Origin of the sequence: Algibacter sp. 2305UL17-15 (assembly GCF_040720935.1) — a bacterium.
GTDB lineage: Bacteria > Bacteroidota > Bacteroidia > Flavobacteriales > Flavobacteriaceae > Jejuia.
The window spans coordinates 1-57671 of record NZ_JBFDAE010000014.1; the positions used below are offsets into that span (position 1 = coordinate 1).

46 protein-coding genes (1 of these 46 running past the window's edge) are annotated in these 57671 nt (G+C 34.2%); 24 read left to right on the forward strand and 22 right to left on the reverse strand.

What is annotated here, in order from left to right; translation table 11 throughout:
* Positions 1-740: 740 nt before the first annotated feature.
* The gene (dnaK, locus tag ABXQ82_RS14365; RefSeq protein WP_367061113.1) at positions 741-2648 is read left to right on the forward strand and encodes a molecular chaperone DnaK; all 1908 of its coding nucleotides are present in this window, start codon (positions 741-743) and stop codon (positions 2646-2648) included.
* Between the two features lie 282 nt (positions 2649-2930).
* On the opposite strand, the gene ABXQ82_RS14370 is transcribed toward dnaK, so the two are convergent.
* From ABXQ82_RS14370 to ABXQ82_RS14385, 4 genes are all read right to left on the reverse strand, one after another.
* Positions 2931-3392, reverse strand: coding sequence for a hypothetical protein (locus tag ABXQ82_RS14370; RefSeq protein ID WP_367061116.1), 462 nt, complete (start codon positions 3390-3392; stop codon positions 2931-2933).
* A gap of 323 nt (positions 3393-3715) precedes the next feature.
* On the reverse strand, positions 3716-4300 hold the full coding sequence (locus ABXQ82_RS14375; RefSeq protein WP_367061119.1) for a porin family protein: 585 nt from the start codon (positions 4298-4300) through the stop codon (positions 3716-3718).
* Between the two features lie 30 nt (positions 4301-4330).
* Positions 4331-5107 carry a membrane metalloprotease gene (locus ABXQ82_RS14380; RefSeq protein WP_367061122.1) on the reverse strand — a complete coding sequence of 259 codons (777 nt, stop codon included), beginning with the start codon at positions 5105-5107 and terminating at the stop codon, positions 4331-4333.
* Positions 5108-5196: 89 nt separating this feature from the next.
* Positions 5197-6249 (reverse strand): hypothetical protein, encoded by a 1053-nt coding sequence (locus ABXQ82_RS14385; RefSeq protein ID WP_367061125.1) that lies wholly within the window; start codon positions 6247-6249, stop codon positions 5197-5199.
* Positions 6250-6620: 371 nt separating this feature from the next.
* On the opposite strand from ABXQ82_RS14385, the gene ABXQ82_RS14390 reads away from it, so the two are divergent.
* From ABXQ82_RS14390 to ABXQ82_RS14425, 8 genes are all read left to right on the forward strand, one after another.
* Positions 6621-7142 (forward strand): sigma-70 family RNA polymerase sigma factor, encoded by a 522-nt coding sequence (locus ABXQ82_RS14390; protein ID WP_367061128.1) that lies wholly within the window; start codon positions 6621-6623, stop codon positions 7140-7142.
* 67 nt (positions 7143-7209) lie between these two features.
* Positions 7210-8124: a FecR family protein gene (locus tag ABXQ82_RS14395; protein ID WP_367061131.1), complete on the forward strand. Its 915-nt coding sequence runs from the start codon at positions 7210-7212 to the stop codon at positions 8122-8124.
* A complete protein-coding gene (locus ABXQ82_RS14400) occupies positions 8111-10657 on the forward strand; it encodes a carboxypeptidase-like regulatory domain-containing protein (RefSeq protein ID WP_367061134.1) in 2547 nt (848 codons plus the stop codon). The genes ABXQ82_RS14395 and ABXQ82_RS14400 overlap by 14 nt, the downstream gene beginning before the upstream one ends.
* A gap of 104 nt (positions 10658-10761) precedes the next feature.
* Positions 10762-11778: a DUF6588 family protein gene (locus ABXQ82_RS14405; protein ID WP_367061137.1), complete on the forward strand. Its 1017-nt coding sequence runs from the start codon at positions 10762-10764 to the stop codon at positions 11776-11778.
* 208 nt (positions 11779-11986) lie between these two features.
* Positions 11987-12913, forward strand: a complete 927-nt coding sequence (locus tag ABXQ82_RS14410; protein ID WP_367061140.1) for a malate dehydrogenase — start codon at positions 11987-11989, stop codon at positions 12911-12913.
* Between the two features lie 298 nt (positions 12914-13211).
* Complete coding sequence (locus ABXQ82_RS14415; protein ID WP_367061143.1) at positions 13212-13826, forward strand: hypothetical protein; 615 nt, start codon at positions 13212-13214, stop codon at positions 13824-13826.
* A gap of 138 nt (positions 13827-13964) precedes the next feature.
* A complete protein-coding gene (gene secDF / locus ABXQ82_RS14420) occupies positions 13965-16952 on the forward strand; it encodes a protein translocase subunit SecDF (protein ID WP_367061146.1) in 2988 nt (995 codons plus the stop codon).
* A 353-nt stretch (positions 16953-17305) separates the two neighbouring features.
* A complete protein-coding gene (locus ABXQ82_RS14425) occupies positions 17306-18421 on the forward strand; it encodes an ATP-binding protein (RefSeq protein ID WP_367061149.1) in 1116 nt (371 codons plus the stop codon).
* Between the two features lie 536 nt (positions 18422-18957).
* Here the strand turns inward: ABXQ82_RS14425 and ABXQ82_RS14430 are convergent.
* The 5 genes from ABXQ82_RS14430 to ABXQ82_RS14450 all read right to left on the reverse strand — a co-directional run bounded on the left by ABXQ82_RS14430 (position 18958) and on the right by ABXQ82_RS14450 (position 23129).
* A complete protein-coding gene (locus ABXQ82_RS14430) occupies positions 18958-19449 on the reverse strand; it encodes a DUF192 domain-containing protein (protein ID WP_367061152.1) in 492 nt (163 codons plus the stop codon).
* Between the two features lie 2 nt (positions 19450-19451).
* Complete coding sequence (gene lgt, locus ABXQ82_RS14435; RefSeq protein ID WP_367061155.1) at positions 19452-20375, reverse strand: prolipoprotein diacylglyceryl transferase; 924 nt, start codon at positions 20373-20375, stop codon at positions 19452-19454.
* A gap of 64 nt (positions 20376-20439) precedes the next feature.
* Complete coding sequence (locus ABXQ82_RS14440) at positions 20440-21567, reverse strand: peptidylprolyl isomerase (RefSeq protein WP_367061158.1); 1128 nt, start codon at positions 21565-21567, stop codon at positions 20440-20442.
* 1 nt (position 21568) lies between these two features.
* Positions 21569-22117: a gliding motility-associated peptidyl-prolyl isomerase GldI gene (gldI, locus tag ABXQ82_RS14445; protein ID WP_367061161.1), complete on the reverse strand. Its 549-nt coding sequence runs from the start codon at positions 22115-22117 to the stop codon at positions 21569-21571.
* Entirely contained in the window at positions 22110-23129 is a 1020-nt protein-coding gene (locus ABXQ82_RS14450) for a bifunctional oligoribonuclease/PAP phosphatase NrnA (RefSeq protein WP_367061164.1), read from the reverse strand. Before ABXQ82_RS14450 ends, gldI begins: the two co-directional genes overlap by 8 nt.
* An 87-nt stretch (positions 23130-23216) precedes the next feature.
* Between ABXQ82_RS14450 and ABXQ82_RS14455 the strand changes: the two genes are divergently transcribed.
* A complete protein-coding gene (locus ABXQ82_RS14455; RefSeq protein WP_367061167.1) occupies positions 23217-23636 on the forward strand; it encodes a nucleoside-diphosphate kinase in 420 nt (139 codons plus the stop codon).
* A 217-nt stretch (positions 23637-23853) separates the two neighbouring features.
* On the opposite strand, the gene ABXQ82_RS14460 is transcribed toward ABXQ82_RS14455, so the two are convergent.
* The 7 genes from ABXQ82_RS14460 to ABXQ82_RS14490 form a co-directional block, all read right to left on the reverse strand.
* Complete coding sequence (locus ABXQ82_RS14460) at positions 23854-24045, reverse strand: cold-shock protein (RefSeq protein WP_367061170.1); 192 nt, start codon at positions 24043-24045, stop codon at positions 23854-23856.
* 495 nt (positions 24046-24540) lie between these two features.
* Entirely contained in the window at positions 24541-24732 is a 192-nt protein-coding gene (locus ABXQ82_RS14465; RefSeq protein WP_042242688.1) for a cold shock domain-containing protein, read from the reverse strand.
* A gap of 74 nt (positions 24733-24806) precedes the next feature.
* Positions 24807-25103 (reverse strand): DUF721 domain-containing protein, encoded by a 297-nt coding sequence (locus tag ABXQ82_RS14470; protein WP_367061174.1) that lies wholly within the window; start codon positions 25101-25103, stop codon positions 24807-24809.
* A 232-nt stretch (positions 25104-25335) separates the two neighbouring features.
* Complete coding sequence (locus ABXQ82_RS14475) at positions 25336-25635, reverse strand: type II toxin-antitoxin system RelE/ParE family toxin (RefSeq protein WP_367061177.1); 300 nt, start codon at positions 25633-25635, stop codon at positions 25336-25338.
* A complete protein-coding gene (locus ABXQ82_RS14480; protein WP_367061180.1) occupies positions 25628-25879 on the reverse strand; it encodes a type II toxin-antitoxin system ParD family antitoxin in 252 nt (83 codons plus the stop codon). Before ABXQ82_RS14480 ends, ABXQ82_RS14475 begins: the two co-directional genes overlap by 8 nt.
* A 204-nt stretch (positions 25880-26083) precedes the next feature.
* Positions 26084-26683, reverse strand: a complete 600-nt coding sequence (locus ABXQ82_RS14485; RefSeq protein ID WP_367061183.1) for a hypothetical protein — start codon at positions 26681-26683, stop codon at positions 26084-26086.
* A gap of 566 nt (positions 26684-27249) precedes the next feature.
* Positions 27250-28329, reverse strand: coding sequence for a DNA replication/repair protein RecF (locus tag ABXQ82_RS14490; RefSeq protein WP_367061186.1), 1080 nt, complete (start codon positions 28327-28329; stop codon positions 27250-27252).
* A gap of 112 nt (positions 28330-28441) precedes the next feature.
* Between ABXQ82_RS14490 and ABXQ82_RS14495 the strand changes: the two genes are divergently transcribed.
* The 12 genes from ABXQ82_RS14495 to ABXQ82_RS14550 all read left to right on the forward strand — a co-directional run bounded on the left by ABXQ82_RS14495 (position 28442) and on the right by ABXQ82_RS14550 (position 38865).
* Entirely contained in the window at positions 28442-29212 is a 771-nt protein-coding gene (locus ABXQ82_RS14495) for a tetratricopeptide repeat protein (RefSeq protein WP_367061372.1), read from the forward strand.
* Positions 29213-29224: 12 nt separating this feature from the next.
* Positions 29225-29710: a 6,7-dimethyl-8-ribityllumazine synthase gene (ribH, locus tag ABXQ82_RS14500; RefSeq protein WP_367061189.1), complete on the forward strand. Its 486-nt coding sequence runs from the start codon at positions 29225-29227 to the stop codon at positions 29708-29710.
* A gap of 217 nt (positions 29711-29927) precedes the next feature.
* On the forward strand, positions 29928-30155 hold the full coding sequence (locus ABXQ82_RS14505) for a hypothetical protein (RefSeq protein ID WP_367061192.1): 228 nt from the start codon (positions 29928-29930) through the stop codon (positions 30153-30155).
* A gap of 17 nt (positions 30156-30172) precedes the next feature.
* Positions 30173-30472, forward strand: coding sequence for a hypothetical protein (locus tag ABXQ82_RS14510; RefSeq protein WP_367061195.1), 300 nt, complete (start codon positions 30173-30175; stop codon positions 30470-30472).
* 7 nt (positions 30473-30479) lie between these two features.
* The gene (gene mutL / locus ABXQ82_RS14515) at positions 30480-32327 is read left to right on the forward strand and encodes a DNA mismatch repair endonuclease MutL (protein WP_367061198.1); all 1848 of its coding nucleotides are present in this window, start codon (positions 30480-30482) and stop codon (positions 32325-32327) included.
* A gap of 3 nt (positions 32328-32330) precedes the next feature.
* Positions 32331-33107: a rhomboid family intramembrane serine protease gene (locus ABXQ82_RS14520; protein WP_367061201.1), complete on the forward strand. Its 777-nt coding sequence runs from the start codon at positions 32331-32333 to the stop codon at positions 33105-33107.
* The gene (locus tag ABXQ82_RS14525) at positions 33107-33952 is read left to right on the forward strand and encodes a rhomboid family intramembrane serine protease (RefSeq protein ID WP_367061204.1); all 846 of its coding nucleotides are present in this window, start codon (positions 33107-33109) and stop codon (positions 33950-33952) included. The genes ABXQ82_RS14520 and ABXQ82_RS14525 overlap by 1 nt, the downstream gene beginning before the upstream one ends.
* A 1-nt stretch (position 33953) precedes the next feature.
* Positions 33954-34973 carry an endonuclease/exonuclease/phosphatase family protein gene (locus tag ABXQ82_RS14530; protein WP_367061207.1) on the forward strand — a complete coding sequence of 340 codons (1020 nt, stop codon included), beginning with the start codon at positions 33954-33956 and terminating at the stop codon, positions 34971-34973.
* Between the two features lie 326 nt (positions 34974-35299).
* Positions 35300-36712 (forward strand): M20/M25/M40 family metallo-hydrolase, encoded by a 1413-nt coding sequence (locus tag ABXQ82_RS14535; RefSeq protein ID WP_367061210.1) that lies wholly within the window; start codon positions 35300-35302, stop codon positions 36710-36712.
* Between the two features lie 13 nt (positions 36713-36725).
* Complete coding sequence (locus tag ABXQ82_RS14540; RefSeq protein ID WP_367061213.1) at positions 36726-37049, forward strand: hypothetical protein; 324 nt, start codon at positions 36726-36728, stop codon at positions 37047-37049.
* 46 nt (positions 37050-37095) lie between these two features.
* Positions 37096-37650 carry a hypothetical protein gene (locus ABXQ82_RS14545; protein ID WP_367061215.1) on the forward strand — a complete coding sequence of 185 codons (555 nt, stop codon included), beginning with the start codon at positions 37096-37098 and terminating at the stop codon, positions 37648-37650.
* A gap of 129 nt (positions 37651-37779) precedes the next feature.
* Positions 37780-38865: a T9SS type A sorting domain-containing protein gene (locus ABXQ82_RS14550; protein WP_367061218.1), complete on the forward strand. Its 1086-nt coding sequence runs from the start codon at positions 37780-37782 to the stop codon at positions 38863-38865.
* A 66-nt stretch (positions 38866-38931) separates the two neighbouring features.
* Here the strand turns inward: ABXQ82_RS14550 and lysA are convergent, their stop codons facing one another.
* Positions 38932-40167, reverse strand: coding sequence for a diaminopimelate decarboxylase (gene lysA / locus ABXQ82_RS14555; protein WP_367061375.1), 1236 nt, complete (start codon positions 40165-40167; stop codon positions 38932-38934).
* 202 nt (positions 40168-40369) lie between these two features.
* On the opposite strand from lysA, the gene sucC reads away from it, so the two are divergent.
* Positions 40370-41563, forward strand: a complete 1194-nt coding sequence (gene sucC, locus ABXQ82_RS14560; RefSeq protein ID WP_367061221.1) for an ADP-forming succinate--CoA ligase subunit beta — start codon at positions 40370-40372, stop codon at positions 41561-41563.
* 36 nt (positions 41564-41599) lie between these two features.
* On the opposite strand, the gene ABXQ82_RS14565 is transcribed toward sucC, so the two are convergent.
* Entirely contained in the window at positions 41600-41878 is a 279-nt protein-coding gene (locus tag ABXQ82_RS14565; RefSeq protein WP_367061224.1) for a DUF1456 family protein, read from the reverse strand.
* 370 nt (positions 41879-42248) lie between these two features.
* Between ABXQ82_RS14565 and ABXQ82_RS14570 the strand changes: the two genes are divergently transcribed.
* Positions 42249-42662 (forward strand): TerB family tellurite resistance protein, encoded by a 414-nt coding sequence (locus ABXQ82_RS14570; RefSeq protein ID WP_367061227.1) that lies wholly within the window; start codon positions 42249-42251, stop codon positions 42660-42662.
* Between the two features lie 71 nt (positions 42663-42733).
* On the opposite strand, the gene uvrB is transcribed toward ABXQ82_RS14570, so the two are convergent.
* From uvrB to ABXQ82_RS14590, 4 genes are all read right to left on the reverse strand, one after another.
* The gene (gene uvrB / locus ABXQ82_RS14575; protein ID WP_367061230.1) at positions 42734-44737 is read right to left on the reverse strand and encodes an excinuclease ABC subunit UvrB; all 2004 of its coding nucleotides are present in this window, start codon (positions 44735-44737) and stop codon (positions 42734-42736) included.
* Between the two features lie 24 nt (positions 44738-44761).
* Positions 44762-50509: a T9SS type B sorting domain-containing protein gene (locus ABXQ82_RS14580; protein WP_367061233.1), complete on the reverse strand. Its 5748-nt coding sequence runs from the start codon at positions 50507-50509 to the stop codon at positions 44762-44764.
* Between the two features lie 161 nt (positions 50510-50670).
* Positions 50671-55548, reverse strand: a complete 4878-nt coding sequence (locus tag ABXQ82_RS14585; protein WP_367061236.1) for a choice-of-anchor L domain-containing protein — start codon at positions 55546-55548, stop codon at positions 50671-50673.
* Positions 55549-55667: 119 nt separating this feature from the next.
* Positions 55668-57671, reverse strand: the 3' portion of a protein-coding gene (locus ABXQ82_RS14590; protein ID WP_367061239.1) for a T9SS type B sorting domain-containing protein. The gene runs 456 nt beyond the window's last position; the window shows 2004 of its 2460 coding nt (coding positions 457-2460); its start codon lies beyond the right edge, outside the window; its stop codon occupies positions 55668-55670.

The following is a 57671-nucleotide window of genomic DNA, read 5'->3' on the forward strand; positions in this document are numbered from 1 at the left end:
TTCCAATAAGACCAAACAGGTCTTTTGAACGAAATACAGGAAAATATCGCACTCGAATTAAGCCTAAAATAACTAAAAATCAAAAAGATAGCATTTGAAAAGGTCTTAACTTAATGACATTGAACGAGCACTAGCAATCTAAAACTATATTAAAAAAAAAGTAAATATTTATTATATAGAATTTTAAGATGAAAAACCTCCGCAAGTAAAAAATAAATTTTCAGCTATAACAGAACTTAGCGAACAAGTGCGTTAGGGATAGTAGCGGCGTGGATACTGTACTTTGATTCTCATTAGTAGTATGCTTTTCTTTTGAGAATTTACTTAATGTTTTGGTTTTTTCTTGTCTTACTTATAAAGGTACGCCATAAACTCAGGAAAAAAACGAAATTTTGCGGACTTGCCCGCGTTAGAGATTGAACGGCGTGATTGATCTCCCCGACTTTTTAGAAGGTAGCGAGTAGTGAAGCCCGACCCTTATGGTTGCGCCCAAAAGAAAAATTTTGATGGAAGACGGATAACAGAAGTCCAAAGTTTGATTACGCATGAGTGACACTGTTTACTGCGACTTTTATGAGGTTTGAGTAAGACTGAATACTGTTTACTGCCTACTGTTGACTTCCTACTGCTAACTGCAAACTAAAATATGACACTATGTCATAATTTTTTGGTTGGCATAATGATTGACTTATACACACCGAGTTTAAAAATGAACATTCAACACAATAAAAAAATATATTATGAGTAAAATTATTGGAATCGATTTAGGAACAACCAACTCTTGCGTTTCTGTGATGGAAGGTAATGAGCCAGTAGTTATTCCTAACGCGGAAGGAAAAAGAACAACACCATCGGTAATTGCTTTTGTAGAAGGCGGTGAGATTAAGGTTGGTGATCCGGCGAAAAGACAAGCGGTAACAAACCCAACTAAAACGGTTTATTCTATTAAACGTTTTATGGGGAATAAATATTCTGAGTCTAAAAAAGAAGCAGAACGTGTACCTTATAAAGTGGTAAAAGGTGATAATGATACGCCTAGAGTTGATATTGATGGCAGATTATATACGCCGCAAGAATTATCGGCTATGATTCTTCAAAAAATGAAGAAAACTGCTGAGGATTATTTAGGTGCTACGGTAACACGTGCTGTAATTACGGTACCTGCTTACTTTAATGATTCTCAACGTCAGGCTACTAAAGAAGCTGGTGAAATTGCCGGTTTAAAAGTAGAGCGTATTATTAACGAGCCTACCGCTGCAGCCTTAGCTTACGGTATGGACAAAAAAGGTAAGGACCAGAAAATAGTGGTTTTTGACTTTGGTGGAGGAACGCATGATGTATCTATCCTTGAATTAGGAGATGGTGTATTTGAAGTACTTTCTACAGATGGTGATACGCATTTAGGTGGTGATGATGTTGATGAGAAAATCATTAACTGGTTGGCTGATGAGTTTCAAAAAGATGAAAATATGGACTTACGTAAAGACCCAATGTCTTTACAACGTTTAAAGGAAGCTGCTGAAAAAGCAAAGATTGAATTATCGTCTTCTGCGCAAACAGAAATTAACTTACCTTATATTACGGCTACTGCAAGTGGACCAAAACACTTGGTGCGCACATTAACACGTTCTAAATTTGAGCAATTAATTGACGATTTAGTAAAACGTACTATCGAACCATGTTCAACGGCGCTAAAAGCTGCTGGTTTAAGTAAAAGCGATATTGACGAAGTGATTTTAGTAGGTGGTTCTACACGTATTCCTGCGGTACAGGCAGCAGTTGAGAAATTCTTTGGAAAAACACCAAGTAAAGGTGTAAACCCAGATGAAGTTGTATCTCTAGGTGCTGGTATCCAAGGTGGTGTTTTAACCGGAGATGTTAAAGATGTATTACTGCTTGATGTAACGCCATTATCTCTTGGTATTGAAACTATGGGTAACGTATTTACAAAATTGATTGATGCGAATACTACGATTCCTACCAAAAAATCGCAAATATTCTCAACTGCGGCAGATAATCAGCCTTCTGTAGAAATTCACGTATTACAAGGTGAACGCGCTATGGCGGCAGATAACAAAACCATTGGACGTTTTCATTTAAGTGATATTCCACCTGCAAGACGTGGAACACCACAAATTGAAGTAACGTTTGATATTGATGCCAACGGTATTATTAAAGTATCGGCTGAAGATAAAGCCACTGGTAAGAAACAAGATATCAGAATTGAAGCGTCTTCTGGTTTAAGTGAAGAAGAAATCCAAAAGATGAAAGCGGATGCTGAAGCAAATGCAGAAGCAGATAAAATTGCAGCTGAACAAGCTCAAAAACTGAATGAAGCTGATTCTATGATTTTCCAAACGGAAAAGCAATTGGAAGAGTTTGGTGATAAATTATCGGAAGATAAAAAGCAACCCATCGTTGATGCTTTAGAAGAATTGAAAAAAGCTTACGAAACTAAAGATTTAGAGGTAATTACTCCAGCTTTAGATAAAATAAACGAAGCTTGGAAGGTAGCTTCTGAAGAAATGTACAAAGCGCAAGCCGAAGCACAAGGTGGAGGAGAAGCACAACCAGGACCAGATGCCAGTCAAAACGGACAAGGAGAAGGTAGTGATGTTGAAGATGTAGATTTTGAAGAAGTGAAGTAGAAACGCGATTCATCGCGTTTCCCAAAAAGCGCGATTCATCGCGTTTCTAAAAAACGCGGTTCATCCCGTTTCCCAAAAAAACGTGATCCCAAAGTGGAGACGCGATCTCAAAGTGGAGACGCGATTAATCGCGTCTGTATCTATAAATAAAACGCAACCAGAAATGGTTGCGTTTTTATTTTTTGGAATTTAGTTTTCGCTTTTTAGAATTTTAATACCTCGCGGGCTTGCCCCAAGGTATTTTATTCCTATATTGGGATTTATGACTAATTCAAATAGGATTTACAATCCTAAACCTACACGAACTCGTGGAGTACTCACCCTTGCATTGGTATTAACAGTACTTCTTCTGTTTGGGTATCTGTTATAATAATAGCCATCGTATCTGTAATAGTAAAAAGATGCGTGGTTGTAATAGTGGTGTCCGTGATGGCAATGCGAATCACAATGCTCATAATGTTCAGCATACGCATCTCTTTTACCTTTCATGTAAGCACGGTGTGCTTTTCTGTCTTTTCGTTTTAATTCTTTTTCATAAGCTTTTTGTTCTTTCCAAAATGCTTCTTCTTCGGTTTCATTTTCGGCTTTAAATTGTTGCTCGAATTTAGCATCTTCTGCTGCTCTTTTTTCGTAATACGATTTTTTATCCATGGTATTTTCGCTTCCGGTTTCAGTTTCTTGAGCATAGATTGGACAAGAAAAACCAATGGCTAATACAAATACTAATGTTTTAAATAATTTCATAACGTTTAATTTTAAAGTTATTAATTTGCTCTAAGTGAGCATTCATTAATAAGACACTTAAACTTTATTTTACCCTATGGAAATGTTGTCTTTATTGAATGATTTTTGATAACGATGAGAAATAAGTTGTATGAAAAAGTAATTTTAATGTCATTTTGAGCGCAGTCGAAAAACTTGTAATTCTAAATTTCGATGCATTTCACTTTCTTTAAAAGGTACTTTCAATAAAAATATATTTTATTTCAGTAATGCTCAATGTGACAAAAAGTTAATGATATACTTTTTTATACAGTCTCTTTAATTAATAGTATGATTTGGGTTTTTTAGAAATCAAATCCTAAAGAAAATTGCCATACTCTGTTTTGAGGAGATCCTTCATCATAGATGTCTCCCAAACCAAGATGGTATCTTACACCAAGGCTTACCCCGGAATCGGTTTTAAATCCGCCACCAAAATTCACGCCCCAATCAAAGTTTTGAGGCTCAAATTCATTTGAAGTATTGAACAGATTGAAATTACTATCAAACTCTTCTTTATGACTAATTGCAAAACCTGCTTGTGGACCAGCTTCAAAAAAGAAGTTTTCCGAAGGATATATTTTCAGTAAAAGCGGTAAGTTAATATAGTCGAGCTTTTGGGTAAACGTACCGCTATTATTTTTTAGCTCATAACCTTGTTGGGAATACAGTAATTCAACTTGAAAAGCAACAGCGTTTGATACAAATGATTCACCATAAAATCCAGCATGAAATCCATGTCTTTGTCCTGTTTCTGAATCGCCATCAAAACTTATGGCGGCTAAGTTGTAACCTAGTTTTATGCCAGTTTTAGATGTGTTTGGATCTTGTGCATTTAAGTTGAACATTGCGCACAGTATTGTTACTAAAATTAAGAATTTAGTTTTCATTGTATTAAAATTTAAAATTAATGGGGTGTTTTATTTGCCGCCGTTAGCTTGCAAGTCAGCAATACATTGTGCGTCTAATTGTGGTGCAGAATTCATGTTGGTCATGTTTGTTATACCTGCTCCTGTTTCGGCAGACCAATACATTAAACAGCTTTCAACATCACAATGTTTAGGGTGTTCTTCGTCTTCATGTTCATCTTGCATTTCAGACCCTAAATTAGTAAGCCCTAAAATGTGTCCGAACTCATGGTTAATTACAGTGGTTTCCAATAAACTTCTGTCTGGTTCAAAAGGGCTATTGCTTAAGTTTTTAAGGGTTTCTTCGTAAATAACAAATGAGGTATTCCAATAAGCAGTTCCTAGTGTTACTTTATTTCCAGAATCATTTTCTGATTTACCATCCACAAAAAGTGCCCAAACAGCAATTTTATCTTTAGAGTTGTAGTTTTCCCGTTCTTCTTTTTCAATATCTGCAATGTCTTCAATAGTGAACGTGTCTTTTCCTGGTGATGGAATTACTCGTTTTTCAACAGTTATACCGTTCGGTTTAAATGTTCTATTGTTTAAAAACGAAACGAAATTATCGATAGATGTTTGAGTAGGTTCAAAACCTTCAACATAAACGAGCTCAATAACCATACTTTTGAATGCGTTGCTGGATAGCAAATCGTTGGCAGAACTTCCAGTAGCTTGTCTATTAAAAACTTTATTTATTGGATTGTTTTGTTCCTGAGAAATTGAATCATCTTTAGAGCATCCAAAAATTAACGTTGCAAACAAAAGTGCTATTGATATATATTGTTTCATTTTTATTGTTTTTTTTAAATTGAAAGCAGCTACCATTTGGGGAAGGTAACTGCTTTACCATAACATACGAAGCAAATGCTGATCTAGTTTTAGATTTGGGTTAATACTAGAGTTATCGCAGCATTTGTTGTACTTTTTAGAGAGATTGAGCTTTCTGAGTAGCTTGTTACCTCCCATGTGTTGTTTAATAATTCGAAAGTTGCGTTTCCTGAAAATGCTAATGATAAAAATACGTCTAGCTCAGAAGCTACAGTATAAGTTCCTTGAACATCTTCGATAGCGGCATTTGCTGTGTTTTTAGCAGTACATGATAAATCGTTGGCGAAATCTATAGTGTAATCTGCATAATCGTTAGCGGTATTTACGCCCGCAACTACAAACGATTCTACTTTAAACGTACCTTCAACTAAAATATTTTCTAATTTATCTGCATTTTCTTCAGCTTCGTCCATATCATCTTCAATACCTAAACATTCATTTATTCTGGTGCTTAAATCCATATCGCTAGTAATTTCTACAACGGTATCGCTATTTAATGTGGCCGTAATTGGGTAGTTTACTGAAAACAGCGCATCATCTCCAAAGTTATTCATGTAAGCGTATAGTTGTTGTTCAGATTCAATGACAACGCTTCCTGTTTGGTCAACGTTTAAATCGAACGTTAAAATAGTAATTGGAAAATCAATATTTAAACAATTAATTGCGTTTTTGGCTTCGTTTTCTGCGGCTTCACAAGCATTCATCAACGCATCATATTCAGTTTGATTTGATACGACAACTTCAGTATAATTACTCAATCTAACAGATAGCGGGAATTGAAATTCAATACTATCGTCATCATTTGTAAACTCTCCTAGAATATTTAAAACTAGGTTGTATTGCGATTCATTGATGATGGTTATTTGGGTATTATTAATTGTTGCAGTAACAGGTAATAATATTGATGAACAAGACATACCGTCTAAAAAATCGTCAAAACTGCCGTCATACATAGAGGAACGTTCTAGGTTGTTTGCAGTAGGGGAACTTGCACTATTTGTGTTTTCGCGGTTTCCGTTTTCGTTATCAATTTCATCTTGACAAGATGTAAATGATAAAATTGATACTAATAAAATTGCGGTTAATAATTTGAAATTTTTCATGATTTTAATGTTTTGGGTTAATGATTTTTTTCTTTTTCATAGCGATTTTTTTCGCTTTCTGTACCTAAGACACTTGGTTTTAATTTTACCCTACGGTTTTCTAGAATATTATTTTTAGTATTAATTTTATGGAGGCTAAAATGCAAAGTACAAGAATTGTTTTTAAAAGGGCTTCTATAATTTTGATGATAATGTCAAGTTTCATAGTGTTGTACTTTATTGTTCCACAACTTTAAGACTCTTAGTTTTAAATTTACCCTACGCTTTTTTTGAATTTTATTCGAGCAAACTCTTAATTTCTTGAATTTCAATCAATTAAATTTTAAATTTTTTATATCTATTTTTGTGTCATCCTAAATTAGAATCTATTTATGAGTGGTTCCAAACCTAAACTATGCGAAGAATTATACTTTAATTCTTTTTATTTAGAACATATTCAAGCGGTTAATAATTTTGCGTTTTACAAATGTGGAGACAAAGCTGCAGCATTAGACTTTGTGCAAGATGCATTTGCCAAAATTTGGGAAAATTGTTCTAAGATAGATTTTTTAAAAGCTAAGACTTATTTATTTACAACGGTGAATAATTTATTTCTGAATTCAGTACGGCATCAAAAAGTGGTGCTATCTTATGCTAAAGCATCGCCTTATATGGACAGCACAAATTTAAGTCCTGAATATTTATTGGAAGAAGAAGAATTCAAGCAGAAGTTGCAAACTGTGATTTCAGATTTAAGTGAAGAGCAGCGTGAAGTTTTTTTATTAAATAGAATTGAAGATAAAAAGTATAGAGAAATTGCCGAACTTCTTGATATTTCACAAAAAACGGTTGAAAAAAGAATGTCTGGGGCTTTAAAGATTTTGCGTAAAAAGATGGAAGGCATAACTATTTAGTTTTTTTTAATAAAAGCGTAGGGTAAATACAGATATAGGTGTCTTAAGTTTGTAAAGCGTTAAAGTAATGAAAAGAGAAAACGACATATTAAAATGGTTTGATGGCGAAATTTCTACTGAAGAGATTAGGGCATTATATCCTAACGAAGACTTTTCGGCTTTAGAAAAAGCGAGCTTTTATACCAAGCAAATAGAAGTGCCACAAATAGATGCTGAAAAAGCATTAGCTGATTTTAAAACCAGAAGTTTTAAGAAAGAAGCACCTAAGGTTATTCCGCTTAATTTTAAATCATTTTTGAAAATTGCAGCTGTTTTGGTCGTGTTGCTTACATCTTCTTACTTCTTGTTTTTCAATACTACAAAATCATTTACAACAGAGCTTGCCCAAACAGAAACGCTCTATCTGCCAGATAATTCTGAAGTCATTTTAAATGCCCAATCTAAATTAACATTCAATAAAAAAGAATGGAAAAAAAGTAGAACCTTAGATTTAGATGGAGAAGCATTTTTTAAAGTTACTAAAGGCGAGCAGTTTACCGTACATACAGATGCGGGAACCATTCAGGTATTAGGAACGCAATTCAATGTTAAGGAACGCGATAATTATTTTGAAGTAAAATGTTATGAAGGTTCTGTAAGTGTGACTCAAAACAATAATAAAGTGATTTTAACTCCAGGGAAAACGTTTAGAATAGTAAATGGTGAACTTGTTGCCATGAAAGACTTTAATGCTGAAAATCCATCTTGGTTATCCAAAGAATCTAGTTTTGAAAATGTACCGCTTTGGCAAGTTATTGATGAATTGGAAATTCAATATGACATCACAATTTCTGCTGAAAATGTTGATACTTCAAAATTATTTACGGGTAGTTTTACACATTTAGATAAAAATATCGCATTACAATCTGTAACTATTCCATTAAAGTTGAGCTATAAGATTAACGGTAAAAAAGTAGATTTTTATAATTATGAATCTAACTAAGTTTTCAGTCACTTTTATTTTAATGGTTTTTAGTTTTTTAGGTGTTTTAGAAGCCCAAGAAAAACAGCCTCTAATCGACCTTATTTCTGATTTAGAAACTCAATTTGATGTGAAGTTTTCTTTTTCTGTAAATGATGTTAAAACGATTTTAGTTGATAAACCAAATGAAGATGATACCTTAAAAGCCATCATAGAAAAACTCAATGCAACAACAATCTTAAATTTTAAGTTTTTAAATGAACGCTACATTACCATATCTACTATAGGCAAAACTATTGCTATTTGTGGGGTTTTAATTTCTGAAACCGATAATCAACCTTTATTAGGAGCTTCAGTTTTAATAGCTAATACCACAAAAGGTGTAATTACTGATGTTGATGGAGCGTTTCGATTGTCTGATGTTCCAATAGATAAAAACGTAATCATATCATTCCTAGGTTTTCAAACACAATCCATAAAGGCAAAAGCATTGATGGTTTTAAATGGGGAATGTAAAACTCTTGTAATGCAGGAGAAAAGTGAAACACTCAATCAAATTTTAATTTCAAAATATTTAACTACAGGTTTGCAAAAGCAAATTGATGGAAGTACCGTTTTAAATTCTGAAAAATTTGGCATTCTTCCGGGATTGACTGAACCTGATATTTTACAATCTATTCAAGCCTTGCCAGGAGTAGAAAGTGTTAATGAAAGTATTGCAAATATCAACGTACGTGGAGGCACGAACGACCAAAATTTAATCCTTTGGGATAATATTAAAATGTATCATTCGGGACATTTTTTCGGATTGATTTCAGCATATAACCCATACTTAACGAATAAAGTGGTGGTTACTAAAAATGGCACATCAAGCGAGTTTAGCGATGGCGTTTCAAGTACCATTAATATGTTTACAAAAGATGAAATCAATAATGAGCTTTCAGGTGGATTTGGAGCGAATTTAATTCATGCCGATGCTTTTTTGGAAATTCCAATCAGCAATAAATTGGCGATTCACATTTCTGGAAGACGCTCTTACACAGATTATTTTAGTTCCCCTGCTTATGATAATTACTTTGAACGTAGTTTCCAAGATAGCGAGTTGACGACGAATAGTGATAATATTAGCGAAAGTAATAGGTCTTCGGAGTTTTTCTTTTATGATTATACCGCAAAATTGCTTTTCGATTTGAATGAAAATCACAAGTTTAGAGCGAACGTTATTGGAATTCATAATAATTTAGATTACAAAGAAGACTTCACAAACAATAATGATGAAACTGAATCTAAAACTAGCAATTTAAAACAGAAGAATCTTGGCGCAGGTATCAATTGGAATGGGCGTTGGAGTAATAGGTTTTCAACAAGTTTTAATGTGTTTTATTCGCAATATAATGTAGATGCCACCGATTATAGAATTGAAACCGACCAGAGATTAACGCAGGCCAATGAGGTTTTGGAAACAGGAGTTAAGCTGAAAACAACGTTTAAAATCACAAAGAATTTTAATGTGTTTTCTGGTTACCAATTTAGCGAAATTGGGATTTCAAATGCGACTACGGTTAGTGCGCCAAGTTATGATCGTGAAAAAAAGGACGTTTTATTAAATCATGCGCTTTTCACAGAATTGGAATTCAAAAAGAGGAACACCTATTTAAGAGCTGGGGTTAGGGCAAATTATTTTCAAAAGTTCAACAAACTTCTTATTGAGCCTCGTTTAAATTTTAGACAAAAATTATCCAACGTTTTTGCATTCAAATTACAAGGCGAGTTTAAAAATCAATCGGCAACACAAATTATCGATTTTCAAGATGATTTTTTAGGTGTTGAAAACAGGCGTTGGATTTTGGCAAACGAACAGACTATTCCAATTTCAGAAAGTAAACAAGTGTCTTTTGGTTTCGAATTCAATAAAAACAATTTAGTGTTGGATATTGAAGGGTTTTACAAAAATGTAAATGGTATTACAGTCTCTAATCAAGGGTTTTACAATAATTTTCAATATTTGAATGCCATTGGAAGTTATGATGCTAAAGGCGTAGAATTTCTAGTGAATAAAACGGCAGATTCATATAGTGCTTGGGTAAGTTATACGTACAGTATGAATGATTATGAATTTGAAACCTTAACACCTTCAACATTTCCCAATAATGTAGATATACGGCATTCGGCATCCGCAGCGTTTAATTATGATATTCTAAAGAATTTTAAAGCATCCCTTGGTGGTATATGGCGTTCAGGTCAGCCTTATACAAAACCTGTTGAAGGCAATGAAACCGTTCAAAACGGTAATAATACGTTTGTCAATTATGGCGCGCCAAATAGTGAAAACCTGAACGACTTCATGCGATTGGACGCTTCTTTGAGTTATGATTTTGATCTTTCAAATAAAACTAAATGCGTATTTCGTGCGGGTGTTATAAATGTTTTAGATAGAAAGAATAGTATCAATAGATATTATGAGGTGGATTCAAACGATTCTCAATCAACCCTCCAAATAGATAATAAGTCACTCGGCTTAACGCCAAACGTGAGTTTTAGAGTGAAATTTTAATATTGAAAAATCGAATTAAATCCGTTTAAAAGCATTTTTTTTCGATAAAATGTAATTTTATATGTTTTTTTTCATATGTTTGTACCACCAAATCAAAATAACAAATGAAAAAGTTGACCCTATTTATGTTACTTGCCCTAGTAACAACCATTACAAAAGCACAAAATGATATTGATGCGCTTTTAGCAGCAGGTGCAGAAGATGCAGGACGTTTCGCAGACGGTTATTTAAAACCGGCTGCTGATGGTTTAATGCACAGTATGAATGCCAACTGGTTTAACTCAGGTAAAGTAAAACCCTTAGGAGGTTTTGAAATATCAATAATCGCCAATGCGTCTTTAATTAAGGATGAGAATAAATCATTCTTAATGAATACAGATTTATATAACAATGTTAAATTCGCACAAGGTGGAAGCTCTCAGATGGTAGCTTCGGCTTTAGGGGAAAATGATCCAGATGTTGAAGTTATTGTTACCTATGATGACCCAATATTCGGGCAGCAACAACAAACAATTACCTTGCCAACAGGTATAGGCTCTGAAAATATCAATATGTTACCAACTGCTTTTATACAAGGAGCTCTTGGATTGAGTAGTGGCATTGAATTAAAAGCTCGTTTTGTTCCAAAAATTGAAACGGACGATGTTAATTTAAGTATGTATGGAGCAGGTTTGCAGATAGAATTTACAGATTGGTTGCCAGCCGATAAATTATGGCCAGTTGCAGTTTCTGGATTAGTGGCTTATACACATTTAGATGCACAATATGATTTAACAGAATCATCAGGAATACAAGGTGATAATCAACGATTGGAAACAGATACGAATACATGGTTATTACAATTGATAGCCTCAACAAAATTACCAGTAATTAATTTTTATGGTGGCGTTGGATATATCAAGGGAAAATCAAATTCAGATGCTTTGGGAACTTATAGAGTTTCTAATGGCGGATTAACGTCCGACCCAATAGTTGATCCATTTTCAGTATCAAGCGAGGTTTCGGCAGTTAGAGGTACCATAGGCACAAAATTAAAGTTAGGTTTCTTCAGGCTTAACGCAGAATATCATCTCTCAGAATTTGATGCTTTTTCAGTAGGTATCAACTTCGGGTTTAGATAGGATAATATATTTTAATAAATTTAGTTTAGTTTTTTTAGTTAGTTTTTATTTAATTTAGTTAGAAGAAGTGCACGATTAAATCGTGCACTTCTTTCGTTTAAAGTAGAATAATTAGTAGTTTTGCATGACTTAAATCATAAAATACAACTGTTTTCGGTTTTATATTTGTGGTATTAAAATTCAATAAAAACAACCTAAAAATTATATTATGAAAGTTACAGTAGTTGGAGCAGGAGCAGTAGGCGCAAGTTGTGCTGAATATATTGCAATTAAAGATTTTGCATCAGAAGTTGTGTTGTTAGACATTAAAGAAGGTTATGCCGAAGGTAAAGCCATGGATTTAATGCAAACCGCTTCTTTAAATGGTTTTGATACTAAAATTAACGGTATAACCAACGATTATTCTAAAACTGCAGGTAGTGATATTTGTGTGATTACTTCTGGTATTCCTCGTAAACCAGGGATGACGAGAGAAGAATTAATAGGAATAAATGCTGGTATTGTAAAATCTGTATCTTCAAGTTTAATAGAACATTCTCCAAATACTATTTTAATAGTGGTAAGTAACCCAATGGATACCATGGCTTACTTAGTACATAAAACAACAGACTTACCAAAAAACAGAATTATTGGTATGGGTGGGGCTTTAGATTCTGCACGTTTTAAATATAGATTAGCGGAAGCTTTAGGAGCGCCTATTAGTGATGTAGATGGTTTGGTAGTTGGTGGACATAGTGATACTGGTATGGTACCATTAACAAGTCAAGCTACGAGAAACAGTATTAAAGTATCTGAGTTTTTAAGTGAAGAGCGCTTAGCGCAAGTTATGGAAGATACTAAAGTTGGTGGTGCAACATTAACTAAATTATTAGGTACTTCAGCTTGGTACGCACCGGGTGCAGCAGTAAGTGCATTGGTTCAAGCCATTGCATGCGACCAAAAGAAACTATTCCCATGTTCTACATTGTTAGAAGGAGAGTATGGCTTAAATGATATCTGTATTGGAGTTCCTGTGATTTTAGGACGAAATGGAATCGAAAAAATAGTAGATGTACCTCTAAGTGATGCTGAAAAAGCACATATGAAAGCTAGTGCTGAAGGTGTTTCTAAAACTAACGGATTATTGGAACTTTAATTTAAGTTCGAGTTTAAATATATTAAGGCTATCAAAATTTTTTGGTAGCCTTTTTAGTGAAATATGACACGGATTTCACAGATTTTCACGGATTTTTGAAAAATCTAAAGATTTTTTTATTCGTATGATTTGTTTTATAAATCATTTCACAAATTTCAAATAAGTTTAAACAATTAATGCGTGCTTATTGGTGATCCCGACGCTTCGGGACGTGGCTAAAAGAAAAGAGAGTTATTGATTTTAATGCATTTACCTTGATAATTATACCATACAACCTTTATTTTTTTATATTTGCCGCATGAGAATCAAAAAGTACATTAGTGCTATAGTAATTTTACTGGCCCTATTAGGTATTGTGCATCAACAACAAAGCACATTGCCTAATCAGGAAATAGTACTTCAATTTAAGAATGTTGATGTTACTTCAGACGATGCTCAAAATGCAATTATCCTTGTGGAGAAAGAGCTTCAAAGCATCGGGGTTCATAATTTTCAGGTTAAAGAGAATCAAAACGGCAGACTAAAAATCACCTATTATAGTGATGCTGATGTAGATGCTATAAAACGTATTCTTTCAAAAAGAATTAGGGCAGAACTTGGGAATTCTGATGATGAAGAAGAACCGTCCGACTTTCCTTTTGAAGAACACACAATTACCTATAATCTCGATGTCAATGAAATCCATAACGGACAGGATACCGATTCTGGACTAGAAGGCATCACGCTTCAAGAATTTAAACCCGAAGCTGCTAGATTTTATAATCCTAAAATAGTTTCATCAGCATTACAGATTCATTCTTATAAAGCTACTACTATTTCAAGAGTAGCATTTAAAGTAAACAAAACTATTGCACTCGCAATAAATGACCCATTACGCAACATTCCTGAAAGTAGAGCAGGACCGGTTTGCTAGATAGGGTGTAAGATGTTCAAATACAACTTCACAAAATAGTTTCAAGTATGTAGATGTTTAAAGTCTAGATACTTTAAAAAATTATGGCTTTCATTATCTGAAAGCTATTAAAATTTCATATTAATAATACATCAAAAAATGCAAAACAAAGGATTAATAAAATTGTTTGCTTTATTGTTTGGTTTGGTAAGTATCTACCAATTATCATTCACGTTTAAAGCCAATCAAATTGAAAAAGAAGCAGAGGAACTAGCCATTAGTAAATTCCCAGAATCTGAAGAAAATTATCGCGCCAAAAGAAGTTTAGAAGAAGTAAACTATCTGGATGCAAAGGCTACCGATACCGTAATGGATATACTTGTTGCCAAATACACGTATAACGAAGTAAAGAAAAAAGCCATGAACCTTGGTTTAGACCTTAAAGGTGGTTTAAACGTTATTCTTCAAGTATCTGTAAAAGATATCTTGAAAGGGTTGGCAAATAATACAAAAGACCCTGTTTTCAATACGGCTTTAGATAATGCGTCTAAGCTTCAGGAAGACAGTCAGAATACGTATTTAGAAGATTTCTTTATCGCCTTTGATGAAATTAAAGGTGATAAAAAATTAGCTTCTCCAGATATTTTCTACACCAAAGCATTGGATGGAGAGATTGACGGTAGTATGACCGATGATGAGGTAAAAGGCATCATCGCAACCAAAATAGATGAATCTATTGTTTCTGCTTTCGAAGTATTACGTAAACGTATTGATGAGTTTGGGGTAACACAACCAAACATTCAACGTTTAGGAAACTCTGGTCGTATTTTGGTTGAACTTCCAGGAGTTAAGGATATTGAGCGTGCCACTACTTTATTACAAAGTACCGCACAATTACAGTTTTGGGAAGTCAGTAAAGACCAAGCCCTTTATAACTTTATAAATCAAGCTAACGAAACTTTAAAATCTATAGTAGATACAAAAACTGAAACGGAAGATCAAGAGCCTCAAGACGGGCAAGATGCTACAGATGCTAAAATTGATGACCTTTTAGGGGATGCTGTTACGGATTCTACAGCTGTAGAAACCGCTGTTGAGCCTTTAGCTAGTTTATTATTTAGATCTCCAAATACTGCGGCACTTGCTGCATTAAATATTAAGGATAAAGAACAGGTAAAAGAATATTTAAACCTTCCTAAAGTTAGATCCTTATTACCTGCTGAATTACGTTACACGAAATTTGCATTTGGTAAGCCAGAAAAAAATAGTGAGGTTATAGATTTATATGCGCTAGTTGGAAATAGAGATAATATTCCTGAATTAAGCGGAGCAGTTATTACAGATGCAAGACATGCGTTCGGACAAACAGGAGAGCCAGAAGTATCTATGCAAATGAATTCCAAAGGTGCTAAAATCTGGGAAGAAATGACCACTAAAGCATTCAACGAAAAAGGGTTTATCGCTATTACTTTAGATGATATTGTATATTCTGCACCTGGTGTGAGTAGCGGTCCAATTTCTGGAGGTCGTTCTTCAATTTCCGGTAATTTCGAATTAACAGAAGCTATAGATTTAGCAAACGTATTACGTGCAGGTAAATTACCAGCATCAGCAGATATTATTCAAAGTGAGGTTGTTGGACCTTCTTTAGGTCAAGAAGCTATCGATAGTGGTACAATGTCTTTCATGATCGCATTGGTATTGGTATTGGTATGGATGATTTTCTACTACGGAAAAGCGGGTGGTTTTGCAGATATAGCCATGCTATTAAACATCTTGTTGATCTTCGGGATTTTATCGGGATTAGGAGCTGTATTAACATTGCCTGGTATTGCAGGTATCGTTCTAACTATCGGTATGTCGGTGGATGCAAACGTACTTATCTTCGAGCGGATTCGAGAGGAATTAGCTAAAGGTAAAGGACAAAAAGAAGCTGTTAAAGACGGATTTAGTAATGCATTATCATCTATTTTAGATGCCAACATTACAACGGGTTTAACGGCGTTAATCTTATTCATTTTCGGTACAGGACCAATTAAAGGTTTTGCAACTACGTTATTAATTGGTATTGCAACTTCTTTATTTACGGCAATTTTTATCACAAGATTATTGGTAGATTGGTACACAGAGAAAGGCGGGAAATTAGAGTTCTCAACAGGAATTACAAAAAACCTATTCAGAAACATTAATATAGAATTCTTGAAGAAGCGTAAAGTAGCTTATGCTATTTCGGCTGCTTTTATACTTTTGAGTTTAGGGTCTTTATTTACAAACAGTTTAGATCAAGGTGTAGATTTTGTTGGGGGTAGAACATATCAAGTGCGTTTTGCTCAAGATATGAATGCGTCCGAAATTACAAGTACGCTTTCAGATCCTGCAGTTTTTGGTAGTGCAAACGCTAAAACATTTGGAGATGCAAATCAGTTAAAAATCACCACTAAATATAAAGTAAACGAAACAGGAGCAGAAGTAGATGAAGAAATAAGATCTACTTTATTCAATGCGTTACAACCTTATTTAGACGGGATGACCTATGATGAATTCATCAGCGATTCTGAAACAAAAACCATTGGTTTGATGCGGAACGATAAAGTAAGTCCAACCATTGCCGATGATATCAAAAAAGCGTCATTCTGGGCAATTTTAGGATCATTGATTGTGGTGTTCCTTTATATTTTACTCCGATTCAAAAAATGGCAATACTCTCTAGGGGCAGTTGCGGCGGTATTCCACGATGTATTAATCGTGTTGGGTATCTTCTCATTAACCTACAAGTTCATGCCATTCAATATGGAAATAGATCAGGCTTTTATCGCAGCAATATTGACCGTAATTGGGTATTCATTAAATGATACCGTGGTAGTATTCGATAGAATTCGTGAGTTCTTCAACGAGCACACAAGTTGGAAATTCGATAAAGTTGTGAACTCATCATTAAGCAGTACATTAAGTAGAACCTTAAATACATCATTAACCACATTAGTAGTATTGTTAGCAATATTCATCTTTGGCGGAGATTCAATCAGAGGTTTCATGTTTGCCTTAATAGTAGGTGTGATTGTAGGTACCTATTCATCGTTATTTATTGCAACACCAATAATGTACGATACAGTAAACAAATTAGAAGGAAAAAAGAAGAAAAACTAACTCAAACTTTTTTCTTTACTAGAAGCCCATTGACATTTGTTGATGGGCTTTTTTTGCTTCGAGTGTACCGGATTTATTTAGGTATGTATCGAGAAGTTGGGCGTTACCACAAGGGTCGGGCTATCCGCTATATCTTTTTTAAGCGTCATTGCGAAGGAGGAACGACTGTGACAATCTGTAAAATTCTAGTTCTAAACTAAAGTCAGTTCTCCTTATTCTTAAAAAAGGATGCCGCTGCTATCCCTAACGCGGGTTTGTCTGCAATTGTCATTAATTAACCCGCAATTAGAAGAGCGCTTGAAAAGTATCAGTAAACCAAATTTAGACTAATTTGAGGATTATAATCCCTGAATATGATTAAAAGAGATTTAGAGGCGCAAATTAGTAACCGTTTTGGTAAAGGAAAAGCTATTTTTTTAATTGGGCCGAGACAGGTTGGTAAAACTACTCTTTTTAATAAGCTATTGAAGGATAAGGAACATCTATTTCTCAATGGAGATGATCCAACAGTTAGAAAATTACTAACCAATCCAAATATAGAGGAACTTAAAAATATCATTGGAAATAATATTATTGTTTTTATTGACGAAGCACAACGCATTGATAATATTGGTTTAACCTTAAAGTTAATCACGGACCAACTGAAATCTGTACAATTACTCGTTAGTGGTTCATCTGCTTTCGAACTTAATAACCAAACACAAGAGCCGTTAACAGGACGAAAATGGGAATACCAATTATATCCTATCTCGTGGAGCGAATTTGAAAATAATGTTGGCTATCTAAAAGCACAACAGCAGTTAGAATTGCGTATTGTTTATGGCATGTATCCAGATGTTATCAATAATTTTGGAGATGAAAAAGACATTCTAAAACAATTAACGGATAGTTATCTCTACAAAGATGTATTGAGCTATGGAAGTATTCGTAAACCTGAAATTTTAGAAAAACTATTACGTGCCTTAACGTTTCAAATCGGGAGTGAAGTAAGTTATAATGAATTGGCACAATTGTTAGGAATCGATAAAAAAACAGTATCTAATTATATCGATTTGCTTTGTCAGGCCTATGTTGTTTTCAAGCTTCCAAGTTTTAGTAAAAGTTTAAGAAATGAAATAAGAACCAATCAGAAAGTATATTTCTATGATACAGGCGTTAGAAATATGATTATTGGCGATTTAAATCCGTTAGAAATTCGTCAGGATAAGGGAAACCTTTGGGAGAATTTTTTAATAGCAGAACGATTAAAATACAGAGCTTATACTAATGCTTTGGCAAAAGGCTATTTTTGGAGAACTGTGCAGCAACAAGAAATTGATTATGTAGAGGAAGAAGCTGGAACAGTTACAGGATTTGAAATAAAATGGAATCCTAAGAGTAAAGTGAAAATCCCTAAAACGTTTCAGGACACGTACCAAACAAAAGTAAAAGTGATTACTAATGAAAATTTCAGGGAGTTTTTAAAATAGAATGATTATGAATTTAATTCTGAAACTATAAATTCAATAAATTTATAGATGACAAAAATTACTAGCCATAATTTAAATTTAAAAGTCTAAGGCCTGCGAGGTTTTAAAACCCTTGTAGGTCTATTTTGTCAAAATTATTTAAAAATAAAAACGACTGTAACACAATACTGTTAATAGCAAGTTCAAAAGATTCTGCTTTTTTATTCCCAAACAAAAACCCCAGCTCCTCAATACTCTTTCTGGAGAAATTTCAGATATCTAGATATTTCCCTCGAAATTTAGGTTGTAAGTCTTTTAAGGAAATTTCTATAGTTTACTAATCCCCAGAAGTTGTAAAATATGTGACATAAAAAAAATAATCTTTATTAAACAACAGTTATGTTACTGAAACCAAGACCCTTCAGGTTTTAAAAACCTGAAGGGTCTGAAAATATCAAGGTTATAAATTAATTGACTACCAAAAATTTAAGAATATATGTTTCATTTATTATGTCTAAACATTTTTATAAAAAAGTATGTTTGTTTCGCGTGTAAATTTAAAGAATGTCCCAATAAACAGAATCTCCAACTTGTAACCCCAAATCATCAACTAACCCCGCATTAATTTCTAAGACATATTTTGCAGGAGCTTTTGAAGGCAATGAGGTTTCATCAAATGGTTTAGCGTTTTTTTGGAAACTTACAATAGATTTATTCGCATTGATATACACCAAATCCAACGGAATTCTGGTGTTCTTCATATAGAAAAAACGTTCGGTTTCATCATCAAAAACAAAAAGCATCCCTCTATTAGATGCCATTTTATTGCGGTACATCAATCCCGTTTGAATATCAAAATCGGTATCTGCAATTTCAATATCTAACTTAGCTTTTAAAGCATCGGTTTCGGTTTTAAAAATTGAAAGCTCGCCTTCTTTTTTAAAAGTAACTTCGGTTTGCTTAATTTTGGATGTTTCCTTTTTACAGGATAAAACACTAACACTTAAAAAGGCTATACTTAAAAGAAATATACCGAGCCTCAGTTTCATAACTAAACTACAAGTGTTTTAGGTTTATAACCAAACATAAAATAAAGACCAATGAGAATAAAAGGGATGCTTAACCATTGTCCTGTATTTAAACCAAACCAATTAATATATTCTTCCCCTTGAGGTTCTTTAACTCTTTCAACAAAAAAGCGAATCGTCCAAAGTAACACTAAAAACAAGCCAAAAAGGAAACCCGTTTGATCTCTCTTTGTAGTTCTTGAATAGAAATACAAAAGAATTAAGAATACAAAAATGTAACAAAACGATTCGTACAATTGCGCAGGATGTCTATAAGGCACAGCTTCCAGTAATTCTGGATTATTAGCAACGGAATTATAAGCTTCTTGGACATTTTTAATGCCTGTTTTTTGAACTATTTCGTATTTATTATAATAGTCTTGAATAAACCGAACGCCTAAAGGAAAATCGCCAGAGGCTTTTCCAATGATTTCAGAGTTGATAAAATTTCCAATTCTTATAAATACAGCACCAGAAGCTACTGGAATTACGATACGGTCTAAAATCCATAACACAGATTTATATTTATATTTTCGACGGTACAAGTACATTCCAACAATAATTCCTATGGCTGCACCATGGCTTGCCAATCCTTGAAAACCTGTGAATTCAACCCCGTTTTTAAAACTAAAAGGTAAAAAGATACTCCAGAAATCTTGAGAAATTAATTCAGATTGATAGAACAAAACATGTCCTAAACGCGCACCCAACATCGTAGATAATACCACATAAATAAACATAGGGTCTAGGTGGTCCAGAGATACTTTTTCCTTGGTATAGATACGTTTCATAATGTACCAACCCAAAATAAAAGCAACAACCCACATGAGGCTATAGAAGTGTATTTTGAAATTCCCAACAATATCTATTCCCGTAATAGGGTTCCAGTCGAATTTTAATATGTGCATGAATCTATTTTTACCGTGTAAATATAAGTGATTAGAACTATTTAAGTGTTAAAGTTATGCTTAGCTATTTAGCAAGACTCAAAATTTCAACTTCAAAAATAAGATTGGTTTTTGGAGGAATACCTCTGTTTCCAGCTTCGCCATAACCTAAATGATACGGAATGAATAAGGTGGCTTTATCTCCAACTCGTAATTCTTTTAAGCCTTCTTTAAATCCTGCAATCATACTAGCGTCTGGACTTAAATCTGCTTTGATAGGTTTATAGGCATTGGCAGCTTTTTTTCTTTCGTTTACAGCTTCCAAAGCTTCGGCTAAACTTAAATCGCTAGTATCCAAAAGTTTTCCGTCTTCAAAGAATAATGCATAATGCGTCATAACCCGAGAAAACTCTTTAAGTTCTTCTCCTTTACCTTTTTTTGAAACATAATATTTTAAACCAGAGTCTAGAGTGGTGGCTTTTTCTTTTTGTAAATTATGTTTTGCCTTTGTATCATTCAAGATGCGCTCTTTTCGTTTGTTTTCATCTTTCTTGCGTTTTTCTTCAATTGTAAAATGATTTTTAAAAACGTCTGGGGCATCAAATTTTTTAGCGTGTTTCCCTTTTCTAATAATTGTTAATTGATTGATGATAACACTATCTATGGGTTTATCTCTAGGGTCTGTTTTAACGTTTGAAATAGAATCTTGAATATCTAAACCAATAACCAGTTCGCCAAAAACACTATGCTTATTGTCGAGATTTGGTTTAGGGACTTCGGTAATGAAAAACTGACTCCCATTAGACGCTGGACCAGAATTTGCCATCGATAAAATCCCAGGTTTATCGTGTTTTAAATCAGGATGAAATTCATCCATAAAGCGATATCCTGGATTTCCCGAGCCTGTTCCCGTCGGGTCACCACCTTGAATCATAAATTTATCTATAACCCGATGGAAAATCAAGCCATCGAAAAACTTTTTGTTTTTGTAGTTATCATCTACCAAAGTATTTGTGCCTTCGGCTAACGAAATAAAATTTGCAGAAGTAACGGGCACTTTTTTGTAGTGTAATTTTGCAACCATAGTGCCTTTGGAGGTCATAAATTCAGCATATATACCATCTTTTAAATCAGGATATTGCGATTTACAATTAAAAAGGCATAATGCAAAAACCGCTAGTAAACTAGCAGTTAAAGTATTCAATCTATTCATATTAATTTTCTTGAGATTTGGTAATAGAGTTTACGGTAACTTCACATATTAAAGGTACATTTGTGCCAATTTTATTTTCATCGCCATAATAACCATAGGCTTTTTGTGATGGAAACAAAAATGTAACAGTTTCTCCAGATTTCATCAATTTTAAGCCTTCTCTTAAACCGGTAAACAGTTCTTGTCTGTCCATGGCATAATCAAGGTTTTTGAAATTAGTTTCTGGATATATGAAGTTGCCTTTTAAATCTTTTAAGTTGTAGGAGAAATTTACAATATCACCATATTTCGGAGTAAAACCTGTTGCTTCATCTGTTTTGGTATTATAATGGTACCAAAAACCATTTTCAGAAGCAATGTATGTGTTATCGCCATTTTTTGATATTATGTGTTCTATCAATGCCTGTTCTTTAGCATTGAGTTTTTTGTTTCTTTCAACAGAGGCATCGATAAACGATCCGGTTCTAACCGATTCTGGTTTGCGTGCTTCGGGCGTTTTACAAGCTAAACAAGCGAGGAGTAAAGCTGTTAAGGTAAGTATTTTATTCATTATTCAGGGGGTCTTTGTAACTAGGCAATATACTAATAAATTTTTCAATAGTTTCATTTAGAGAGACTTCGCTTCTTCCGCCAGCAGCGTTATTATGTCCGCCGCCGTTAAAATGTGCTCTGGAAAATTCATTGACAGAAAAGTTGCCTTTTGATCGGAAGGATATTTTAATAATACCCTCTTGTCTGTCTTCAATAAAAATTGCTGCAAAAACAATGTTGTTTAAGGATAGCGCATAATTTACGATGCCTTCAGTATCTCCTTTTTTATAATCGAATTTTTGTAACTCGTTTTGGGATAATGTAATATATGCTGTTCTAAGTTCTGGAAGCACTTTTAAATTGGTCAAAGCACAGCCTAGTAATTGTAAACGATTATAGCTATTTGTGTCATAAACGTTGTTATGCACATCTGCATTTTTTACGCCTTTATCTATTAACTCAGCAACAATACGATGCGTTGTGCTCGTAGTTGAAAGAAATCTAAAGGAGCCTGTATCGGTCATGATGCCTAAATAGAGGCAGGTTGCAATGTCCTCATCAATTTTATCGGTATCATCTAGCATATCGATAAAATGATATACCATTTCGCAAGTAGAACTCATATTTACATCACTATATATGTAAGTAGCATAATCGTCTGGTTCTTGGTGGTGGTCTATTAAAATTTTAATAGCATCGCTACTTTCCAAACTTGGTGCCATTTTCCCTGTACGATGAAATGCATTAAAATCTAAAGTGAAAATAATGTCAGCATTAGAAATTAAAGTGTTGCATTCTTCGGTTTGAGTATCGTATTTTAGAATAGTTTCTTCTCCCGGAGGCCATTTTAAAAAGTCTGGATAATCATTTGGAGTAATGACCCTGGCATTATGATTTAGCTTTTTAAGATAATGGTAAAGCCCTAGGGTAGAACCAATAGCGTCGCCATCTGGATTTTTATGTGGTACAATTACAATGTTTTTTGGAGTACTAAGAAGCTGTTTAATAGCTTTGATATCGTTTGTATTCATAGGAAACGAAGATACAATTTTTTAAAATTCAATAGACTTGTTTATAAATAGAAATGCATTACTTTTGCATCAAATTAAAAAAATAAAATGGCAACAAATAGAACATTTACAATGCTTAAACCAGATGCAGTTGAAAAAGGGCATATTGGTGCAATATTAGAAAAAATTTCGGCTTCAGGTTTTAGAATTGTAGCTATGAAATTAACTCAGATGACTACGACAGATGCTGAAGCATTTTACGCGGTACATAACGAACGTCCGTTTTTTGCAGATTTAGTAGAATATATGACACGCGGGCCAATTGTAGCGGCAATCTTGGAAAAAGAAAATGCAGTTGCAGATTTTAGAACATTAATTGGAGCTACAAATCCTGCTGATGCGGCAGAAGGTACGATCCGTAAATTATATGCAGATTCAATTAGTGAAAATGCCGTACACGGAAGTGATAGTGATGATAATGCGGCTATAGAAGGTGCTTTTCACTTTTCTGGTAGGGAACAGTTTTAGATAAGATTGTCAACCTGCGAGGTCTTTTTTTGACCTTGTAGGTTTATGAAATTTATATCTACAAGGTTTTTAAAAACTCGCAGTAAAAAACAAAGAAAGCCCGCAACATTTGTTGCGGGCTTTCTTTGTTTTAGAAAAATGTAGTTTCCCGTGCTCACGGGAATGACAAATTTATTTGAACATCTGAGATAAAAATCTCAGATTGTCTTTTTTGCAATTAGATTACTTTCACGTTTACCGCGTTTAATCCTTTTCTGCCTTCCTGAAGATCAAATTCAACGTTATCGCCTTCGCGAATTTCATCGATTAATCCTGAAATGTGAACGAAATGTTCTTTGTTTGAACCTTCTTCTGTTATAAATCCGAACCCTTTAGAATCGTTGAAGAATTTTACTGTTCCTGTACTCATGTTTTAAAATATTAAATTATTAATACTTAATAGTAAGCAAAAGTAATGCCATGTTTGGAAAATACTCCTAAAGTATTTTCTCAAAGAAGATTTAGAAAATTGGCATAATAATAATAATCGATATATCTTTAAATCCACTAGTGTCCGATTGAATTTCACTCCTAAGGAGCTTTATAACATGTTTTGCTTTGGTCTATAGAGATTACGCTCCTCTGGAGCTAAAAAAATCCCATAGTGATGGAATCTTTGTATCAAAAAGATAAGAACTAAAAAATAAGCCCCAACGGGGCGACATCTTAAAAACAGCTTATTTGGTAAGAGTAAGAGGTTTCTAAGTTTTTTTTATCGGATACTAATAATTTAAATAGATACTAGCTATAAGTTAAAAATCCTTTCTATCGCAGTTCCTTCCCTTTGGCAAGGTTAGGATGGGACATAAAAAAAGTCTATCAAATAAATGATAGACTTTTAATTGTAATTGTTAAAAGTATATTCTTAGATTACTTTTACGTTTACGGCGTTTAATCCTTTTCTACCCTCTTGTAGATCGAATTCTACTGCATCACCTTCACGAATTTCATCGATAAGTCCTGAAATGTGTACGAAATGTTCTTTGTTGTTGTCATCTTCAACGATAAATCCAAATCCTTTAGAATCATTGAAAAATTTTACGGTACCTTTACTCATTGTATTTGTATTAAAATATTTAAGCCACAAATATACTACATTTTATAATACAATATTAGTTTTTATTAAAAATTTTATCTCAAAACCAATTTCTTAACAATTTCCTTACCTAGCTCCTCATTAAGCATGGTAATTATTTTTTGTGTGCCATAAGTTAATTCTTCTCGAAGTACGCTAGAACTTAATTGAATATAAAGTGTGTCGCGCTCTAATTTAATGGAAGTCGTGTAATTATTAACGCCATTACCCATTAATTTTGCCCATGCTTCGGCTACATTAACTTTGTTTAAACCTTTTTCTAGTTTGTTGGTTTCTACAAATTCTTTTAATGCGTCGCTTATGCTTATGTGTTCGTTGTTGCGTTTTGCCATGTTTAACTTTTAAGAAATTAACGGTTTTGTATAGCTGCATTGGCTACGGTCTCGGCTATGAGTAGTTGCGTGGTTTAGCACTTAACTTTGCATGTACACACCAAACTGAAAATAGGCTGCACCCCAATGATTAGACAAATTTATAATTAATTTTGATTTTAAAACAAACTGAAAATCGTCATTTTAACCGAAATTGCGAGTTGTGCAAGGTTACCATTGTTGTGTGCAGTTTTTATTCGGTCATTCTTTTCTTTAAATCCACTCTTTCGTGCAGTATTCTCGTGATTTCCACATAATTTTTATCCAACGTTCTGTAAAATATTATGTGTCGGTTTGCTTTAACACCGAGAAGTTGCTTTGATATTCCTTTGTAGTTTTTTCCTAAATCTGGGTTTTCCGCAATTTCCCCACAATTAAAAATCAGTTCATCGTAATATTTGTCAGCCTGTTTTTCAGACCAAACCTCAAATGTGTAATCCCAAATCTTCGATAAATCTTCAACAGCTTTGTTGGTCAGTTTATATTCAGCCATTCGAGTGCTTTTTGGCTTTCAAAGATTCTAAATGTTTTTTTGGGTCAAAATCGTGAGCAATTCCGCTATCGATTCCTTCTTGTATTGCGTTTTTTAAAGCAATCACTTTACTTTCTTCTTCTTCTAAAAGTCTTAATCCAGCACGAATAACTTCACTAACGTTTTTAAACCTTCCTTCACTTATTCGGTTTTGAACGAATTGGTCAAAATAATTTCCGAGCGATATTGATGTGTTTTTGCTCATTTGACATAAATTTATTCAAATATACCAAAAATTGGTATAACAGCAAAATCTTGCTCAAATGTCTTGTCCTGAAATATGCTAACGGTTACGTATATGAAATGTTGCGTGTTTGTGTGCGAGGATTTTCCGAAGGAAAATCAGAAGCTAGCAAACAAAGCAACTCACATTGGTTAAGCATAAAATAGCAATTTTTTATATACAATGTTAGCCACAGTTATTTTTGTAGGTTTTATAAAAGTTTTCATATTGAGTTCTTAATTCAGAATCGGTCTTCATACTTTTAGATTTATCCAATAATTCTTTGATTTTAGTGCAATCCAGTCCGTCATTAAAATACATCAAAGCTAGATAGAAATTGGCGTAAGAAATCCAATAATCAGAATCACAATTCCGAATCATTTTATTTAGGATATTTTTTCCTTTGTCAAATTCCGCTAATGTTAAATAAGTCCGTGATTCATTAATATAATTTGGCCAATAAATTGGGTCTAATTCTCGCCCTTTTTTAAAATACTCAATTGCTTGTTCGTATTTTCTTTGAGTTGCAGAAGTCGTTCCTAATTCGTTATAGGTTATTGGATGTTGCTCAATTTTTAATGAGGATTGAAAATAAACCATCGCTGAGTCATATTCCATTTTTTGATATTTTTCAAGTCCTTTATCATAAAGAGATATTGCAGAATCGTTTTCGATATTCTGTTGTATTTCGGTATACGGATTATGTTTTTTTAAAGGGCCTCGCTTTTCGGTTTCCGATTTACAGGAAAAGACTAATAGTATAATTAAAATCGAAAAGTATTTCATTTAGTAATATTTGGCTTTAATTGTGGCTAACAATTGTGTAACAGTTATTTTTGTGGAACAGTCAATTTACTTGGGGCTTGTCTTGTATCAAACAACCGTAATATTTCAATATTGCTGTTATTTGATATTCTGTAATATAATGTATTGTGTTTAGTTATAATGATTTTTCTAATTAGTAAATTCTGATTTATGATAGGAAATATTTCTGGGTCTCTAAGTATGTAATCAACAGTCTCATCTATTTTATTTAGGAACTGGTCAATTATTTTTTTATTCCATTTTTTTCTAAGTATTCTAGAATTTTTTCTAAATCTTAATCAGAAGCAGGAGACCAAATGACTTGTTTAGCCATGAGCGTACTTGGTTCTATGCTTTGAAATTACCGCTTTATAGGGTTTTCCTTCTTCATTATTTAGTTGTTCAATCCCAAGTTTTAGAACTCCTTTTTGAGCTTCATTCAAGTTGTCCCATTAAGCCGCTTCGAATCGTTTTCCTTTTAAGTAAAAATATAAAATCAATGGTAAATACACTATAACAATGTGCTTTTATTTATCAAAGAGACTATTCTACAACTTAAAAACCTCATAACTTTGATGCACCTGCTTCACAGCATCTTCGGTTCTATCGGCATGTGTATCACTGATAAATAGTTGTCCGAAGTTTTCATCATCAACCAATTTAATAATTTGTGCTACACGTTGTTCATCTAGTTTGTCAAAAATATCATCCAATAATAAAATAGGATTCACACCACATTGGGCTTTTATAAAATCAAACTGCGCTAATTTTAAAGCAATTAAAAATGATTTCTGTTGCCCCTGACTTCCGAATTTTTTAATTTGATGCCCTTCAATATTAAACACCAAATCGTCTTTATGAATCCCAACGCTGGTATAATGTAATGCCTTATCTTTATTGATGCTTCTGTTTAATAAGGTATTTAAGTCATCTTCAAATAAATGACTTTCATACACTAATTCTACGGCTTCATTGCCATTACTTATCGCTTCATAACGCGACTTAAAAATCGGGATAAATTCTTTTAAAAAGGCATCTCGTTTTTCAAAAATAACAGTTCCGTAGTCCGTTAATTGCGTATTGTAAATTTCTAAAGTGTCCTTATTAAAGGTATGGTTTAAAGCGAAATATTTCAACAATGCATTCCGCTGTGCGAGTACCTTATTATAATTTATCAATTGCGATAAGTACTTTTTATCACTTTGCGAAATAACGCTATCTATAAACTTTCGGCGTGTGCTACTACCTTCAATAATTAAATCTCTATCTGCTGGCGAAATAATAACTAGCGGTAAAAACCCAATGTGCTCGCTGAATTTCTCATATGCTTTGCCGTTGCGTTTTATGACTTTTTTTTGTCCGCGTTTAAGGCTCACGATTATTTTTTCATTTTTATCGTCTTTAATATACTCACCACTCACTACAAAAAAATCTTCGTCGTGCTTTATATTTTGGGTAGCCACAGGATTAAAATAACTTTTTCCGAAGGATAAATGGTAAATAGCGTCTAGTATATTGGTTTTTCCAACGCCATTATTTCCAACAAAACAGTTTATTTTTTCGTTGAAATTGAAGGATTGACTTTCAAAATTTTTATAGTTTACTAACGAAAGTGATTTTAAAATCATGGAGATAGGAACTCAAAGCGGGTTTAATTCAAAAATATAGCAAAATAACAAATAAATAGCCTTTTAAATCAGAAGAAAAATTATATTTTTGCGCGATATTAATTTTGAAGCTATGGCAACTTATAATAAAAGAGGATACAAACCAAAAAACAAAGCAGAGAAGGAGCAGAACATCGAGGAAGGCTCTACTACTGCAGAGGTTTTTAACACGCTGGATGAAACTGCTTCTAAAACAGAAGCGTTTGTTGCCAAAAATCAAAAATACATTTTTGTGATTATTGGTCTTGTAGCAGCTGTGGTTTTAGGATCGTTGGCGTATAAGGAATATGTGGCGAAACCAAAGCAATTGAATGCTATGAACGATATGTTTCAAGCACAAAAATTCTTTAACGAAGCTGTAAATGGTGTCGCAAAAGATTCTCTATTTAACCTTGCATTAAACGGAGGCGAAGGTAAATTCGGAATGCTGGATATTATTGAGGAATATAGCGGAACGCAAGCGGCAAATCTAGCAAACTACTATGCGGGTACTGCGTATTTAAGGTTGAAGGATTACAAGAATGCAGTTTCTTATTTAAGTGAATTTGAAAGTGAAGATGAAATATTAGCACCTTTAGCAAAAGGAAATATTGGCGATGCGTTTGTACAATTAAACCAGCCTGAAGATGCTTTTGAATATTACGAAAAGGCAATTGCAATGCGAGATAATGGCTATACAACGCCTATGTATTTATACAAGGCAGGTGCTCTAGCTTTAGAACTAGGAAAAGCTGATAAAGCATTATCTTATTTTAAACGCATAAAAGACGATTATCCAAATTCTAGCGAAGCATCTACAGTTGATGTATTTATTGGAAAAGCAGAAGTTTTGGCAAGTAAGTAAAACCATCGTAACATGGCAACTGCAAATAAAAATTTATCCGATTACGATAAAACCACAATCCCAAACGCGAAGAACTTTCGGTTTGGGATTGTTGTTTCAGAATGGAATGATACCATTACAGAAGGCCTTTATGAAGGTGCTTATAATACACTAATTGAAAATGGTGTTGAACCTTCGAATATTATCCGTTGGGATGTTCCAGGAAGTTTCGAGTTAATTTACGGCAGTAAAAGAATGCAAGAACAGATGGTAAATGCCGTGATTGCAATAGGTAGTGTGATACAAGGCGAAACCAAACATTTCGATTTTGTTTGTGAAGCCGTTTCTCAAGGCATTAAAGACCTGAACGTCATCCATGAAACACCAGTAATTTTCTGCGTACTTACCGATAATAATCTGCAACAAGCCGAAGAACGCTCAGGCGGAAAACACGGTAATAAAGGTACGGAAGCTGCCGTTGCTGCTATAAAAATGGCGGATTTACGGGAGAATAGTTAGTTTACAGTTTCAGTTTTCAATTACAAGTATTTTAATCCGTGAAAATCTGTGGAATCCGTGTCTTTTTTCTCTGTGAACCTCTGTGTTCCTCTGTGAAACTCCGTGAAATAATATCTTTATTTCAGAATTCACATCACATTTTGTTAACAATTTTTAGCAGTTCAATCCTATATTTCTAGGCATTTTTAAGTATTTTTGATAGCTAAGCATAATACAAATGTTTAAACAGCGAAAACATAAAACTTTTACCTATAAATCACGGCTTTCAAAAGAAAATGATGAACTTAAAGACGGTGATGAAACAAAAGATTTTGCTTCAAGATGGCGCAAAGCACAAACAGGAGATAAAAGAAAATTAAGAGGCGGAATGTCTATGACCTTTTTAATCTTGGCTTTGGTATTATTATTGATTTGCATGTACTTGATAGAAAAAAATTACATGTAACTTAAAACTTAGAAATCATGGGACCAATAAAATTTACTTTAATTAAGAGATTGCCTAGAAATAAAAGGTACAACTACACACCTAGACATTATAAAGGGAAAGAACATACTAATGAATTAAATTACCCAACAAAGTTTGATGCCTATTCAGAAACTTTAAATAAGGCTGATTTTTCTGGGCAATGGCACGAAATGAGAGCTAAAAGTAGAAATAGGGATAATTCAGGGTTTAATAGAACTATACTAATTTTAATAGGTTTCTTTGTTTTAGTATTTCTTTATATTATTGATTTCGATTTATCCATTTTCTTTTCGTAAATAATATATGGCAGACATCATTCAACTTTTACCAGATCACGTAGCAAATCAAATAGCCGCTGGAGAAGTTGTACAACGACCCGCTTCGGTTGTTAAGGAATTGCTTGAAAATGCTATTGATGCTGGTGCAGATAGTATCAAGTTGATTATAAAAGATGCTGGAAAAACCCTGGTTCAAGTCATTGATAACGGAAAGGGCATGAGCGTTACGGATGCTCGTTTGAGTTTTGAACGTCACGCCACTTCAAAAATTAGAAATGCCGATGATTTATTCAAACTAAACACTAAAGGTTTTCGTGGAGAAGCTTTGGCAAGTATTGCTGCTATTGCGCATGTAGAGTTAAAAACCAAGCAAGAAAGTGATGATGTTGGGACTTCTATTGTTATTGAAGGCAGTACTGTTGCATCTCAAGATGTGGTGGTAACACCCACGGGAACTTCAATTTCTGTTAAAAATTTATTTTTTAATATTCCTGCGCGACGCAATTTTTTAAAATCAGATACGGTAGAATTGCGACATGTTATCGACGAATTTCATCGTGTGGCGTTGGCGCATCCCAATATAAGTTTTGCGCTGTATAACAACGGAAGTGAAAGTTTCAATTTACCAATTAGTAATTACAGACAGCGTATTGTAAATATCTTCGGAACAAAAACCAATGAAAAATTAGTACCTGTTGAAGAAGATACCGAAGTGTTGAAAATTTCGGGATTTGTTGGAAAGCCCGAATTTTCTAAAAAAACTAGGGGCGAACAGTACTTTTTTGTGAATAATCGTTTTATAAAAAGTGCTTATCTCAATCACGCCATTTTATCGGCATTTGACGGTTTATTGAAAAACGGTACGCACCCAGGTTATTTTTTAAACTTGACCGTAAATCCACAGACCATTGATATAAATATTCATCCCACAAAAACTGAAATAAAGTTTGATGATGAACATACGCTTTATGCCTTGTTACGTTCTGCTGTGAAGCATAGTTTAGGACAGTTTAATATTGCGCCAGTTTTAGATTTTGAGCGTGATGCGACTTTAGATACGCCCTACAGTAAAAAGAACGAAACAACTCAAACGCCTAAAATAGAAGTGGATCGGAGTTTTAACCCGTTTCAAGAATCAAAACCTTCTGGAAGACAGACTACTGCTTTTAAACAAACTCCAAATAATTGGGATAGTTTATATGTAGGTTTGGAGTCGAAAGGTACCATGTCTCAAAATGATTTTAGTGAAGTTAGTTTTGAAAGCGACCAATCGGTAAGTTCTTTATTTGAAGAAAAGGAACAATCTGAAACCGCGAGCTCTACATATCAACTGCACAATAAATACATCATAAGTGCCATAAAATCTGGAATGTTAGTAATTGACCAACATAGAGCGCATCAACGTATTTTATATGAAGATTTTTTACAGGATATAACGGTCAAGGTAGGCGTAAGTCAGCAATTATTATTTCCGTTAGAGTTACATTTTTCGGCTCAAGAATTAGAGATTATAAAACAGGTTCAAGAAGATTTAGAACATACAGGTTTTGTGTTTTCTAACGTTACTGATGAATCGATTGCAATAAAAGGTGTTCCAGTAATAGTTCCAGAAAGTGAAATTTCAATTATTTTAGAACAATTAATTAGCGATGTGCAAAACGAAGTACCAGAAGCTAATTTTAGTGCCACGGATTTACTGGCAAAATCCATGGCAAAAAGTTTAGCGATTAAAACAGGACAATCGTTACAAATAGATGAGCAAGAACATATAGTAAATAGGTTGTTTGCCTGCAAAGAACCCAATGTGTCTCCTACAAACCGAGTAACATTTGTTACTGTTGGCGTAGATGAATTGGATAAAAAGTTTATTTAAATTATGATGAGGATTACAGATACAGTAAAGCATTTAATCATTATTAATGTGATGATGTTTATTGGGACCATATTTATTGCAAATGGTGCTTTTTACGAATGGTTTGCAATGCATTTTCCGCAGAATGAATCGTTTAAACCATGGCAAATCATTACGCATATGTTTATGCACGGTGGTGGAGATTTGCAACAATTAAGTATTACACATTTATTATTTAATATGTTCGGACTCTGGATGTTTGGATCGCCTGTGGAACAAGTTTTAGGTTCAAAACGTTTTATATTTATTTATATATCTGCCGGTTTGGGCGCTGTAGCTTTACAAGTGGCGTATTATTACTTTAAGTTTTATGGTGGATTGTCTTTGGTGGAAGAAGCCGGTTTTAATCAAGTTGAAGTTTATGAAACATTGAAATCTGGCTTTAATATGTATGATAAGCGTTGGGAATCTGTTTTAAATCAAGATCAACTAGGAGATTTTGTGGGTATATTTAATGGCATTATGGTTGGTGCATCTGGTTGTTTAATGGGAATTATGGCTGCCTTTGGGATGATGAACCCTAATGCAGAATTAATGCTGATATTTTTGCCAATACCTGTAAAAGCGAAGTACTTTATTCCGGGCATTATATTAATTGATTTGATTTCTGGAATTAGCGGACAGTCAATTTTCGGATATGGAAATATTGCCCACTTTGCCCATGTAGGAGGCGCTTTAACCGGTTTCCTCATTATGTTGTACTGGAAAAAAACACAGTTTAATAAAAACCGTTGGAATTAATGAGGTCTCTTAATCAAGACATAAAAGAGAAGCTTTCAAGATTAAATATTCTTGAAAAGTTAATTGTAGTTAACCTTGTTGTTTTTATTGTGGGGTTACTATTCTCGCCTATTCTATCATGGTTGGAATTGCCTAGTGAATTTGGGAAATACATTTTAAAACCGTGGACACTAATAACCTATACCTTGACGCACTATGGGTTTATACATATGCTTTTCAATATGCTGTTCTTATATTTTATAGGTCGTATGTTTTTAAATTTATTTCAACCAAAAACAGCTCTAAATATTTATTTTTTGGGAGCTATTTGTGGCGGCATATGTTACTTGCTTTTTTATGATTTCTTGCCGAAAAGTCAAGTTGGTTTGCCGTTAGTGGGCGCTTCGGCTTCGGTACGCGCATTGTTAATATTTCTATGTGCTTATATGCCAAATCAAGAAATGCGATTGTTTACCCTGAAATTCAAGCTTTGGTATATTGGGGCAGCTATCGTGGCTATTGATGCCATAGGCCTTTTTGGTGTTAATGGCGGAGGTGCTTTAGCACATCTTGGTGGCTCATTATTGGGCTATGTTTACGCGAAACAATTAACCAAAGGACACGATATAGGTAAAGGATTTGAGAAATTTATGGATGCGTTTTTTGCCCTGTTTAAATTTAAAAAGAAAAGTCCGTTAAAAACGGTTCATAAAAATAAAAGTAAGGTAGGAGGCTATACTAAAGCCGATTTTGATAAGTTTAACAATCAGAAGAAAATTGATGTTATTCTAGACAAAATAAGTAAAAGCGGTTATGATAGCTTAACGTCAGAGGAAAAAGACTTTTTGTTTAGAGCAGGAAAGTAATATGAAGAAATTAAGTTTTATTGATAAGATATTTTGGTTGATCAATAGAATATTAGCTGTTCTTTTGCTATTATCTTTTGTGCTTCCATTTTTGCCTCCCAAAACATTTTCTGTTTTATCAGTTTTGAGTCTTGGTGTTGCGCTTTTAATATTAGTAAATGTATTGTTCTTTTTATATTGGTTAGTAAAGCTGAGAAAACAATTTATGCTTTCTGCGGTTGTACTTGCCATTGGTTATTTTTCTTTCGGTTCTCTGTATAAGTTTTCATCTTCAAAGCAAGTAAAAGGGCCAGGTAATTTTAAAGTGATGAATTATAATGTGCGTCTGTTTAATTTATACAAATGGATTCCAGAAGATAGTATTGAAACTAAAATAGTAGATTTAATTAAAACCGAAGCACCGGATATTTTAAGCTTACAGGAATACCATCCGCATAAGAATGTTGATTTGTCTTTTTTTAACTATAAATATGAAAAACTATCAGGAAAGAAGACAAAATACGGACAGGCGATTTTCTCAAAATTTCCAATCATAAATTCAGGTTCCATAGAGTTTCCCGATACTGCGAATAATGCAATTTTTGCAGATGTGGTCATTCAAAAAGATACATTGAGAGTCTATAATATCCATTTAGAATCTATGCGCATTGATACTAAAGTGGAAAACCTAAAAAAGGAAGATTCCGAACGTTTGTTTAACCGCGTAGGCACTACATTTAAAATGCAACAATTTCAAGCAGAATTGTTTTTACTCCACAAAGAGCGTTGCAACTACAAAATGATAATTTGCGGAGACTTTAATAATACGGCCTTTTCTTATGTCTATAGACAAATAAAGGGCGATTTAAATGATAGTTTTAAAGAAGCAGGAAATGGTTTTGGCCGTACTTACGATTTTAAATTTTTCCCCGTTAGAATTGATTTTATTCTTTCAGATGAAGCTTTTGAAGTCAATGGGTTTAAAACCTATAATGAGCATTATTCCGATCATTATCCTATTAGAACGACTCTTAGTCTTTAGTTGGCAGTATTCAGTAAGCGGTAAGCAGTCTCAGTCACAGTCTCAGTTTTCATTAGACAGCTGTAAGCTGCAAGTTTTAACGTTATTCTTTGCGCCTTCGCGACTTTGCGCGATTAAAATATCACGCAGAGCAACCCAGAGAACCACAGAGTTTCACAAAGAAATAGTTCATTTTCTTTTTTTTACTTTTTTTCTGTGAATCTCCACGCAACTCAATGTACCTCCGCGTAATTTTTGTTAGAGCCTTTTACGCGAAATAAAACTTTAAGAAACCTTTTAGACTCCCAAACTTCCATAAACCCTATATTTATAATCAAAAAGAAAGCATGCAATTACTCAAAACAAGCATACTCATAATACTGGTATCACTATCACTTCAAATTAAAGCACAAACCGACGAGGCTATTTTTAAAGACATCTATAAAACAGCATTAACCAATGGTAATAGTTACGAGTGGTTAGACCATTTATCCAATCAAATAGGAGGGCGTTTATCAGGGTCTTACAACGCAGAAAAAGCTGTAGCTTACACCAAAGAAGAATTAGATAAATTAGGGCTCACTAAAGTGTGGTTACAACCCGTTATGGTACCAAAATGGGTAAGGGGCGCCAAAGAATATGCATATATAGAAAGTACGGAAGGAACAACGACTGCGGTTAATATTTGTGCGCTTGGAGGTTCTATTGCAACACCTGGAATTGGTGTAAAAGCGCATGTGGTAGAAGTCAAAACTTTCGAGGAATTAGAAGCATTGGGAAAAGAGAAAGTAGAAGGCAAGATTGTGTTTTATAACCGACCAATGCAAGCAGATTTAATTAGCACGTTTGATGCATATGGCGGTTGTGTAAATCAACGATACAAAGGCGCAGTAGAAGCAGCAAAGTATGGTGCAGTTGGTGTCATTGTGCGTTCCATGAATTTAAGATTGGACGATTTACCACATACTGGCAGCATGACTTATGATGATTTACCAAACGATAAGCGTATTCCGTCGGCAGCCATAAGCACCAAAGATGCTGAATTACTAAGTAGCATGACAAAGCTAGATCAAGGGGTAAAGTTTTATTTCAGGCAACATTGCAAACAACTTAAAGATGTGCAATCCTATAATGTGATTGGAGAAATTAGAGGGAGTGAATTCCCAAACCAATATATTATAGTAGGTGGCCATTTAGATTCTTGGGATTTAGGCGACGGCGCACATGATGACGGTGCAGGAGTAGTACAGTCCATGGAAGTTCTCAGACTTTTAAAAGTGTTAAACATACAACCAAAACGCACCATTAGAGTGGTGTTGTTTATGAATGAAGAAAATGGTTTAAGAGGAGGGAAGAAGTACGCCGAAGAGGCAAAACAAAAGAACGAAAACCACATATTTGCCCTAGAAAGTGATGCTGGTGGTTTTACACCGAGAGGGTTTTCCTTTGATTGTAATGCTGCTAATTTTAATCAGGTTTTGGGATGGCAACATTTATTCAAACCATATTTGATCCACTTTTTTGAACAGGGTGGAAGTGGTGCAGATGTCGGCCCGCTTAAAAAAGACACAAATGTTTTGGCAGGTTTAAGACCGGATTCTCAGCGTTATTTCGATTACCACCATGCGAGTAGCGATACTTTTGACGCTGTAAACAAACGTGAATTGGAACTCGGAGCAGCAACCATGACTGCGCTAGTATATTTATATGATAGGTATGGTGTGAATCCGATTTCAAATCCTCCAAAAATTAAAAATTAAAAACTTTTTTATTATGTGGGAAGAAAAACTAAAAATTTATGATGCCCTTGTGGATAAGTGTCCACGATTTGAGCGCAAAGGAAAATCCATGATTTATACGTCTGCAAATGGCTATATGTTTTCGTTATTAAATAAAGCAGGGGAAATTGGGATTCGTTTTCCAAAAGAAGTTCAAGAAAAATATATCGAAGAGTTTCAATCATCATTATACAAATCTTATGGTGCTGTTATGAAAGGTTATGTATTAATCCCGGACCATATTCTGGAAGACACCAACCTAAGTGTAAAACTTTTAAATGAAAGTTATGATTACGTCATGACTTTAAAGCCCAAATAAATCCATAATCATAATCGGTATTTATCACACCAAAAAACATAAATAGATGAAAAAAACCATTGTAGTATTTACGTTATTCTTATCAACATTTATCATGGCTCAGAACACAGAAAAATTGCCGTATTATGAAATACCAAAAGCATCGGAAACCTATACTGCCGGATCTGTTGCATCAAGAATGGTGGATGGTTTAGGTTTTAGATATTTCTGGGCAACAGAAGGTTTAAGACCAGAAGATTTGGCTTATAAACCAAATGAGTCAGGAAGAACTTCGGATGATATTATGAATCATTTGTTAGACCTTTCCAACTTTATTTTAAATTCAATTTCAGAAGAAAAAATAAATAGTGACAAAACCGATATGACTTTTGAAGCGAAAAGAAAACAAACACTTTTAAATTTTGAAAAAGCTTCGAATATTTTAAATTCTACTGAAGACCTTTCGACTTTTGATACCAATAAATTTCCGTTTTGGAATATTATTAACGGCCCAATAGCTGATGCTTTATGGCATTGTGGACAGGTTGTGATGTTGCGTCGCGCTTCTGGAAATCCGTTTAATTCTAAGGTGAGTGTATTTAATGGAACAGTAAAAAAGTAGTTAAAACTACTTTCATATGTAAGCCAATGATGCTATAAAAGTCATTTTAACCATGAATTATGTTTTTTATATGGTAAAATATTGATTCTTGAATAAGAATCATATTTTTACTAATTAAATTTATTAATTATGAAAACAATACTACTCCCGTTATTTTTATTTCTTATTACGTTATCCATTCATTCCCAAGCGCCTATTCCAAATTTTGAAAGTACAGATGGATCTGAGTTTCTAATTGTAACATCTTCAAGCGTTGATCAAAGCGCCTCGGGTGCTAATTTAGTATGGACATTTAACGATTTAAATAAAGATGGGACATCTATAGATTCTAACAGAGCACCTATTGACCCAGATGAAACGAGTGTCTATGCTGGAACAACAGATGTTACGGTGTCTGTTGCAAATATGTCTTCAGAAAATAAAATGTTATTAAAAAAAGATCCAGTTGGTGGAACGCAGGATGTTTTTTTTACGGGGCTTTTAATTGAAGGCTTAAATTTAAACTACGGTATTGATAATGCTTTTATGGGTAATTTCCCTATGAATTTTAGCGACCCAATTGGCACGGCAGATGTGGTTGACGGTACATTTCAGTACATCGGTGCGATTACAGTCGATGGAATTATTGATAATGATGATTCAAAACCAGAAATTGACTCACCTAGTACAATTCTGGCTAATGTAGATGCACATGGTACTTTAACGCTTAATAATGCATGTGAATCAGGTGATGATTGTGATAGCTCTTTTAACGGTGCGGTAACAAGACTTAAAGTTGTACAAACTTTAAATTTGTTCGTACCTGCTTTTAATCTTTATGGAACAGCAGCGCAAACATCGTACTATTATTATGATGATAGTAATGGCAATTTGGTATTTAGAACCTCTCGTATAGTAATTACTTCGGCGCTTCTAAATGACGATATAACGATAATGGAAGTCTTGACCCAGAGTACTTTAAGTAATGAAGAGGCTCAATTGGCAGAAGCTTCGTTAACTATATCTGAAAACCCTGTTAAAGATGTTTTGAAACTAAGTTTGGGCAATGGTGCTACAATTAATGCAATTGCCATTTCTGATATTACAGGAAGGCAGGTCTTAAATAAAAAGACAAATGCAACAGTATTAAATGTAGCAGCATTAACTTCTGGAATTTATATTGCCACAATAACAACCGATAGAGGTATTGCCTCTAGAAAGTTTGTTAAAAAATAAGAGAAGTAGTATTTTAAAATAATAAGTATAAAAAAGCGTTTCAATTTTGAAACGCTTTTTTTAGTTTTATGCAGTAGTAGTTTTTTCTTTTTTAATCGAAAAATCTACTTCAATTTGATTGTGGATAATATCATCAAAGGTTTCGCGCTTTCTAATTAAATGCGCTTTGTTTTTGTACCAAAGCACTTCTGCGGGTCTAAACCTAGAGTTATAATTGCTTGTCATTGAGAAACAATAGGCACCAGCATTTTTAAATCTTAAAATATCGCCTTCGTTAATTTCATTGATACGTCTGTTGTTTCCAAAAGTGTCAGTTTCACAAATATAGCCTACTACGGAATAGAAACGTTCCCGTCCGTCTGGATTGGAAATATTGTCAATATCGTGATGAGAGCCATAAAACATTGGGCGTATCAGGTGATTAAAACCAGAATCTACCTGAGCAAAAACTGTAGAAGTTGTTTGTTTTACAGCATTCACTTTAGTTAAAAAATGACCAGATTCACTCACTAAAAACTTACCAGGTTCAAAAGCTAACGTTAAATCCTTTCCATATTCCTTACAAAATGCATTAAATTTTGCAGACAATTTTTTACCCAATTCTTCAATATTGGTTTCAATATCTCCAACTTTATAGGGCACTTTAAATCCAGAGCCAAAATCTATAAATTCTAGATTATTAAATTGTTTAGCCGTGTCGAATAAAATTTCACTTGCATATAAAAACACATCAATATCTAAAATGTCACTTCCTGTATGCATGTGAATCCCGTTAATATTCATTTTTGTGTTTTCTACAATACGCAACAAATGTGGTATCTGATGAATTGAAATTCCAAATTTAGAATCTATATGTCCTACAGAAATGTTCGCATTTCCACCAGCCATAACATGAGGATTTATTCTAATGCAAACAGGTGTATTTGGATGTTTCGTTCCAAACTGTTCCAATATCGATAAATTATCGATGTTTATTTTAACACCAAGTTTGGCAGCTCTTTCAATTTCATCAAGCGCAACACCATTAGGAGTATATATGATTTGTTCAGGTGAAAAACCAGCGGCTAAACCTAATTTTACTTCTTGAATTGAAACGGTATCAATGCCAGAACCCAATTGCTTAAATAGTTTTAATATAGATATATTCGATAATGCTTTGACAGCATAATTTAGCTTTAAGTTTTTTACAGATTTAAAAGCATTGGTTAATCTGTGATATTGAGATTCAATTTTCTCTGCATCATAAACATATACAGGACTTCCAAATTCTTGGGCAATTTTTAATAATTGTGCGTTTTCCATCAGCTTTCTAATAATTTCGGACAAAGATATTTTTTTACTTAGAAAAACAAACAAATAACTCAAATTTAAACAAATTAAACATAGTGTTAATTATTTAACAAAAATTAAGTTCTAACAAAATCTAGTCAATACTGCGTTAAATATTAGCTTAATTAATAGTGATTATTTACATTTGTTTTTCTTAAAACAGATACAGCAAACTATGAATTTACATGAATATCAAGGCAAAGAAATATTAAGAAGTTTTGGTGTGCGCATTCAGCGCGGTATAGTCGCACAAAACGCTAACGAAGCAGTAGCGGCCGCTAAACAATTAACTTCAGAAACGGGCACGAGTTGGCATGTTATTAAAGCCCAGATTCATGCCGGAGGACGTGGAAAAGGTGGTGGCGTTAAGCTTGCTAAGAATTTAAAAGAAGTAGAAGAAATAGCTGGACAGATTATAGGAATGAATTTGATCACACCTCAAACTTCAGCAGAAGGGAAAAGGGTGCATCAAGTTTTGGTTACCGAAGATGTGTATTATCCAGGTGAAAGTGAAACAGATGAATTTTACATGTCGGTTTTATTAAACAGAGGCACCGGAAGAAATATGATTATGTATTCTACCGAAGGTGGGATGGATATTGAAACTGTTGCAGAAGAAACACCAGATTTAATTTTTACTGAAGAAATCGATCCTGCTGTTGGTTTAATGCCATTTCAAGCGAGACGTATCGCTTTTAACTTAGGATTGTCTGGTCTTGCTTTTAAGGAAATGACAAAATTTGTTTCTGCTTTATATACTGCATATGTAAAATCTGATTCTTCTTTATTTGAAATCAATCCTGTTTTAAAAACCAGCGATAATAAAATAATGGCAGTTGATGCAAAAGTGACTATTGACGATAATGCATTATTCAGACATAAAAATTATGTTGATTTACGTGATGTACGTGAAGAAAGCGCTATTGAGGTTGAAGCTGGAGAACTTGGTTTAAACTATGTTGACCTTGACGGAAACGTTGGCTGTATGGTAAACGGAGCAGGTTTGGCCATGGCAACTATGGATTTGATAAAACAAGCAGGCGGGGAGCCAGCAAACTTTTTAGATGTTGGAGGTACTGCAGATGCTGCTAGAGTAGAAGCAGCATTTAAAATCATTTTAAAAGACCCTGCCGTAAAGGCGATATTGATTAATATTTTTGGAGGTATTGTACGTTGCGACCGTGTTGCGCAAGGTGTAATTGACGCCTATAAAAATATGGGAACTATAAATGTGCCAATTATTGTGCGTTTACAAGGCACTAATGCTGATATAGCAAAGGAGTTAATTGATAATTCAGGATTAGACGTTATGAGTGCTACTGAGTTTCAAGAAGCTGCGGATAAAGTCCAAGCGGTTTTAGCCAAATAGAATATTCAATACTATAAATTTATAAAGAGCAACAAGTTAAGTGTTGCTCTTTTTTTGTGTTTTATTTTCCCCTTTTGGAGTAGATTTCTGTTTTGGTGGCATTGGGCCTCTTAAGTGAATTACCAAACCATTCAAGAAATTTCTAAGAATTTGATCGCCACATTCCATGTACTTAGGATGGTCTTCTCGTCTAAAAAAAGCACCTAATTCGCTTTTAGAAATTCTAAAATCTACTAAGGCTAAAATTTTAACAATATCGTCGTCACGTAATTTTAGCGCAACTCTTAATTTTTTTAAAACATCATTATTAGTCATATGTTTTCGTTTCGTCTTTATTTACCAATGCATTTCATCGATTTTGTAAAGTGATAGATGCATTTCTAGCGTTTTTTATAATTTTTGTAAATATACCTTAAATATTCTTGCTTTAAATGAGTTTTTGCATCAAATGGTATAGTGTAAATAACTGAAAATCAATACATTAATATTGGTTGTTTTAGATAAAACGGAGTATCGACGAAATGACAACATGCTTTTTTTTTAGATTAAAAAAAATCTTTCTTGATAAAGTAGATGAAATAGCCGATAAGTAACAGTCACTTTTTCGATAAGAGACATTATATCTACGATTATTAAAAACCCTTTCTGTGTAAATTTATACTATAATAAAAAGAACCCTAAGGAAATGATTAATAGAGTAGAAAAATTAAGTCTTTTATCTGAAATGATTGCCTTTGCGCAGTATGAAAAGAATATTAAAGACATTGAATATAACTTTTTGTTAGGTGTTGCCAAACAATTGGATATTTCTCGTGAAGATTTTGATTATTTAATTAATCATCCAGTTCACTATACGCATTTAAAATCCCATAGTGAGCGTATTGTTCAGTTTCATAGACTTGTTTTATTAATGAATATTGAACAAGAGCACGGAAAAAGCAAAAATTCATCTGGTGTAATAAAGCTCTATAATTTTGGATTACGTATGGGGTTAAGCCACGAATCGATTTCGAAGGTTTTATATCTTATGGAAAGTTTTCCAAATAAAATTGTACCTCCTGATGTTTTAATAGATATTTTTAAAACACAATATAATTAGTTCAGAGTAGCTAGTTAAATTTTACAAAAATTTTATAATTCGGCTATATTTTTTTTGAAAAGCTAAAAGTTCTAAACTTTTAGCTTTTCTAATTTATTTTGATAAGATTTTATGTCGTCTCTTAATTGTGCCGCAATAATAAAGTCCAATGCTTTTGCAGCCTCTTCCATGAGTTTGCGCTTTTCTCGAATTTTCTTTTCCAGTTCTGGTTTAGATAAATATTCACTCTCAGGTTCTGCAGCCCTTGCAGCTTCTAATTCATAACTATATGTACTTACTGAATTTTTGGAAAGTACATTATCCAAACTCTTGTTAAGTGCCGTTGGCGTAATGTTGTTTTCAGTATTGTAAGCTATTTGTTTTTCACGTCGATAGTTCGTTTCATCAATTGTTTTTTGCATGCTTTTTGTAATCTTATCGGCATACATAATAGCTTTTCCATTTAAGTGTCTTGCGGCTCTTCCAACAGTTTGGGTCAACGATCGGGCAGAACGTAGAAAGCCTTCTTTATCTGCATCTAAAATGGCTACCAAAGAAACCTCAGGTAAATCCAGGCCTTCACGCAATAAATTAACACCAACCAAGACATCAAACAAGCCTTTTCTTAGGTCTTGCATGATTTCTACACGCTCCAAAGTATCAACATCACTATGGATATAACGACAGCGAATTTGAATTCTGTCAAGATACTTTGTCAGTTCTTCTGCCATTCTTTTGGTAAGCGTTGTTACCAAAGTACGTTCGTCTTTTTCAATACGTTGTTGAATTTCTTCAATTAAATCATCAATTTGATTTAAACTAGGACGCACTTCAATAATAGGATCTAGTAATCCCGTAGGGCGAATGACTTGCTCCACATAAACACCACCTGTTTTTTGTAATTCGTAATCGGCAGGAGTAGCACTCACATAAATGACTTGATTTTGGATGGCTTCGAATTCTTCGAATTTTAAGGGTCTGTTATCCATCGCTGCTGGAAGCCTAAAGCCATAGTCCACCAAATTTTCTTTCCTGCTTCGGTCACCGCCATACATAGCGTGGACTTGTGAAATTGTAACATGGCTTTCGTCCACTACCATTAAATAATCATCTGGAAAATAATCCAATAAACAGAATGGTCGTGTACCAGGAAGCCTTCTGTCTAAATAGCGGGAATAGTTTTCAATACCAGAACAATAGCCTAATTCACGTATCATTTCCAAATCGAATTCCGTACGTTCCTTAAGTCGTTTTGCTTCTAAGTGTTTGCCTATTTCCTTAAAATAATCATGTTGTTTTACTAAATCATCTTGAATTTCTTTAATAGCACCTTGAAGTACATCTGGAGAGGTTACAAACATGTTTGCTGGATAAATAGTGAGCTGGTCATATTTTTCAATAACTTGATTCGTTTGGATGTTAAACGATTCCATGTCTTCGATTTCATCTCCAAAAAAGTGAATTCTAAACGCATCATCTGCATAACTCGGAAAAATATCAACGGTATCTCCTTTTATCCTGAAATTACCATGTCTAAAATCTGCCTCGGTTCTAGAATACAAGCTTTGAACTAAAAGATGCAGTAATTGTGTTCGGGAAATGACCTGATCTCGTTTTAAAGAAATGACGTTTTTTTGAAACTCCACGGGATTTCCAATACCATAAATACAAGACACAGAAGCGACTACCAATACATCTCTACGGCCAGAAAGTAATGAGGATGTTGCACTTAGTCGCATTTTTTCTATTTCCTCGTTTATAGATAAATCCTTTTCTATGTAAACACCAGAAACGGGAATGTAAGCTTCCGGTTGGTAATAATCGTAATAGGATACAAAATACTCAACGGCATTATTTGGGAAAAACTGTTTAAATTCAGAATATAATTGTGCTGCCAATGTTTTATTGTGGGCCAGAACTAGGGTAGGACGTTGTACTTCTTCAATCACATTAGCGATCGTAAACGTCTTTCCAGAACCAGTTACACCCAGTAAGGTATGGTGTTTTTCTCCAGAGGAAAGACCTTCCGAAAGTTGATTAATGGCTTGCGGTTGATCTCCAGTAGGTTTGAATTCAGATTCAATTTTAAATTGCATCTTACAAAATTACAAAAATATGTGCTATCGTTTTAAAGTAAAATGTCCCATAAATGTTCTGCCATCTTCAAGAAAAACTTTAAACCAATAATCGTTCGTTGGCATTTGTTGTCCATTGAAAGTACCATCCCAGCCATCTGATGAGGTCAATATTTGTTTCATCAGTTTTCCATATCGGTCGTAGATATGAATGGTGGTATTTGCTTGCGTGTTTTCATCAACTCCCTTTATTTGCCAAACATCATTAAAACCATCGCCATTTGGCGTAAAAAACCGTATGTACCCTATAACTGAAATATCTAAAGAAGACACACCACAAATTTCGTCTCTAACGTAAATGGTGTAAAAGCCAGGTTTTACTCTGTCAAAAAATGGTTCATCTTGATAAGTCATAAAATTGGAATCCCTTTCCGTTAAAGCATAATCATAATCTCCCATACCAAGATTAGTTGGGTCTATGGTTACGGAATTATTTTCTGATAGGTCTATTATAGTAACGTCTTCATCTGTAATTGTAGCAATTTCTGAAGCATCTACGAAAATCTCTCTAAATCTTGAACAACTTGACCCATCAGTTTTTGTAAGTGTAATAGTGTAAGTCCCGGGAATGGAAACATCAATGGTTCTTTGGTTTGAAACAAGTTGGTTTGTTGTCGAGTTGTCTAAGCTTGTCCAAAGCCATTCGTAATCAAATACTTCAGTAGTATTATCTTCAAATGGTTCTAAAGTAATACTGAATGTTGGATTTGAGGAACAAACAAGTCTTGGAGTTTCTACTGTGAATTCTGGCAACGGATTAACAACTAATTCTATATTTGTGGTTGCAAAACAAGAAGGATTTTCAGGGTTTATAACTTCTACTGAAATAACTTGATTTGTTGAAGTTAAAGCAGAAGGTAAATTAGGACTGTCTATTATTGCGTTGCCATCTTCATCAATATAATTGTAAAAAATTGACATGCCACTTTGAGTTCCTAAAATAGTACTCGTAAAAGTAGAGGTGTCAAATTCATAAAAACCATCGTCATCTATATCTCCAAGCGCTCCATCACAAACTATTTGTCGAGGCACAGGATTTGCAATTGGCTGTTCGTCTATAACAAAAGCTAATGTTGTTTCATCATAACAAGGGCCATCAGGATCTTGCGTATTATTGTTGGTTACTCTTATTGTGATAGTTTGGTTTTCTGAAGAAAAAACAGATTGTATTGGACTAGTAACTGGTGTACCATCAGCATATAGCAAAGCAGCTCCACTAGCATCAAAATAGGTAATAGTAACATCTGCTGGGTTTTGACCGCTTAAAATATTTGTTTCTAGTTGTGAAGTATCAAATGGGTAACTTAAAACAGCATCAGTTACATCAAAATTACATGCTCTTTGCATCGTTACAGGATTTGCAACTGGCAATGCTTCAACATTTAATAAATTCTGAAACTCCTGAAGTCCTAAACAGTCGTTACCTAAAATACTCTTAACTCTTACCCAGATATTTTGGGTATTTGGAGAATTTGTGTTTTCGTGGTTTGCGATATCCAGTATTTCATTGGTCTCCAATTCCGCATCTAATTGACTTTCATAAAAATGAACGGTAACATAAAACGTTGGAAATACAGTATTGGAAATTTCGTTTCTAACGTCTGTCATGTCAAATGTAGCAACGCCATCTCGAAAGTCTGTACCATCATCACATTGGTATTTTTGTGATGGCATGTAAGTTGCCAATGCAGCACTACTGGGGTTGACTTCTAAAGTAATTGGGACAACTCTAAAACATGCGTTAGGGTTCTCAACACGAATCCAAATAGTTTCTGCAACAAAACCTAAAGCATCTTGGTACATCTCTGGAGTTGTAATGGCATTTATTGCGGTTTCAGCTTCTGGTTGGGTTTCATAATATGAAAATGAGAGATTTTCGGTAGCATGGTTTATGTTGATTTCTTCTTTTATGTTGTCTAAAGTAAGGTTGAAAAATGCTTGTCCGTCATTGGAAGCATCATCACATTGGGCATAGGTATCAGGATTATTTGCTTGTGGCAACTGAAAAACTTCAATTTCAAAAGACGTATCTGTGTAACAATCTGTAAATAGATTATTTGTTACTCTTACATAGATTGTTTGTAATCCAGAAGTTGAATTATTAAAAGCTGTTGGATCTGGTATTTGACTAGAATATCCAGCATCGGTAAAATAGGTTAACGTGAAATCTGAGTTAGATTGTCCATTTAAAATCTCAGTTTCTTTAGTTATTAAATTGAAAGTTATAAAACCATCAATATCCGTTCCTACGGAAGTATTATCACAGTCTTGCAGCCTCGTCATGGTTGCTGTATCTGTTGGAAAAGCAGTATCATAAACCTCTAAATTAAAACTTGAAGTTGCGAAACATGTTGTATTTGCATCATTTTCTACTCTTGCAAAAATGGTGGCATTTCCGCTTTCAAACGGACTTGTAATGGCATTTAGACGATCATCTGCATCCGTTTGTGTTGGATGATAAGTAATCGTCATTCCTGCTTGCGAATTGATGGCATTGTTTTGTAATGTCAAATCAAATGGCATTGTGCCATTATTGTCATCATCGCATAAACGCATTACAGGCGCAGTATTCGCAATGGGTAAAATAGCAACAGTTAAGTCTATTTCATCGGAATAAAAACCACATGTATTTCCGTTTCTATTTAAGTAAACTCTATATTGATTGTTATTGAAGGTAAGAGGTACATTGCTAATTATTAATGCATTGGTTAATGCCCCAGAATAAGTAGCATCGTCTGTAATTACTGTCCAGTTTATACCGTCTGTACTTAGTTCCCATTGATACGTTTCAGCTTCTGGGGAAACCACCGAAATTATGGCATTTGATAATTCGCAAACTTCAGTATCTATTGGTTGTGTTGTAATTGAAAGAGGTGCAGCGTCTAAATAATCAGCATTTGGTATAGTGTATCCGTCTGATGCATTTGTGACCAAACCTTGTCCCGTACTAAAGTCTGGAGTGACATCAACTATTACATTTCCATCACCTAGATAATTATCTCCATTTCCATCAGAAAATCCAGCTTCAATCACATCGCTACACCTGTCGCCATCACTATCTTCATCTATATAACTGAATACACCATCAGTATCAAAATCATTCAACGTGTAGCCCATTAAATGACTATCTGGAGCAGTTTCAGCTTCATCTGCCCATCCATTTGTGCCCAAGTTGTTTTCTACAATGCCATTTAAGTCGGTGTCAGATAAGGTGCTTAATATGCCCGTTTCAATTAAATCGGTAATACCATCGTTATCACTATCTAAATCGTAAACATCTGGCACGGTATCACCATCAGTATCTATTGGTGGGAGTGAAGCATCATAAGCATCATCAAGTCCGTTTGTATCCACATCGTTTCCAGATAAAGGAATTAATGTACCTTGATTTTCTATCAAGTCTGGAATACCATCATTATCACTATCTAAATCGAATTCATCTTTAATGCCATCAAAATCGTTGTCTTTTTTAAAACAAGTTAGCGAAATAAGGGCATTAATTACTGACGTTGCAGCAACATCTACAGATTTATGATAAAAGGTAAATCCGTCAACTTGGTTTGCGAAAAACTGATATGGTGTATTTCCTGTTGCGGAAGCATTGATTCTAAAATGTATTTCTGAGCCAGAAATTTGTGTCACTCCAGTTTCGAAAATACCATCAAAATTAGAATCGACTAGCAATCTATCATCAGGATCAACCAAAGTAATGTTTTTATTGGCTGGAAGAATTCTAACAATAAAAAACTCATCATCTAAACCGGTAGCGGTAATTGATAGGTCTTCTGAAAATTTCACATTAACGGGTTCGGTAAAGGATAACTCAAAGGTGTTCTCTCCATTTGCTGTTGGCGGAATAGTACTAGAAATACTTCCTAAATTATCTCCGGTAAATGTATTTGTTCCCCCAGAACTGTTAGATTGTGTATAGTTGCTTGAAGTAATCGTATTGTTTATTGTTGCATCTTGAAAAACCAATTGGGGGGCATTTATGTTTGATACATCCATAACGACATCTCCTCTGGATTCTGTACAATTAAGAATACCATCGTTATCGTTGTCTATATCTAAATTATCAATAATACCATCATTATCCCTATCATCAGGACAGATACTTACCGGGACTTCAGCAGATTCAAGTCTCTCTAAAGTACAGGTTATGATACCTATTAATCTGTATTTACCGGGAAGTGTTGGCGTAATTGAATTCGTGGTAAGCATTAAATCCTGAAAACCAGAACCCGACCCATCGTCAAACTGCCATTCAAAACTATCAAAATTTTGAGTATTGGCAGCTTCTAATGTGATGTTAGGGATACAGTTTCCTAAGGTTGCAAATTGCGCATCAAAATTTATTTCAGGGTTTGATGGAAAGCCAGAATAAAAACTACCTGATGTTGCGGCGCCATTTACATTAAAATAGGCTACATATAGCTCGTCATTACCTTGTACAGAAACGTTTCCGTTTAATCCTGTAATTTTATAAGTAATATAGTCTGCTTTACCATCTACATTACTGGGGCCAATGGTGGAAAAGTTATTAAGGGGCTGATTGTTTACCGTTACCGTAGCTCCAACTTTGGTAACTATGGATAAACCACCTAAATATTGTGTGTTGCCAATATCATCGATATTAGCAATATTATTAATATTTCCTCTTGTTTCACAACTTAAAGGTGGTACAAAAAACATACCTTGATTTGCTTCAGAATTAGACCCAACACCTTGGTAAGCAAAAACTTTTTTTGAAGTTTCAACATACATGTTTCCAGCGCCGTTAAACAGATTACCTTCAATTAAATAATAGTCTCCGGCATTTATTGTTGCAACTGGTACATTACCATTAATGCTTACAGTAGTATTATCAAAATGCGCCACTATTAAAACATTTTCCCAAGCATTATTACCACCTCCTTTTACAAAAATATACTCATTCCCAACTTTTGATAAACCAGCTATTTGGTCTATACCATAATCCCTTCCATTGCCATTGTCAAAACTACCATTTGCAGACCCACAATTAACTACTATCGGTTTATCGGATGTTACAAGGCATCCAATCAAACCATCTCTATTAATTATATTGTCATCACTATTTGTAGCAATTGTATAACTTTCTCCTTCGTTTAAAGTCACATTGAATGGCGTGGGCCCTGTATAATTTTTTATCAGTAACCCAACAGGTAAATTGCTGAAATCTATCAAAGTATTATCTTCTGTAGCCATTACCGAAACAAAATTCAAGTAATTGCTTTGAGGGTTTTCATTGGTATAAGAACCAACCCTAAAAATTGTTCCCAATGCAGAAGCTCCTTTACTAACTAGAGCACCAGCTTGAGAACCACCACCAGCATTCATTCTTACAGATACATAGATAGGTGCATCTGCTTCAATAATATAACCTCTATTGGCTGTTACAACACTTGTTTGAGGAGAGGGGATGAATAGCTGTCCATCTCCAGTACCAATACTTATTTCGACAGGAGCAGCATTTGAAACAGTTCCTGTAATGTAGTTTGCTGCTGGCTGCCCAACTGGAATAATGGTATAGGGAACATTTCCATTATTGGGTGTTGACAAATAGATGTATTGATCCTCTGGATTAGCGTTTCCAAATTCTGCGTAAGTTAATGGCGGAATAAAGTGTTTTTTACTTAATTGTGAAAAGCCCTTATAGCTTAAAAGCACAAGTATTACTAAGAGTGTTTTATTTAATGGGCTGCTATTGAACATGTAATATATGGGCGCATTAATACATTAGTTGCTCACTAAAGTACTAGGTTTAAACTTTTTTGACTCAAATAAACGCTTATGGTTTAATTTCCTGTTTTAAAAAACTAAAATATTAACCTTATGCCAATTATTTAAAAAAAAAACACAAAAAGTTTAAGAGCTTAACGTTTTAATGCAAAATGACCTCTAATGTTGAATGATTCTCCGTTTTGTATAATATCTGCCGAAAACCAATAATCATCTGAAGGCATATTTTGTCCATTAAATGTTCCGTCCCAACCAGGCGAGTTATGCGGTAGCATTTTTAACAGTTTACCGTGTCTGTTATAGATATAGATTAAAGTGCCAGGTAATTGTTCTATGCCAACAATATGCCAGGTATCAAAACTATTATCTCCATTTGGGGTTACAAATTTTGGAATGTCTATTACAAAAACTTCAGTTGTAACGGGTTCACAACCATTCAAATCTTCAATTGTAACGGTATGAGGGCCAATAGATACGTTTTCAAAAATGTTTGAAGTTTGCGGTTCTCCACCATCTAAACTATAAACATAATTACCAATACCACTTACATTAACTGTAATTCTGTTTGGGTCTGCAAAATCGGTGGTTGTAGTTATGATGTCTGTAGCCTGTTCAGACTGAATTACTGTTATGGTTTTATCATTACTACAATTATTGGCATTGGCATGTTGGGTTGTTATTGTAATGTTATATTCTCCAATTTGTGATGCGTTATTGATTACGATTACAGGAGAAGTTGAATTATCAGCACTTGGATTTACCGTTGTTGACCATAAATACGTATCGTTTGGATTGCCGGTACTAGCATCAATAATAAGTGGTAAATTATCTAAACAGAGTGTTACTGAATCTTCAATAGGAACAATTGGTAAGGGGTTGACAAAAGTTGTAAATTGATTCGTACTGAAACATCCTGTAGCATTGTTTTCTATTCGGAAAAATATTATTTCCCCATCTACAGATTCATGCATTGAGTTTAATTGATCTGTTTTTGTTTCGGCGTTGGCCAATGTGCTGTAATAGGAAATGGCATAATCACCCGCTGTTTGAACTCCTAAAATATCACTATTTGCTTCAGTTAAGTCAAAAATTAAAAAACCGTCCAAGTCATCATCACACTCAATTAAATTTTGTGGGGTGTTGGCAATTGGGTTTGGATTAATTTGTAAGGTGAAATTACTCAATGCAATACAGCCGCTAGTAATATTCTCTATACGTGTATGTATAACATGACTTGTTGAAGTGTATGTATAAATATTGCTTAAAGCACCTGTGTTATTTTGGGCATTAACAGCACTATTATAATAATTTATAGAAACTGTGCTTGCATCATCAACTAACATATCATCTATTGTAGATAAATCAAATGTGTTGGTGTCATTATCACAAATAGGGAAAGTGCCATTAAAAATCACCACAGGTATAGGCATTACCTCAAGTTCTAGCGGAATAACGGTATAACATGTAGTTTGGTTATTGGTAACTTTTATATATACTGTTTTTGAACTAGATATATAGGTGTTTGGATTTGGTATGGCTAAAACGTCATCATCAACATCTGCCATGTTTTCAAAATAGTTGATGGTGATATCTGTTTGGAACCTGTCAAAATTTTCATAATCAGCATCATCTAGATTAAATTCTGTCATACCGTCATAATCATCATCACAGAGTGAAAGTACTTCGGCATCAGAAAGATTGGGAGAGGCTACCACGTTTATTCCAAAATCTTCAAATGAAACACATGAAGAGTCTTGGTTTTCTATTCTAACATATATCTGTTCCGGATTAAGCGTATTTGTGTATTGTAAGGATAGTGGATATATGTTATCTATGGCATTCTGTTCAGTAGCAAAAAAAACAATGTTTAAATTGGTAGTTGAGCCTAGGGACATTTCATCTCTTTTTTTAGAAAAATCAAAAACTCCGATACCATCATTTGAGGCATCATCACAGATTAAGAAAGACCCGGGAGCATTGTAAACAGGATTGGCACCTACTTCTATAAAAAAGGAAGCTGTTGCGCTACAATCTGGATCGGTTAAATTTTCTACCCTTACATGAATAGTTTGTGGGCTTGATGTATTTGTGTATAGTGTATTCTTATCTATAGGAATTGTTAGTGCTGCATCTTCAAAGTAAAATACTTCTTTTCCTGTTTGTCCATTTAAAATTTGTGCATCCCAATCAGAAAATAAAAAGTCTGTCATTTGATCATTATCATCTTCACATATTTGAAAATTATCAATATCGGTAATTACAGGTAAAGTATTAACAAAAATTTCTAGAGTTGCTATAGCGTAACAGCCAGAAGTTGCACTTTCAATTCTCACATAAATAGTTTGTGTCCCGGTTTCAAAAATAGTAGGATCTATTACAGGATTGGTGTCATTATTTGCATCCGTATCCGTTGTAAAAAAATCTATGTTCAAACCAGTAGTTCCCGTTACTATATCGGGGATTTTATCTTCTAAATTCAAAATGGTCATGCCATCTTGATCTGTATCACAAATTAACCAAGGATCAGGATTTGTTATCGTAGGAGCTGGAACAACGGAAATGTCAAAGGGGTTTACCGTAAAACAACCAGTATCTTCATTTTCTACCCTTGCATAAATAGTTTCCTGCGGTTGTGAGTTGGTATAAAACGGGGGGTGTGGATTAAAATTGGTTTCGGCATCAGTTTGAGAGCCAAAATAAAATACACTAAAATCTGTGTTTCCACCTGTAATTAAATCATCGAATGAAGTTAAATCTATGCTCACTATACCATCGTCGTCGTCGTCACAATATTCAACAGGAGTTATAGGGTTAAATACTAAAACAGGATTCACTATCAATTTTATTTCATCTACTTCGTTACAAGAACCATTTTCAATACTAACCAATAACGTAGTTGGGTTGGAAGCGGTGTAAAGCACATGTTTATCTAGTGGATTATTGGTGTCAAAATCGGCTTGCGTTTCGTAAAACGTAACGGTAATGTTAGGTAAATCATTAGCTATAAAGGATTCTATAATAAACAGGTTAAAGTTTATCGTACCATCGTTGCTTGGGTCGTCACATAAGGCAAAATCACCTAAATCTGTACCTGTTAGCAATAGATTAGTATGAATTTGTAAAGGCACTATGGATGCACATCCTGTAACATTATCTTCAACTCTTACAAAAACGGTCTGAACATCTGGTGTGATGTTTTGATAGTTTGTTTCATCAGCTATGGCATTAATACCTTCTTCCGCATCTGCTGTGGTTTCATGGAATGTAGTTGTGGTTCCAGTTAATCCTGCTAAAATATCGGAAATGGCTTGGGTTAAATCAAAATTATCGATACCATCATGGTCTGTATCACAACCGTCTAAAGGAATAGGTTCTCTATTGACGACAGGCCCATTTGTAATATCTATGGTAAGGCTTGAGTTATTATAACATCCTGTAGCAGAGTTTACAACTCTTACATAAATAGTTTCTGTTGGGGTGTTTGTATTTACATAGTTTTCAGGATCGGGTATTGGGTTATTACCGGTAGTGGTGTCTAAACTATTGTAATGGTATGATACTACTAAACCTGATTGACTGTTTGTGATCTCATCGTCTTTTTCCCTTAAATTAATAGTTGTGAAACCGTCACTTGGGTCGTTATCACTATCACAAACAGGTAAATTTGTAGGGTCTATTATATTTGGAATAGGGCTTACCACTAGATTAAATGTAGAATAGGCAATACATCCCGAATCCATATCATCAATTCGAATAAAAATAGGTTGCGTTGGTGATGTATTTTGAATGGGAGTAGTAATAGCGCCTATGTCGTTTCTTGCATCCGAGTCAGACAAGTGATAAGAAAAATTATAATTTGTAAATGTAATAACACCTGCTAATTCGGCATCTTTTGTTGATAAATCGAAGGTTTCTGTTTCGTCGCCACTTAAATCATCACATAAAATATAATCGCTTAAAGGGTTAAAAGTTATCTCGTTTTGAATGTGAACTACAATTTCGTCTTCCTCTAAACAATCAGAACTATTCAGTCGATTTGTTATCACAACTCTATAAGTTCCGCTTTGAGTTACATCCAATATAGGGTCTGTTTGCCCGGGAATGGGATCTGTATTGCCATTAAAAAACCATTCATAAGTTGATGTAGGGTTTCCAATATCAGCGTTAAGAGGTACCGATTGTGCACAAGTGTCTATATCTTCACCTAAATCAAGAATTTTAAAGCTATCACCTTCAATAAAAACGGCAGAATCTAAACTTTGGTCAAATCCATCTGCAATAACCAATTTTATATGGTATTGTACATAAGGCGTTATGGTTGCCGAAGCTGTAAACACTTCGGTTCTACCATTATAATTAGTGTCTCCAATATTATAACCATCAAAGTATTGTTCATTTTGTGCCGCACATACGCCAACAATTTCATCATGAACCGTATTGGTATTAACTGGAGTTGCAGTACCTGGCACCACAGCTATATTTTGATAAGGGCCAGCACTTCCTACTTCTCTAATAAGAAAAGCAAATCCGTCTGATACATTACATGGGTTGATACCTGAGTATTCTTCTGATGCCAGCAAATAATTGAACTGTACCTGACTTGAAATTGAAATAAAGTCAAATTCAATAGACGTAGCGTTAGATGTATTCGTGATACCAAGTGCGGTTTCCAGATCTGGATCTGTGCCCCAAGTTGTAGCACCTTCACTTAGTGGTGTAGTAGTAAGGTTATTTCCGCCAGACTCTGCAGCACCAGTAGAAAGCATAATACCATTTTCAAAAGGAAAGTTGGAACTTCCACGGCTAAACTCGGCATAACTTCTAAAACCGGTTGCGTTACCGTTTATGGCAGAGGTAATATTAGAGACTTCAACGCAGCCATCTACCAAATTATCTTCTATTAGTTCTCGAATGGTAACATTTCCGTTAACGGATATTTGTTGTGATAGCGCAGTATTAAAGCAACATACGAGGGTTGCAATAAAAATGTAAAAATGTAGGGGCTTTTTCAATTTTATATATTTGGGTAAAATAACACTATTTTAATGATGCATTTCGGGGTCGAATGTAAATATATTTTAGATGAAATGCAAAAATATCGGATAAAATACATTTATTTAGGTTTTTTAGTCTATTGTTTAAGGGTGAAATGGTTTTTGATAACCCTGCCATCTTGCAATTTTACTGAGAACCAATAGTCATCAGGGGGTAATATTTGCCCGTTGAGCATGCCATCCCATCCATCGCCAAGAGGATTTAATTCTTTCATTAGTTTACCATATCTATTATAAATTAAAATTTTGGTGTTGGGTTGAAACATACCTGAAATACCATCAACTTGCCAAGTATCATTTTTACCATCATTATTTGGTGTGAAAAATTTGGGAAACCCAATTACGGAAACACTATCAAATTTAGTACCACAATTATTTTTTATATCCTTTACAGCTACTGTGTAAATACCGGGTTTCACATTTTCAAACACATGACTATCTTGATAATCTTTATATATTGAATTGTTTGGATTGAGCAAACTATACTGATATGTTCCTTCTCCAGAAACGTTAACCGTTATCATATTGTTTTGTGATGCATCAATAATATGTATCGCTTCAAAAGTTGCAGTATTAGAGGGGGCTACAGTTATGGTTCTATCTTTTATGCATCCTGTATTCTTATTGGTGACAGTAACTTTATAATTCCCTTCACTATTAATTTGGATGGTATAAGTTTGCGCTCCGTTATCCCAATTAAACGAATAATCTGCAAGATTGGTAGTGTTTAAACCTGCATTGATAGGAACAGTATCTGGAAAGAAGTTGGTACAATAATAGGTCAGTTCTTCTACCTCTATATCCGGTAACTCGTTAACGGTAAGCGTAATTTCGCTGATACCATAACAATTATTATCGTTTTCTACTCTTGCGTAGATAATTTGAGCATAAGGAATTTCGTTGGTATAGGAAGCATTTAAGGCATTTTGTTCCAATAATGCATCTTCATAAGTTTTATAGTAGCTCATATCTAATCCCGCGGGAAGGCCAGTTGTAATAGCTGAATTTGCATCTGCTAAATTGAAGATATGCAAACCGTCTTCTGTGCCATCATCATCACAAGTAACTAGTGCGGTGTCGAACGCATCTGTAACACTAACACTTAGGGTTAATTCAGCATTGTTTTTACAAGATGTATTATCATTAATTATTTCAACATAAATAGTTTGAGGATTACTCGTATTGGGAAAATTTTCTGGGTGCATTATTTCTAGTGGTCTTCCGGAATCTGTATAGAACTTTGTTGAAAATCCAGTTAGTCCAGAAGTTAAAGCATCATTTGCTTCCGTTAGGTTAAACAGCGTAATGCCATCTAAAACCCCATCTTCATCGCATTGCAACATAGTATGATCTGTTCTGTTGGGCACCGGATTTACTGTTAGTTTCAACGAGGTTACACTTTTACAATCTACGTTTGAAGCATCTTCAATTCTCACAAAAATTTCCTCTGAAAAAGGTGTGTTATTGTAATATGAATCTGGTAATTGTGTTCCTGGCGTATTAAATTCCGCTCCTGTAACTGTACTATGATAGGTAATATTGAAGTCTGATAAACTCTGTCCGCTTAAAATTTCAGCATTTTTACTGGATAAGGTAAAAACAGTTCTACCGTTTGTGTTATCGCCATCGTCAAAATTATCACAAAGGATATAGTCTAAGGGTTCTGTAAAAGGAGGTCCAATATTTACAGTAAGGGTAAATTTAGATAATTCGAAACAACCGGTAATAGTATTGGTTATTCGCGTATGGATAGTCTGTGGGTTAGACGTATTTGTAAAAGGGCTCGTGAGCGCATCGATGCCTATATTTGCATCACTCTCACTGGCATGATATGTAATGGAAACATCTTTTTGTGAGCCTCTAATAGCATTGGTGTTTGTATCTAGGTTAAATGTTGTTAACCCATCATCAAAAGGAGCGGTTACATCACAATCTTCCATATTTAAAGGAACTCCTGAAGTTGTAGCTTCATTAGAGGGAGGAGAAGAAAATGTTGCTGTTCCAGTCCATTCCAAAGAAAAAGCACTTTGGCCGACAGGTCTGTCTATGACTATAAAATAGGTTTCACCTGCCTGTGCATC

Excerpts from the sequence above, each read along its gene's own strand:
- ABXQ82_RS14535 (WP_367061210.1), top strand. The coding sequence starts at position 35,300 with ATGCAATTACTCAAAACAAGCATACTCATAATACTGGTATCACTATCA.
- ABXQ82_RS14470 (WP_367061174.1), bottom strand. The coding sequence starts at position 25,103 with ATGGCAAAACGCAACAACGAACACATAAGCATAAGCGACGCATTAAAA.
- ABXQ82_RS14495 (WP_367061372.1), top strand. The coding sequence starts at position 28,442 with ATGGCAACTTATAATAAAAGAGGATACAAACCAAAAAACAAAGCAGAG.
- ABXQ82_RS14530 (WP_367061207.1), top strand. The coding sequence starts at position 33,954 with ATGAAGAAATTAAGTTTTATTGATAAGATATTTTGGTTGATCAATAGA.
- ABXQ82_RS14405 (WP_367061137.1), top strand. The coding sequence starts at position 10,762 with ATGAAAAAGTTGACCCTATTTATGTTACTTGCCCTAGTAACAACCATT.
- secDF (WP_367061146.1), top strand. The coding sequence starts at position 13,965 with ATGCAAAACAAAGGATTAATAAAATTGTTTGCTTTATTGTTTGGTTTG.
- ABXQ82_RS14400 (WP_367061134.1), top strand. The coding sequence starts at position 8,111 with ATGAATCTAACTAAGTTTTCAGTCACTTTTATTTTAATGGTTTTTAGT.
- ABXQ82_RS14380 (WP_367061122.1), bottom strand. The coding sequence starts at position 5,107 with ATGAAACAATATATATCAATAGCACTTTTGTTTGCAACGTTAATTTTT.
- ABXQ82_RS14475 (WP_367061177.1), bottom strand. The coding sequence starts at position 25,635 with ATGGCTGAATATAAACTGACCAACAAAGCTGTTGAAGATTTATCGAAG.
- ABXQ82_RS14465 (WP_042242688.1), bottom strand. The coding sequence starts at position 24,732 with ATGAGTAAAGGTACCGTAAAATTTTTCAATGATTCTAAAGGATTTGGA.
- ABXQ82_RS14525 (WP_367061204.1), top strand. The coding sequence starts at position 33,107 with ATGAGGTCTCTTAATCAAGACATAAAAGAGAAGCTTTCAAGATTAAAT.
- ABXQ82_RS14390 (WP_367061128.1), top strand. The coding sequence starts at position 6,621 with ATGAGTGGTTCCAAACCTAAACTATGCGAAGAATTATACTTTAATTCT.
- mutL (WP_367061198.1), top strand. The coding sequence starts at position 30,480 with ATGGCAGACATCATTCAACTTTTACCAGATCACGTAGCAAATCAAATA.
- ABXQ82_RS14460 (WP_367061170.1), bottom strand. The coding sequence starts at position 24,045 with ATGAGTACAGGAACAGTAAAATTCTTCAACGATTCTAAAGGGTTCGGA.
- ABXQ82_RS14485 (WP_367061183.1), bottom strand. The coding sequence starts at position 26,683 with ATGAAATACTTTTCGATTTTAATTATACTATTAGTCTTTTCCTGTAAA.
- ABXQ82_RS14450 (WP_367061164.1), bottom strand. The coding sequence starts at position 23,129 with ATGAATACAAACGATATCAAAGCTATTAAACAGCTTCTTAGTACTCCA.
- lysA (WP_367061375.1), bottom strand. The coding sequence starts at position 40,167 with ATGGAAAACGCACAATTATTAAAAATTGCCCAAGAATTTGGAAGTCCT.
- ABXQ82_RS14370 (WP_367061116.1), bottom strand. The coding sequence starts at position 3,392 with ATGAAATTATTTAAAACATTAGTATTTGTATTAGCCATTGGTTTTTCT.
- ABXQ82_RS14385 (WP_367061125.1), bottom strand. The coding sequence starts at position 6,249 with ATGAAAAATTTCAAATTATTAACCGCAATTTTATTAGTATCAATTTTA.
- ABXQ82_RS14565 (WP_367061224.1), bottom strand. The coding sequence starts at position 41,878 with ATGACTAATAATGATGTTTTAAAAAAATTAAGAGTTGCGCTAAAATTA.
- sucC (WP_367061221.1), top strand. The coding sequence starts at position 40,370 with ATGAATTTACATGAATATCAAGGCAAAGAAATATTAAGAAGTTTTGGT.
- ABXQ82_RS14510 (WP_367061195.1), top strand. The coding sequence starts at position 30,173 with ATGGGACCAATAAAATTTACTTTAATTAAGAGATTGCCTAGAAATAAA.
- ABXQ82_RS14425 (WP_367061149.1), top strand. The coding sequence starts at position 17,306 with ATGATTAAAAGAGATTTAGAGGCGCAAATTAGTAACCGTTTTGGTAAA.
- gldI (WP_367061161.1), bottom strand. The coding sequence starts at position 22,117 with ATGAATAAAATACTTACCTTAACAGCTTTACTCCTCGCTTGTTTAGCT.
- ABXQ82_RS14490 (WP_367061186.1), bottom strand. The coding sequence starts at position 28,329 with ATGATTTTAAAATCACTTTCGTTAGTAAACTATAAAAATTTTGAAAGT.
- ABXQ82_RS14415 (WP_367061143.1), top strand. The coding sequence starts at position 13,212 with ATGAGAATCAAAAAGTACATTAGTGCTATAGTAATTTTACTGGCCCTA.
- ABXQ82_RS14570 (WP_367061227.1), top strand. The coding sequence starts at position 42,249 with ATGATTAATAGAGTAGAAAAATTAAGTCTTTTATCTGAAATGATTGCC.
- ABXQ82_RS14375 (WP_367061119.1), bottom strand. The coding sequence starts at position 4,300 with ATGAAAACTAAATTCTTAATTTTAGTAACAATACTGTGCGCAATGTTC.
- lgt (WP_367061155.1), bottom strand. The coding sequence starts at position 20,375 with ATGCACATATTAAAATTCGACTGGAACCCTATTACGGGAATAGATATT.
- uvrB (WP_367061230.1), bottom strand. The coding sequence starts at position 44,737 with ATGCAATTTAAAATTGAATCTGAATTCAAACCTACTGGAGATCAACCG.
- dnaK (WP_367061113.1), top strand. The coding sequence starts at position 741 with ATGAGTAAAATTATTGGAATCGATTTAGGAACAACCAACTCTTGCGTT.
- ABXQ82_RS14545 (WP_367061215.1), top strand. The coding sequence starts at position 37,096 with ATGAAAAAAACCATTGTAGTATTTACGTTATTCTTATCAACATTTATC.
- ABXQ82_RS14430 (WP_367061152.1), bottom strand. The coding sequence starts at position 19,449 with ATGAAACTGAGGCTCGGTATATTTCTTTTAAGTATAGCCTTTTTAAGT.
- ABXQ82_RS14580 (WP_367061233.1), bottom strand. The coding sequence starts at position 50,509 with ATGTTCAATAGCAGCCCATTAAATAAAACACTCTTAGTAATACTTGTG.
- ABXQ82_RS14550 (WP_367061218.1), top strand. The coding sequence starts at position 37,780 with ATGAAAACAATACTACTCCCGTTATTTTTATTTCTTATTACGTTATCC.
- ABXQ82_RS14455 (WP_367061167.1), top strand. The coding sequence starts at position 23,217 with ATGGCAACAAATAGAACATTTACAATGCTTAAACCAGATGCAGTTGAA.
- ABXQ82_RS14440 (WP_367061158.1), bottom strand. The coding sequence starts at position 21,567 with ATGAATAGATTGAATACTTTAACTGCTAGTTTACTAGCGGTTTTTGCA.
- ABXQ82_RS14540 (WP_367061213.1), top strand. The coding sequence starts at position 36,726 with ATGTGGGAAGAAAAACTAAAAATTTATGATGCCCTTGTGGATAAGTGT.
- ABXQ82_RS14505 (WP_367061192.1), top strand. The coding sequence starts at position 29,928 with ATGTTTAAACAGCGAAAACATAAAACTTTTACCTATAAATCACGGCTT.
- ABXQ82_RS14520 (WP_367061201.1), top strand. The coding sequence starts at position 32,331 with ATGATGAGGATTACAGATACAGTAAAGCATTTAATCATTATTAATGTG.
- ABXQ82_RS14480 (WP_367061180.1), bottom strand. The coding sequence starts at position 25,879 with ATGAGCAAAAACACATCAATATCGCTCGGAAATTATTTTGACCAATTC.
- ABXQ82_RS14395 (WP_367061131.1), top strand. The coding sequence starts at position 7,210 with ATGAAAAGAGAAAACGACATATTAAAATGGTTTGATGGCGAAATTTCT.
- ribH (WP_367061189.1), top strand. The coding sequence starts at position 29,225 with ATGGCAACTGCAAATAAAAATTTATCCGATTACGATAAAACCACAATC.
- ABXQ82_RS14410 (WP_367061140.1), top strand. The coding sequence starts at position 11,987 with ATGAAAGTTACAGTAGTTGGAGCAGGAGCAGTAGGCGCAAGTTGTGCT.